Origin of the sequence: Rhodococcus sp. NPDC058521, from assembly GCF_042719695.1 — a bacterium.
Classification (GTDB): domain Bacteria; phylum Actinomycetota; class Actinomycetes; order Mycobacteriales; family Mycobacteriaceae; genus Rhodococcus_F.
In genome coordinates, this window is the sequence record NZ_JBHXNL010000007.1 from 171,763 (window position 1) to 226,162 (window position 54,400).

56 protein-coding genes and 2 pseudogenes (1 of these 58 cut by a window edge) are annotated in these 54,400 nt (G+C 63.8%); 32 read left to right on the forward strand and 26 right to left on the reverse strand.

Annotated elements, in window-relative coordinates; genetic code table 11:
• The 3 genes in view from ACFWO3_RS13740 to ACFWO3_RS13750 are tightly spaced (at most 41 nt apart) and all read left to right on the forward strand, a layout consistent with a single transcriptional unit that may run on beyond the window.
• Nucleotides 1–701 carry the 3' portion of a dihydrolipoyl dehydrogenase family protein gene (locus ACFWO3_RS13740; protein ID WP_378578217.1) on the forward strand. Its footprint begins 712 nt before the window's first position, so only the last 701 of its 1,413 coding nucleotides appear in the window; its start codon lies beyond the left edge, outside the window; the stop codon is at nucleotides 699–701.
• A gap of 41 nt (nucleotides 702–742) precedes the next feature.
• Complete coding sequence (locus ACFWO3_RS13745; RefSeq protein ID WP_378578219.1) at nucleotides 743–2,308, forward strand: carboxylesterase/lipase family protein; 1,566 nt, start codon at nucleotides 743–745, stop codon at nucleotides 2,306–2,308.
• Nucleotides 2,301–3,791 carry a carboxylesterase/lipase family protein gene (locus tag ACFWO3_RS13750; RefSeq protein WP_378578221.1) on the forward strand — a complete coding sequence of 497 codons (1,491 nt, stop codon included), beginning with the start codon at nucleotides 2,301–2,303 and terminating at the stop codon, nucleotides 3,789–3,791. The genes ACFWO3_RS13745 and ACFWO3_RS13750 overlap by 8 nt, the downstream gene beginning before the upstream one ends.
• Before the next feature lie 17 nt (nucleotides 3,792–3,808).
• Here the strand turns inward: ACFWO3_RS13750 and ACFWO3_RS13755 are convergent, their stop codons facing one another.
• Together ACFWO3_RS13755 and cobF are read right to left on the reverse strand one after the other, a co-directional pair.
• Entirely contained in the window at nucleotides 3,809–4,675 is an 867-nt protein-coding gene (locus ACFWO3_RS13755; protein ID WP_378578223.1) for an Fpg/Nei family DNA glycosylase, read from the reverse strand.
• A 9-nt stretch (nucleotides 4,676–4,684) separates the two neighbouring features.
• The gene (gene cobF, locus ACFWO3_RS13760; protein WP_378578225.1) at nucleotides 4,685–5,431 is read right to left on the reverse strand and encodes a precorrin-6A synthase (deacetylating); all 747 of its coding nucleotides are present in this window, start codon (nucleotides 5,429–5,431) and stop codon (nucleotides 4,685–4,687) included.
• Between the two features lie 45 nt (nucleotides 5,432–5,476).
• Here cobF and ACFWO3_RS13765 point away from each other — a divergent pair, with 45 nt between their 5' ends.
• Both ACFWO3_RS13765 and ACFWO3_RS13770 read left to right on the forward strand, forming a co-directional pair.
• The gene (locus ACFWO3_RS13765; protein ID WP_378578227.1) at nucleotides 5,477–6,412 is read left to right on the forward strand and encodes a carbohydrate kinase; all 936 of its coding nucleotides are present in this window, start codon (nucleotides 5,477–5,479) and stop codon (nucleotides 6,410–6,412) included.
• Nucleotides 6,409–6,969, forward strand: a complete 561-nt coding sequence (locus tag ACFWO3_RS13770; RefSeq protein WP_378578229.1) for a GNAT family N-acetyltransferase — start codon at nucleotides 6,409–6,411, stop codon at nucleotides 6,967–6,969. Before ACFWO3_RS13765 ends, ACFWO3_RS13770 begins: the two co-directional genes overlap by 4 nt.
• A gap of 21 nt (nucleotides 6,970–6,990) precedes the next feature.
• On the opposite strand, the gene ACFWO3_RS13775 is transcribed toward ACFWO3_RS13770, so the two are convergent.
• The 11 genes from ACFWO3_RS13775 to ACFWO3_RS13825 all read right to left on the reverse strand — a co-directional run bounded on the left by ACFWO3_RS13775 (nucleotide 6,991) and on the right by ACFWO3_RS13825 (nucleotide 17,729).
• On the reverse strand, nucleotides 6,991–7,785 hold the full coding sequence (locus tag ACFWO3_RS13775; protein WP_378578231.1) for a SigB/SigF/SigG family RNA polymerase sigma factor: 795 nt from the start codon (nucleotides 7,783–7,785) through the stop codon (nucleotides 6,991–6,993).
• The gene (locus ACFWO3_RS13780) at nucleotides 7,786–8,184 is read right to left on the reverse strand and encodes an ATP-binding protein (protein ID WP_378578233.1); all 399 of its coding nucleotides are present in this window, start codon (nucleotides 8,182–8,184) and stop codon (nucleotides 7,786–7,788) included.
• A gap of 152 nt (nucleotides 8,185–8,336) precedes the next feature.
• Entirely contained in the window at nucleotides 8,337–9,038 is a 702-nt protein-coding gene (locus tag ACFWO3_RS13785) for a HemK2/MTQ2 family protein methyltransferase (RefSeq protein WP_378578365.1), read from the reverse strand.
• A gap of 109 nt (nucleotides 9,039–9,147) precedes the next feature.
• Complete coding sequence (locus tag ACFWO3_RS13790) at nucleotides 9,148–10,248, reverse strand: hypothetical protein (protein ID WP_378578235.1); 1,101 nt, start codon at nucleotides 10,246–10,248, stop codon at nucleotides 9,148–9,150.
• Between the two features lie 76 nt (nucleotides 10,249–10,324).
• Complete coding sequence (locus ACFWO3_RS13795; RefSeq protein WP_378578237.1) at nucleotides 10,325–13,246, reverse strand: phosphoketolase; 2,922 nt, start codon at nucleotides 13,244–13,246, stop codon at nucleotides 10,325–10,327.
• A complete protein-coding gene (locus ACFWO3_RS13800; protein ID WP_378578239.1) occupies nucleotides 13,243–13,509 on the reverse strand; it encodes a CDGSH iron-sulfur domain-containing protein in 267 nt (88 codons plus the stop codon). The genes ACFWO3_RS13795 and ACFWO3_RS13800 overlap by 4 nt, the downstream gene beginning before the upstream one ends.
• 41 nt (nucleotides 13,510–13,550) lie before the next feature.
• Entirely contained in the window at nucleotides 13,551–15,566 is a 2,016-nt protein-coding gene (locus tag ACFWO3_RS13805) for a CocE/NonD family hydrolase (protein ID WP_378578241.1), read from the reverse strand.
• The gene (locus tag ACFWO3_RS13810) at nucleotides 15,541–16,848 is read right to left on the reverse strand and encodes an ATP-grasp domain-containing protein (RefSeq protein ID WP_378578243.1); all 1,308 of its coding nucleotides are present in this window, start codon (nucleotides 16,846–16,848) and stop codon (nucleotides 15,541–15,543) included. Before ACFWO3_RS13810 ends, ACFWO3_RS13805 begins: the two co-directional genes overlap by 26 nt.
• 65 nt (nucleotides 16,849–16,913) lie before the next feature.
• The gene (locus ACFWO3_RS13815; RefSeq protein ID WP_378578246.1) at nucleotides 16,914–17,075 is read right to left on the reverse strand and encodes a hypothetical protein; all 162 of its coding nucleotides are present in this window, start codon (nucleotides 17,073–17,075) and stop codon (nucleotides 16,914–16,916) included.
• Nucleotides 17,076–17,088: 13 nt separating this feature from the next.
• Nucleotides 17,089–17,454: a hypothetical protein gene (locus ACFWO3_RS13820; RefSeq protein ID WP_378578248.1), complete on the reverse strand. Its 366-nt coding sequence runs from the start codon at nucleotides 17,452–17,454 to the stop codon at nucleotides 17,089–17,091.
• A gap of 44 nt (nucleotides 17,455–17,498) precedes the next feature.
• Nucleotides 17,499–17,729, reverse strand: coding sequence for a hypothetical protein (locus ACFWO3_RS13825; RefSeq protein WP_378578250.1), 231 nt, complete (start codon nucleotides 17,727–17,729; stop codon nucleotides 17,499–17,501).
• A 227-nt stretch (nucleotides 17,730–17,956) separates the two neighbouring features.
• Here ACFWO3_RS13825 and ACFWO3_RS13830 point away from each other — a divergent pair, with 227 nt between their 5' ends.
• The 13 genes from ACFWO3_RS13830 to ACFWO3_RS13890 all read left to right on the forward strand — a co-directional run bounded on the left by ACFWO3_RS13830 (nucleotide 17,957) and on the right by ACFWO3_RS13890 (nucleotide 31,528).
• Entirely contained in the window at nucleotides 17,957–18,199 is a 243-nt protein-coding gene (locus ACFWO3_RS13830; RefSeq protein WP_378578252.1) for a CsbD family protein, read from the forward strand.
• Between the two features lie 102 nt (nucleotides 18,200–18,301).
• Nucleotides 18,302–19,267 (forward strand): glycosyltransferase, encoded by a 966-nt coding sequence (locus tag ACFWO3_RS13835; RefSeq protein WP_378578254.1) that lies wholly within the window; start codon nucleotides 18,302–18,304, stop codon nucleotides 19,265–19,267.
• A 73-nt stretch (nucleotides 19,268–19,340) separates the two neighbouring features.
• On the forward strand, nucleotides 19,341–20,555 hold the full coding sequence (locus ACFWO3_RS13840; RefSeq protein WP_378578367.1) for a glycosyltransferase: 1,215 nt from the start codon (nucleotides 19,341–19,343) through the stop codon (nucleotides 20,553–20,555).
• A gap of 5 nt (nucleotides 20,556–20,560) precedes the next feature.
• Complete coding sequence (locus ACFWO3_RS13845) at nucleotides 20,561–21,511, forward strand: UDP-glucuronic acid decarboxylase family protein (protein ID WP_378578257.1); 951 nt, start codon at nucleotides 20,561–20,563, stop codon at nucleotides 21,509–21,511.
• 96 nt (nucleotides 21,512–21,607) lie between these two features.
• A complete protein-coding gene (locus tag ACFWO3_RS13850) occupies nucleotides 21,608–23,254 on the forward strand; it encodes a carbamoyltransferase (RefSeq protein ID WP_378578259.1) in 1,647 nt (548 codons plus the stop codon).
• Between the two features lie 14 nt (nucleotides 23,255–23,268).
• On the forward strand, nucleotides 23,269–24,771 hold the full coding sequence (locus ACFWO3_RS13855) for an HAD-IIIA family hydrolase (protein ID WP_378578261.1): 1,503 nt from the start codon (nucleotides 23,269–23,271) through the stop codon (nucleotides 24,769–24,771).
• Nucleotides 24,768–25,817, forward strand: a complete 1,050-nt coding sequence (locus tag ACFWO3_RS13860; RefSeq protein ID WP_378578263.1) for a glycosyltransferase family 9 protein — start codon at nucleotides 24,768–24,770, stop codon at nucleotides 25,815–25,817. The genes ACFWO3_RS13855 and ACFWO3_RS13860 overlap by 4 nt, the downstream gene beginning before the upstream one ends.
• Nucleotides 25,810–26,406, forward strand: a complete 597-nt coding sequence (locus ACFWO3_RS13865; protein WP_378578265.1) for an SIS domain-containing protein — start codon at nucleotides 25,810–25,812, stop codon at nucleotides 26,404–26,406. The genes ACFWO3_RS13860 and ACFWO3_RS13865 overlap by 8 nt, the downstream gene beginning before the upstream one ends.
• Entirely contained in the window at nucleotides 26,403–27,827 is a 1,425-nt protein-coding gene (locus ACFWO3_RS13870; RefSeq protein WP_378578267.1) for a PfkB family carbohydrate kinase, read from the forward strand. Before ACFWO3_RS13865 ends, ACFWO3_RS13870 begins: the two co-directional genes overlap by 4 nt.
• On the forward strand, nucleotides 27,824–28,525 hold the full coding sequence (locus ACFWO3_RS13875) for an SDR family oxidoreductase (protein WP_378578269.1): 702 nt from the start codon (nucleotides 27,824–27,826) through the stop codon (nucleotides 28,523–28,525). The genes ACFWO3_RS13870 and ACFWO3_RS13875 overlap by 4 nt, the downstream gene beginning before the upstream one ends.
• The gene (locus ACFWO3_RS13880; RefSeq protein WP_378578271.1) at nucleotides 28,516–29,502 is read left to right on the forward strand and encodes a glycosyltransferase family 9 protein; all 987 of its coding nucleotides are present in this window, start codon (nucleotides 28,516–28,518) and stop codon (nucleotides 29,500–29,502) included. The genes ACFWO3_RS13875 and ACFWO3_RS13880 overlap by 10 nt, the downstream gene beginning before the upstream one ends.
• Nucleotides 29,495–30,790, forward strand: a complete 1,296-nt coding sequence (locus ACFWO3_RS13885) for a UDP-glucose dehydrogenase family protein (RefSeq protein WP_378578273.1) — start codon at nucleotides 29,495–29,497, stop codon at nucleotides 30,788–30,790. Before ACFWO3_RS13880 ends, ACFWO3_RS13885 begins: the two co-directional genes overlap by 8 nt.
• Nucleotides 30,791–31,093: 303 nt before the next feature.
• Nucleotides 31,094–31,528 (forward strand): STAS domain-containing protein, encoded by a 435-nt coding sequence (locus ACFWO3_RS13890; protein WP_378578275.1) that lies wholly within the window; start codon nucleotides 31,094–31,096, stop codon nucleotides 31,526–31,528.
• 294 nt (nucleotides 31,529–31,822) lie between these two features.
• On the opposite strand, the gene ACFWO3_RS13895 is transcribed toward ACFWO3_RS13890, so the two are convergent.
• The 6 genes from ACFWO3_RS13895 to ACFWO3_RS13920 all read right to left on the reverse strand — a co-directional run bounded on the left by ACFWO3_RS13895 (nucleotide 31,823) and on the right by ACFWO3_RS13920 (nucleotide 35,026).
• Nucleotides 31,823–32,167, reverse strand: coding sequence for an ectoine synthase (locus tag ACFWO3_RS13895; RefSeq protein WP_378578278.1), 345 nt, complete (start codon nucleotides 32,165–32,167; stop codon nucleotides 31,823–31,825).
• The gene (locus tag ACFWO3_RS13900) at nucleotides 32,164–32,472 is read right to left on the reverse strand and encodes an alpha/beta hydrolase (RefSeq protein ID WP_378578280.1); all 309 of its coding nucleotides are present in this window, start codon (nucleotides 32,470–32,472) and stop codon (nucleotides 32,164–32,166) included. Before ACFWO3_RS13900 ends, ACFWO3_RS13895 begins: the two co-directional genes overlap by 4 nt.
• Nucleotides 32,406–33,080: an alpha/beta hydrolase gene (locus ACFWO3_RS13905; RefSeq protein WP_378578281.1), complete on the reverse strand. Its 675-nt coding sequence runs from the start codon at nucleotides 33,078–33,080 to the stop codon at nucleotides 32,406–32,408. The genes ACFWO3_RS13900 and ACFWO3_RS13905 overlap by 67 nt, the downstream gene beginning before the upstream one ends.
• A gap of 66 nt (nucleotides 33,081–33,146) precedes the next feature.
• Entirely contained in the window at nucleotides 33,147–33,473 is a 327-nt protein-coding gene (locus ACFWO3_RS13910) for a hypothetical protein (RefSeq protein ID WP_378578283.1), read from the reverse strand.
• A 2-nt stretch (nucleotides 33,474–33,475) separates the two neighbouring features.
• The gene (locus ACFWO3_RS13915) at nucleotides 33,476–34,195 is read right to left on the reverse strand and encodes a GAF domain-containing protein (RefSeq protein WP_378578285.1); all 720 of its coding nucleotides are present in this window, start codon (nucleotides 34,193–34,195) and stop codon (nucleotides 33,476–33,478) included.
• A 108-nt stretch (nucleotides 34,196–34,303) separates the two neighbouring features.
• Nucleotides 34,304–35,026, reverse strand: coding sequence for a GAF and ANTAR domain-containing protein (locus ACFWO3_RS13920; RefSeq protein ID WP_378578287.1), 723 nt, complete (start codon nucleotides 35,024–35,026; stop codon nucleotides 34,304–34,306).
• Nucleotides 35,027–36,076: 1,050 nt separating this feature from the next.
• On the opposite strand from ACFWO3_RS13920, the gene ACFWO3_RS13925 reads away from it, so the two are divergent.
• The 3 genes from ACFWO3_RS13925 to ACFWO3_RS13935 all read left to right on the forward strand — a co-directional run bounded on the left by ACFWO3_RS13925 (nucleotide 36,077) and on the right by ACFWO3_RS13935 (nucleotide 36,980).
• The gene (locus tag ACFWO3_RS13925; protein ID WP_378578288.1) at nucleotides 36,077–36,340 is read left to right on the forward strand and encodes a hypothetical protein; all 264 of its coding nucleotides are present in this window, start codon (nucleotides 36,077–36,079) and stop codon (nucleotides 36,338–36,340) included.
• Nucleotides 36,341–36,533: 193 nt separating this feature from the next.
• Complete coding sequence (locus tag ACFWO3_RS13930; protein WP_378578290.1) at nucleotides 36,534–36,662, forward strand: hypothetical protein; 129 nt, start codon at nucleotides 36,534–36,536, stop codon at nucleotides 36,660–36,662.
• A complete protein-coding gene (locus tag ACFWO3_RS13935) occupies nucleotides 36,663–36,980 on the forward strand; it encodes a hypothetical protein (RefSeq protein WP_378578292.1) in 318 nt (105 codons plus the stop codon). It begins immediately after the preceding gene.
• Between the two features lie 38 nt (nucleotides 36,981–37,018).
• Here ACFWO3_RS13935 and ACFWO3_RS13940 read toward each other — a convergent pair whose 3' ends face one another.
• Nucleotides 37,019–37,261 carry a DUF6480 family protein gene (locus ACFWO3_RS13940; RefSeq protein ID WP_378578294.1) on the reverse strand — a complete coding sequence of 81 codons (243 nt, stop codon included), beginning with the start codon at nucleotides 37,259–37,261 and terminating at the stop codon, nucleotides 37,019–37,021.
• A 118-nt stretch (nucleotides 37,262–37,379) separates the two neighbouring features.
• Between ACFWO3_RS13940 and ACFWO3_RS13945 the strand changes: the two genes are divergently transcribed.
• From ACFWO3_RS13945 to ACFWO3_RS13960, 4 genes are all read left to right on the forward strand, one after another.
• The gene (locus ACFWO3_RS13945; RefSeq protein ID WP_378578296.1) at nucleotides 37,380–37,994 is read left to right on the forward strand and encodes a flavodoxin family protein; all 615 of its coding nucleotides are present in this window, start codon (nucleotides 37,380–37,382) and stop codon (nucleotides 37,992–37,994) included.
• Nucleotides 37,995–38,001: 7 nt separating this feature from the next.
• The gene (locus ACFWO3_RS13950; protein ID WP_378578298.1) at nucleotides 38,002–38,730 is read left to right on the forward strand and encodes a hypothetical protein; all 729 of its coding nucleotides are present in this window, start codon (nucleotides 38,002–38,004) and stop codon (nucleotides 38,728–38,730) included.
• Nucleotides 38,731–38,736: 6 nt separating this feature from the next.
• Nucleotides 38,737–39,768: an iron-containing redox enzyme family protein gene (locus ACFWO3_RS13955; RefSeq protein ID WP_378578300.1), complete on the forward strand. Its 1,032-nt coding sequence runs from the start codon at nucleotides 38,737–38,739 to the stop codon at nucleotides 39,766–39,768.
• A 64-nt stretch (nucleotides 39,769–39,832) separates the two neighbouring features.
• Complete coding sequence (locus ACFWO3_RS13960; RefSeq protein ID WP_378578302.1) at nucleotides 39,833–40,255, forward strand: ChaB family protein; 423 nt, start codon at nucleotides 39,833–39,835, stop codon at nucleotides 40,253–40,255.
• Between the two features lie 7 nt (nucleotides 40,256–40,262).
• Here ACFWO3_RS13960 and ACFWO3_RS13965 read toward each other — a convergent pair whose 3' ends face one another.
• Nucleotides 40,263–41,213 carry a polysaccharide pyruvyl transferase family protein gene (locus tag ACFWO3_RS13965; protein ID WP_378578305.1) on the reverse strand — a complete coding sequence of 317 codons (951 nt, stop codon included), beginning with the start codon at nucleotides 41,211–41,213 and terminating at the stop codon, nucleotides 40,263–40,265.
• Nucleotides 41,214–41,319: 106 nt separating this feature from the next.
• On the opposite strand from ACFWO3_RS13965, the gene ACFWO3_RS13970 reads away from it, so the two are divergent.
• Both ACFWO3_RS13970 and ACFWO3_RS13975 read left to right on the forward strand, forming a co-directional pair.
• Complete coding sequence (locus ACFWO3_RS13970) at nucleotides 41,320–42,192, forward strand: glycosyltransferase family 2 protein (RefSeq protein WP_378578307.1); 873 nt, start codon at nucleotides 41,320–41,322, stop codon at nucleotides 42,190–42,192.
• 6 nt (nucleotides 42,193–42,198) lie between these two features.
• Nucleotides 42,199–43,107 carry a glycosyltransferase family 2 protein gene (locus tag ACFWO3_RS13975; protein WP_378578309.1) on the forward strand — a complete coding sequence of 303 codons (909 nt, stop codon included), beginning with the start codon at nucleotides 42,199–42,201 and terminating at the stop codon, nucleotides 43,105–43,107.
• A 10-nt stretch (nucleotides 43,108–43,117) separates the two neighbouring features.
• Here the strand turns inward: ACFWO3_RS13975 and ACFWO3_RS13980 are convergent, their stop codons facing one another.
• From ACFWO3_RS13980 to ACFWO3_RS13995, 4 genes and pseudogenes are all read right to left on the reverse strand, one after another.
• A complete protein-coding gene (locus tag ACFWO3_RS13980) occupies nucleotides 43,118–43,657 on the reverse strand; it encodes a DUF2231 domain-containing protein (protein ID WP_378578313.1) in 540 nt (179 codons plus the stop codon).
• Nucleotides 43,654–44,835 (reverse strand): zinc-dependent alcohol dehydrogenase, encoded by a 1,182-nt coding sequence (locus ACFWO3_RS13985; protein ID WP_378578315.1) that lies wholly within the window; start codon nucleotides 44,833–44,835, stop codon nucleotides 43,654–43,656. Before ACFWO3_RS13985 ends, ACFWO3_RS13980 begins: the two co-directional genes overlap by 4 nt.
• 21 nt (nucleotides 44,836–44,856) lie before the next feature.
• A pseudogene (locus ACFWO3_RS13990) lies at nucleotides 44,857–45,171 on the reverse strand (SDR family NAD(P)-dependent oxidoreductase); the annotation flags it as partial.
• A gap of 108 nt (nucleotides 45,172–45,279) precedes the next feature.
• The gene (locus tag ACFWO3_RS13995; RefSeq protein ID WP_378578317.1) at nucleotides 45,280–46,155 is read right to left on the reverse strand and encodes an aldo/keto reductase; all 876 of its coding nucleotides are present in this window, start codon (nucleotides 46,153–46,155) and stop codon (nucleotides 45,280–45,282) included.
• Nucleotides 46,156–46,213: 58 nt separating this feature from the next.
• Between ACFWO3_RS13995 and ACFWO3_RS14000 the strand changes: the two genes are divergently transcribed.
• The 5 genes from ACFWO3_RS14000 (at nucleotide 46,214) to ACFWO3_RS14020 (ending at nucleotide 53,362) form a co-directional block, all read left to right on the forward strand.
• Nucleotides 46,214–47,014 carry a thymidylate synthase gene (locus ACFWO3_RS14000; RefSeq protein ID WP_378578320.1) on the forward strand — a complete coding sequence of 267 codons (801 nt, stop codon included), beginning with the start codon at nucleotides 46,214–46,216 and terminating at the stop codon, nucleotides 47,012–47,014.
• Nucleotides 47,014–47,523: a dihydrofolate reductase gene (locus ACFWO3_RS14005; protein WP_378578323.1), complete on the forward strand. Its 510-nt coding sequence runs from the start codon at nucleotides 47,014–47,016 to the stop codon at nucleotides 47,521–47,523. The genes ACFWO3_RS14000 and ACFWO3_RS14005 overlap by 1 nt, the downstream gene beginning before the upstream one ends.
• 99 nt (nucleotides 47,524–47,622) lie before the next feature.
• Nucleotides 47,623–47,949, forward strand: coding sequence for a cupin domain-containing protein (locus ACFWO3_RS14010; protein WP_378578326.1), 327 nt, complete (start codon nucleotides 47,623–47,625; stop codon nucleotides 47,947–47,949).
• A gap of 269 nt (nucleotides 47,950–48,218) precedes the next feature.
• The gene (locus tag ACFWO3_RS14015; RefSeq protein WP_378578328.1) at nucleotides 48,219–48,665 is read left to right on the forward strand and encodes a hypothetical protein; all 447 of its coding nucleotides are present in this window, start codon (nucleotides 48,219–48,221) and stop codon (nucleotides 48,663–48,665) included.
• Between the two features lie 83 nt (nucleotides 48,666–48,748).
• Nucleotides 48,749–53,362 carry an HAD-IC family P-type ATPase gene (locus tag ACFWO3_RS14020; protein ID WP_378578329.1) on the forward strand — a complete coding sequence of 1,538 codons (4,614 nt, stop codon included), beginning with the start codon at nucleotides 48,749–48,751 and terminating at the stop codon, nucleotides 53,360–53,362.
• Between the two features lie 163 nt (nucleotides 53,363–53,525).
• Here the strand turns inward: ACFWO3_RS14020 and ACFWO3_RS14025 are convergent.
• A pseudogene (locus tag ACFWO3_RS14025) lies at nucleotides 53,526–53,615 on the reverse strand (DUF4193 family protein); the annotation flags it as partial.
• Nucleotides 53,616–54,400 lie beyond the last annotated feature (785 nt).

A 54,400-nucleotide genomic window follows, 5' to 3' on the forward strand; every position in this document is an offset into this window, starting at 1 on the left:
CGGGCGTCGCGGACACGGGAATCGGACGCATCCACGGCGGACCCGTCACCGTCGAGGTCGCCGGCGGGGACTCGATCGAGGCCGACGAGATCGTCGTCGCCACCGGCCGAGTACCGAACACTGCCGATCTCGGTCTCGACCCGAGCCTCCTGGACGACCGCGGCTACATCACCGTCGACGACACCCTGGCTACCCCGAACGGCTGGCTGTACGCCGTCGGCGACTGCAACGGGCGCTCGCTGCTCACCCACATGGGCAAGTACCAGGCTCGCGTGTGCGGGGACGTCATCGCCGCGCGGGCGGAGAACCGGGACCTCGACCATCCACGACTGCGTGCTTCGGCCGACCACGGGCAGGTTCCGCAGGTGGTGTTCACTGCCCCCGAAGCCGCATCTGTGGGCATGACCGAGGCCGAAGCCAAGGAGGCGGGGGTGGACGTCGAGACCGTTCAAACGGACATAGCGGTCGCGGGCTCCGCCCTTGCTCGCGACGACTTCTCCGGGCACGCGAAACTCGTCATCGATCGGTCAACCGACACCCTCGTCGGTGCGACTTTCGTGGGGACGGAGGTGTCGGAACTGGTCCACGCTGCGACCGTGGCCGTGGTCGGCCGGCTCGGCATGGACACTCTGTGGCATGCGGTTCCTTCGTATCCGACCGTCAGTGAGGTGTGGCTGCGCCTGCTCGAGGCGCGAGGCTGACTCTCAGGTTCACCCGACATCGCTTCCGTATAGTCGCCGCCATGGCGCGCAGCACAATCGTGGACACCACCGAGGGACCCGTTCGCGGGCGTTCGTCTCATGGCCTCATCGCCTGGCGCGGCATCCCATATGCGGCACCGCCGGTCGGAAAGGACCGATTCCGCGCTCCCCGCCCGCCGAGTCCCCGCCAGGACGTGCTCGACTGCACCGAATTCGGCAGTGCCGCTCCGCAGCGCAAGCTCTACACGATCCTCCGGCCCGGCAAGTATCAGCCGACCAGCGAAGACTGCTTGACGGTCAACGTGGTGGCGCCCGACAGTAACGCCGACCGCAAGCGGCCCGTGATGGTGTTCATCCACGGCGGGGCGTACATCCTCGGAAGTTCGGCAACCGGCTTGTACGGTGGCTCTTCCCTTGTGCGCCGCGGGGACGTCGTGTACGTGTCGCTCAACTATCGACTCGGCGCCTTCGGCTACCTCGACTTCAGCCGCTACTCCACCCCCGAACGCCCCTTCGACTCCAACCTCGGCCTCCGCGACCAGGTCGCCGCCCTCGAATGGATCGAACGCAACATCGCGGCATTCGGCGGCGACCCCGACAACATCACCCTCTTCGGCGAATCCGCCGGCGCCAACGCCGTCACCACCCTCATGACCACCCCCGCAGCCGAAGGACTCTTCACCCGCGCCATCGCGGAAAGCTCCGCACCGGGACTGGTCACCTCCGCGGAGCGGGCGGCCGGATGGGCGGCAGACTTCGTCGATCTCCTACCGATGGAGGTCGACGACCCGGTCGAAGCTCTCGAGACCGCGACGCCCGGACAGCTCGGACGGGCCGCCAATCGTCTCAACGCCAAGGTCGTCTCGGAGACGCCCGGCCTGCACCCGTTCGGTCCGGTGGTCGACGGTGACTTCCTGCCCCGATCACCGCTCGACGCGTTCGCCGACGGTTCTGCTCACCGAGTGCCACTGATCATCGGCAACAACTCCCGCGAGGGGACGCTCTTCACGAAATTCCTCGGGGGCCTCCCGACCACGCCCGATCGAATCCACAAGATGTTCACCCTCACCGATCCGGACGCCGAATCACGGGTCACCTCTGCGTATCCCGGCTATCCGAGCGAATCGACGGCCGTCGACATCGGGGGTGACGTCACGTTCTGGGCGTCCTCGATCGCCATCACGGAATCTCACGCGAATCACGCGCCCACCTACAGCTATCGGTTCGATTTCGCGCCGAGAGCGCTGAACCGTCTCGGACTCGGGGCAACCCACGGTTTCGAGATGTTCGCGGTGTTCGGTTACGGCCGTAGTGCGCTGGGACGCGCAATCACCCTGCCCGGTGGACGTCGAGGTATGCGGGCCGTCACGGACGCAGTGCAACAGCACTGGTTGTCCTTCGCGCGTAGCGGTGTCCCGTCGAGGTCGTGGCCCGCGTACGACACGGGCACGCGCGCAACGATGATTTTCGACGAGAAGAGCACGGTTCGAAACGATCCACGTCACGAGCGCCGGCTCGCATGGTCGGGATATCAGGGGTACTGGACCACCGGTCATCAGAACGAGCAGACGCACGACAAGCAGGGGGAACATGCCGGACGTGAATGAACGGTCGACGCACCTTCGGGTCGTCACCGATGCCGGTGAGGTGCTCGGCAGGGAGGTCGACGGCGTTTCCACCTGGCGTGGAATCCCTTACGCCGCACCACCGGTCGGCCCGGACCGCTTCCGTGCACCGAAACGAGCGACACCGTGGTCGGGTGTCCTGAACGCACACGAGTACGGACCGCACTCCGTTCAACCTTCGGTGAAGTCCAGCGAGGACTGTCTGCTGTTGAACGTGGTCACGCCGCTGGGAGCACCCAACGACGACCAACCCCCACGGGCGGTGATGGTGTTCGTCCACGGGGGTGGGTACTCGGGCGGCTCGTCCGCATCAGGGTTGTACGGTGGCTCTTCCCTCGTGCGCCGCGGGGACATCGTCTACGTCTCGCTCAACTACCGACTCGGCGCCCTCGGCTACCTCGACTTCAGCCGATACTCCACCCCCGAACGCACCTTCGACTCCAACCTCGGCCTCCGCGACCAGGTCGCCGCCCTCGAATGGGTCAGGCGCAACATCGCCGCATTCGGCGGCGACCCCGACAACGTCACCCTCTTCGGCGAATCCGCCGGCGGGGGCGCCGTCACCACCCTGATGACCACCCCCGCAGCCGAAGGACTCTTCACCCGCGCCATCGCGCAGAGCCCCTGGTCCGCCGCCGTGTACGGAGCCGACCGAGCCGCACGGTGGGCACACGAGTTCATCGAGACCGCGGGCGTCGACGATGCCGAAGCCTGCGACTGGCTGTCCACCACCGAACCGAAGCGCCTCGCCGAGATCGGTCGCACCCTCGCGGGCAGAGTCGCCGACGACGAGCCTGGCACCAGAGTGTTCGCACCCACCGTCGACAGTGACTTCCTACCAGAACATCCGATGGACGTCTTCGCTGCGGGCAAGGCACATCCGGTGCCCCTGATCGTCGGGACCAATGCGCACGAGGGTCGGGTCTTTCCGTTCTTCCTGAACATCTTGCCCACCGACCGAAATCGGATCGAGCGGATGTTCGCGGGCGCCGATTCTGCTGTCGTGCAGAAAATCCTCGACGCGTATCCCAAGTATCCAAAGCGTTTCGCCGCGGCCGATCTCGGAGGCGACATGATGTTCTGGTTGCCCTCGATCGCGGTGACGGAGGGGCATTCCCGCACGGCACCGACGTATTCGTACCGCTACGACTTCGCCACCCGTCTGCTACGCATCACCGGCTTCGGCGCAACCCATGCAACCGAGATGTACGCCGTGTTCGGCCTCTCCGGTCTGTGGCGGCGAGTCTTGACGTTGCTCGGTGGTGCGGATGCATTCGCCCGGGTGACGGATTCGGTGCAGAATCACTGGCTCCACTTCACGAAACACGGTGCACCGGAATCCGATTGGCCCACCTACGACGCCGAGGACCGAAAAACTCTACTGTTCGACGACGTCGATCGTGTCGAACGCGATCCGCGCCGTCATCGGAGGTTGGCATGGGAAGGCTACGAGTACCCGCGGTGACGCCGGACGCCGTTCGCTCACTTCAGCAGGCGTGACATTCTGCGATCCGCCAGAATCTTTCCACCGGTCTGGCAGGTCGGGCAGTACTGGAACGATTTCTCGACGAACGACACTTCCCGGACGGTGTCCCCACATACCGGGCACGGCAGTCCGGTCCGGGCGTGCACGCGCATTCCCGCTCGCTTCTCGCCTTTCAGTCTGGCCGCATCCTGGCCGAGAGACCGTGAGATGGCGTCGGTGAGCACCGTACGCATCGTCTCGTACAGGGCGTGGACCTGCTCCTGTGACAGTGCGCGTGACGTGGCGAACGGTGAAAGCTTTGCCGTGTGGAGGATTTCGTCGGAGTAGGCGTTGCCCACGCCGGCGAGGAGTGACTGATCCACCAGTGAGTTCTTGATGCGTGCGGTCGTCGATCCAAGGATCTCGGCGAACTCCGGTTCGGTGACGGTCAGCGCGTCCGGCCCGAGCCGGGCAATTCCGGGGACCTCCTGCGGATCGCGCACCACCCACACCGCCAACCGCTTCTTGGTTCCTGCCTCGGTCAGGTCGAAGGCGGGCGTCCCCCCCTCCGGTGTGAAGAAGTGGACGCGAAGCGCCAGCGGCCCCTTACCCGGTTTCGGAGGCGCCGACGAGGGGTTGTCCGTCCACCGCAACCAACCACCCCGCGACAGGTGGGTGATCAACGAGAGTTCTCCGCACTCGAGTGCGAGGTGCTTTCCGTATCGGGATGCCCCGGTGACGTCGCGCCCCTGCAGATCGGTGATGGGCGGATCGAACGTCTTGAGAACGCTGAGTGCGGCCACGTCGATGCGTCCCACGACCGCGCCTACCGCGTGGTTGCGCAGGAATCCGGCGAGTGCCTCGACTTCCGGAAGTTCGGGCATAGCCGAACACTACCCACGTCGAAGCATGTACGTGTCCATGATCCAGCCCTTGCGTGCCCGAAGTTCGGCGCGCACCCGCACGATCTGCTCTTCCACCTCGCGCAGGTTGCCCGAGACGAGTACCTCGTCGGGAGTTCCGAGATATGCACCCCACCAGATGTGGACGTCGTCTCCTGGAACCTGGGTGAACGTGCAGTGCGCGTCGAGCATCACCACCACGTTGTCGATGCCGTCCGGCAGGCCTTCGGCCAGGCGGCGTCCGGTGGTGATGTGAATCGGCTCCCCGACGCGGTGGAGAACAGTGCGATGCGCCGCGGCCAGGGCGTGGACACTGGTCACGCCCGGGACCACGGACCACTCGAACGTGACGTTGCCCCGGGCGAGGACCCGCTCGACGATCCTGATGGTGCTGTCGTACAGCGCCGGGTCACCCCACACGAGGATGGCGCCGACGTCCTCGCCGGTGGCAGCGAACTCGGTCTCGAACAGGGCTGCCCGCTTCTCGTGCCAGTCCTCCACCACACCTCGGTAATCGGACGGCGTGCGGTCTCGCGGTGGATCGACGATGTCGACAACCCGGTGCGGGTGCGTGACGTGCTCGGCGAGCAGACCGGTGCGCAGGTCCACGAGTTCCTGCTTCTCGTCCCCTTTGCCGATCACGAAGAACACGTCGGCCGTGTTCATCGCCTTGACAGCCTGGACCGTCACTTGATCCGGGTCGCCGACGCCGATGCCGATCAGGAGTAGTTCACGCACCCTCGAACGGTAGCCCACAATGGCTACCGAACCACTGAGGAAACGATGCGGAAGGAAGTGACCGTGGTGATCGGCGAAGCCCTCATCGACGTCGTACGTGACGTACGCGGCGGCATAGCGGAGTACGTCGGCGGTAGCCCACTCAACGTAGCGATCGGGCTCGCGAGGCTCGACCATCCGGTTTCCTTCGTCACTCGCGTCGGAGAGGACGCACGGGGTGATCGAATCTGCGCCCACCTCGAAGCGTCGGATGTACAACTCGCGGCCGGCAGCGTCACCGCCTGTCGAACCGCGACAGCACAGGCCACGCTCGACTCGGCGGGTTCGGCGACCTACGAATTCGACATCGACTGGGACCTCGAGGGCATGCAGCAGCCGCCGCCACCGCGCTGCGCCCACACGGGTTCCATCGCAGGAGTGATGGAGCCGGGGAGCACCGCCGTAGCCGAGTTGCTCGACAACTACCGCGGCTCCGCGACGATCAGCTACGACCCGAACGTACGGCCCGACCTCTTCGATGACGCACCGAACGCGCGAGAGCGAATTCGGAAGTTGGTGTCCCTTGCCGACATCGTGAAAGTCAGCGACGAGGATCTACGCTGGTTCGACCCGGCAGACGAACCCGAAACCACCGCACAGCAGTGGCTTTCAAGCGGTGTGGCCGTTGTCGTGGTCACCGCCGGAGCTGACGGAGCCTTCGCGCTGTCCGACGCCGGTCGCGTCGACGTCACCGCACGGAACGTTCAGGTGGTCGACACAGTCGGAGCCGGCGACGCCTTCATGGCCGGACTGCTCGACGGATTCGCGGCACAGGACCTTCTGGGTGCCGACCGGCGTGATCTACTACGCGCCGTCGACCGTTCGACGCTTCTCGACGTGATGACCAACGCCACAACAGCATCTGCGCTCACGGTCTCGAAGGCCGGAGCAGACCTTCCGACCCGCCGGATGCTGACCGACGCTGTAGGACTACAGCGATGACCGACGCCCCTCCCGAGGCGATTCGGCTCGACGGCGCGACAGTACGCCGCGAGGCTGTCGCGGACGCACCTCGGATCGCGAGGGTGATCGACGAGAACTTGCCGCGACTGTCATTCTGGATGGACTGGGCCACCCCCGAAGTCGCGAACACCGCAGCTCAAGTGGCGAGGATCGACTCCGCACATGCGAAGTGGACTGCGCGCGAAGCCTTCGACTACTTGATTGTCGATATCGAGGACGAAGTTCTGGGCAAGATCGGGTTCCCCCGCAGAATCGGCGCGGATGCACTGGAACTCGGCTATTGGCTCACGCAGGGCGCCGAAGGTCGCGGGCTGATCACCCAGGCGGCAAGGGCCCTCACCCGCGCCGGGCTGCAGGTGGACGGAATCGAGCGCATAGAGATCCATTGCGACGAGGCGAACACCAAGAGCAGTGCGGTACCGCATCGTCTCGGTTATCGCCTCGATCGGATCGTAGACTTCCCCGTCACCACCGAGGGCCAGACAGGCCGTCAGATGATCTGGGTCGATCCCGCAGAGCACACACCCCCGTCGTAGACCGATTTCACTGGAACCCACTCATTCCTCGGCGAGCTGCGTCCGCAACTGACCCAGGGTTCGCGCCAGTATGCGCGAGACCTGCATCTGAGATACGCCGACACGGCTTGCTATCTCGGTTTGTGTCATCGAACCGAAGAATCTCAACAGGAGCACCCGACGTTCGACAGAAGGGAGCTTCTCCAACACGGGTCTGATCGCGTCGTGAATCTCCACGTTCGCCAGTTCGGCGTCGTCCTCACCCACCATCTCCGACAGTGACAAATCGTCCGAGTCGCCGAAGGTGGCATCCATCGACAAGGTCTGATAGGCATTCTTGGCCAGTAAGCCCTCCGAGACCTCGCGGATGTCGATCCCGAGTTCGGCTGCAATCTCGCGTGCGGAAGGTGAACGTCCGAGAGTCTGCGACAAACTGTCCACAGCTCGGTTGATGTGCGCGTTCAACTCCTGAACTCGACGCGGAACTCGCATCGACCAGCCGGCATCTCGAAAGTAGCGCCGCACTTCGCCCATGATGGTGGGAACCGCGTAGGACACGAACTCGAACCCACGCTCGGGCTCGAATCCGTCGATCGCTTTGACCAGCCCGAGCCGAGCGACTTGTACCAGATCGTCGAGAGCCTCACCCCGCCCGTCGAATCGCCGCGCAATGTGCTCTGCCAGCGGAAGACACCGGGTGATCGTGGCTTCACGAAGCTGGGCAGCAGCCGCCGAGGACGCGTCCAGTCCCGCAAGCCGAGACAGTGTCGGCGCCACGTCCTTGTAGTCGTCCCGCTCTCTCCGGCGCCGCTCGCCGGGCAGGGAGGCGTTCGCCATCTAGCCGTTGTTCCTTCGCTTGACCAATTCGATCGTCGTGGACTGCTCCCCCGTGTCGATCAGGTCGCGCGATACCGAGACACTCGACATCAACGTCTCCAGTACGTGCCACCCGAAACTTTCGTGGTCGGGCACACGAGCGGCTCCGGTAAGCGAACGGAGCGTGATCCGGATGTCGGCCTCCGTCACGGCGAAAGCGCAAACGAGCTCCTCTCCCGTCGAGGCGGCGGCGATCAGTTCGGAGCACACTTCGTCCACCGCGAGCTTGATGTCGGCTACATCGTCGAAGGGGTAGTCTGCGAGGATGGCGAGAGTTTCGGTGACCGCGCGTACCACTGCAAGCTGCTCGAACTCTGCTGCGACGTGCAGGACCACAGGCGTGTCCGACCTAGCCTTCATTGACGTCACCTCGTCCACATTGCCCATCTGATCTCCACATCCGCGTTTCCGTCCCAACATCTCTTTTCACTGCAGAATACCCAGCTGCGGCCGTCCGCAATCGCTTGTCGAGTGTGGGCCACGACCCTGGGTCGGCGGCCGGCGCCTGGAAGTCATTTCCTCGCACGGACCACCACCAATTCTTCGGTGTGCTGTCCGGCGCCGATGAGACCACGAGCTTTCAGAAGCGCACTGCGAGACCTCATCACCGCACCGAAATCGACTTCTGCCCGCGCTGCGACAGCCACCGCGAGCCCCTTCTCCTCGAGCATGGACTGCGTCTTCTCCACACCGGTCAACGCCGACTGGACCAAGAGCAACACCCCGGTCGGCGCGAGCAGTTCCGGCGCATGTTCGCAGACGCGGTCGAGAAGGGCGCGCCCGTTCTTGCCCGCGTCCCACGCCCTTGCGATCCCTCCGGTCGGCAGGACATCGTCGTCCGCCGGAACGTACGGGGGGTTGGACACGATGATGTCGAAGCATCGGCCCCGAACCGGATCGACAAGATCGCCGCGGAGGACTCGAACGCGATGACCTCCGATGCGAGCATTGATCCGTGCGTTCGTCGTTGCTCGCGGCGACACGTCGACAGCTGTCACCCGGCCACCCGCCGCGGCGGCGCTCACAGCCAATGCCCCTGTACCCGTGCACAAGTCGAGGACGCGCGTATTCGCGGCGATGTCCTCTCGCCTCAGTGCGTCCGCCAGTAACCATGTGTCCTCCTGCGGAGGGTAGACGCCCGGAAGACGGAAGACCGACCTCGTCGACCCGGGTTTCGTGACCGTGGCCTTCGGTCCACTGAAAAGCCCCGACAGCGTTCCGATCCGGACTGAATTCACGTGAGGCTCCTCGGTGGGTTCGGACGAGTCCGTCGCCGTGTGCCCGAAGTCGTGCGCAAATAAACTCCGTCCGGTCGACACCGTTTCAGGCGTGCCGAAGGAGCGCTGCACATCCGTCGGTCGGCGCGATCCGCTCGTCGACTCTGACGAGCCGACCGCCCAGCATCAATGTTGCAAATGGCAGCGCCTCGTCGGCACGGCGCGTGCTCGTAGTGGACGATCCGAGTTCGGACAGTCGACCGGCTTCGACGGCGACCCAGGTCGGCTCGTCTCCCACGAGCACCGTGCGGTCGGCGATATCACCCATGACGAGCGTTTCCACGTTTCCCGCCCGCAACGCATCACACACGGCATCGAGCCCTTCTGCAGCCAAACCGGAATTACGACCCAGTTCAGCGCGCACCCGCTGCGCGATATCGTCGATCTCCGCGACTCGACGTTTCGCGAATTCCTCCGCGACCGCGGCACGGATGGCATCGGTGTCGGCACCGGCCGCCCGCGCTCCGACCTGTAGTTCGACGGTCAGCGTCCGCGCATGTTCCGACAACGCTCCGAACAGCTCCTCACGAGTTCGCGTCTCACCCACGAGAAAGATCGGATCCGGACCGTACTGCGCCACCAACTTGTCGATTCGGTGGGCGACCTCGGACACGTTACGGCGCATCGCCTCCTCCGCCCGTGGTTGCGGATCACCGTATCCGGACGTCTCGGCACCGGCCGCCTTGTGCACCGGATAATCGCTTCCGCTGAGAGTTTCGGAAACCACCGTGCTCTTACCGAAGTGGTGAACCGACAGGTCTGCGCCTTCGTGATCCACGAACACCAGCAAGTAGGTTCGCCCAGTGGCACCGTGTTCGATCACCGGAACGAGATACGGGAGGTCCGAGTGCCGCGCTTCCGTTGCGTCCGGCGGCCGTAGAAGGGGCTCGTCCAGCAGAACCGTTTCCTCGTTCGCAACGACAGCACGCCCGCTACGACCCACCGCGGGCGTTGCCTGCTCGAACGCAGTGGTCACGGTTTCGAGCGACTTCGCCGAAGCACCTTGTTCTTCGAGGCGAGTCCGAATATCCCGGAGCTCCAACTCCAAGCGTTTTGCTGCGTCTTCGGTTTCGTGCGAATCATCGAAGTACACCGACGAGAACGGACCCGAGGCGGTGGAGAGGTTGTGAAAACGGTTGGTGTGCACAGTCTGGCCTCCAATCCATGCAACATTCACCGACCGTGTGCCCCGAAGTCGCCGGGACAAACACATCCAGGACGGTTCAGTCGGGCCAACTCCAATCCGCTACCTCCGGAATGTCGGCGCCATAGCGCCGCGTCCACGCCCTGGCGTTCGCTCTCGCATCCACCATGTCCTGCCGCAGACCCGCCGCGTTCTCGCGTAGGTGTGGCACTCGATCGACGACATCGATCACGAGGTGATAGCGGTCGAGATCGTTGAGCATCACCATGTCGAAAGGGGTGGTGGTCGTCCCGTTCTCCTTGTATCCACGGACGTGAATGTGGTGGTGAACCGCTCGGCGGTACGTCAACCGATGAACCAGCCACGGATAGCCGTGGAAAGCGAAGATGACGGGCCGGTCTCGTGTGAACAACGTGTCGAACTCTCTGTCGGGAAGGCCGTGCGGGTGCTCCGTCTCGGGCAGTAGCCGCATCAGATCCACGACATTGACGACCCGGACCCGCAGGGAAGGCAGCTTGTTTCGCAGAATAGCTGCGGCAGCGAGAGTTTCGAGTGTGGGCACGTCACCGGCACAGGCCAGCACGACATCCGGCGTGGTACCGACATCGTCGTTGGCGCCCGCCCAATGCCAGCTTCCGACGCCACGCGCACAGTGCAGTGCAGCTTCGTCCGCCGACAGCCAATCGGGCTGTGGTTGTTTCCCTGCGACGACGACGTTCACGTAGTGACGCGAACGCAGGCAATGATCGAACGTCGACAGCAATGTGTTGGTATCCGGTGGCAGATACACCCGCACGATTTCTGGCTTCTTGTTCACGACCAGATCGAGAAAACCCGGGTCTTGATGGGTGAACCCGTTGTGATCCTGTCGCCATACGTGCGAAGAGAGCAGATAGTTCAGACTGGCGATGGGACGCCGCCAGTCCACCCGAGCGCTGGCGTCGAGCCACTTCGCATGCTGATTGAACATGGCATCGACGATGTGCACGAACGCCTCGTAGCAGGTGAAAACGCCGTGCCGCCCGGACAACAGATATCCTTCCAGCAATCCTTGGCACGTGTTTTCGGACAGCACCTCGACGACTCGACCGTCACGAGAAAGGTTCTCGTCGGTACTCGCTATCCGCGTTTCCCAACGCCGGCCCGTGACATCGAGGATGGCCTGCAGACGGTTGCTGGCCAACTCGTCCGGCGCAAAGGTGAGAAAATTGTCGGTGTTGCGCGCAGTGACGTCACGTATCCATCCACCCAGCACGCGCGTCGGCTCGTGGTTTGCGCGCCCCGGTTCGGGCACATCGACAGCATGATCTCGCCAGTCGGGCAGACGTAGATCACGCAGCAGCAGTCCACCGTTGGCCACAGGACTGGCGCTCATCCTGTTCTCGCCGGACGGGACGGAGTCGAGAATTTCCCTCGATGGTCGGCCGTCGTCGTCGAAAAGCTGCTCGGGCCGGTAGGACTGCAGCCATTGCTCGAGTGTTCTGCGGTGCGTGTCGTCGGTGCGGGCTGTGGGCAATGGCACCTGATGAGATCGAAAAGTGCCTTCGACCTGCTCGCCGTCCACCGTGGGTGGGCACGTCCACCCCTTCGGCGTCCGCAGGACGATCATCGGCCACCGCGGCGTGGCGTCCTCGTCGCCGACGTCCCCGTCGCGCCGCGCCCTTCGTTGAACGGTTGCTATGTGGTCCAGCGATTCGTCCAGCGCCGCACTCATCGCCTGATGCACTTGTGCCGGATCGTCCCCCGAGACGATGTGCGGTGTGTAGCCGTAGCCAGTCAGCAGCTCGATCAGCTGCGGTTCCGGTATGCGGGCGAGGAGCGTCGGGTTGGCGATCTTGTATTCGTTCAGTGCGAGAATGGGCACCACTGCACCGTCTCGCGAGGGGTCGATGAACTTGTTCGCATGCCAACTCGTTGCCAACGCTGCGGTTTCCGCCTCACCGTCGCCTATGACGCAGAAGACGGTCAGGTCGGGGTTGTCGAGGGCCGCGCCATATGCGTGCAGCAACGAATAGCCGAGTTCGCCACCTTCGTGGAACGATCCGGGCGTCTCCGGTGCGCAGTGGCTCGGTACCCCACCGGGAAACGAGAATTGCCTGAAGAAGGCGGACATCCCCTCCGCGTCCTGCGGAATGTGGCTGTACAACTCGGAATAGGTGCCCTCGAGCCAGGCGCAAGCATTCGGCCCGGGCCCTCCATGACCAGGACCTGCCACGAACGCCGCATCGAGATGGCGCCGAGTGATCTGCCGGTTCGCGTGCGTCCAGACCAAGTTGAGACCGGGAACCGTCCCGAAGTGCCCCAACAGTCTCGGTTTGATGTGCTCAGGCCGCAAAGCCTCGCGCAACAGCGGGTTGGCCATGAGATAGATCTGGCCGACCGACAGATAGTTCGCCGCACGCCAGAATGCGTCGATACTCTCCAGTTCCGAACGTGCAAGGGGCCCCGGGGCATCACCGAGATCGTAAGGATGGGGCGCCAGCGTCTTCCGACCGTCCACATTGGTATCGGTGTCGTGAGAAGAGCGGTCGGCGGCCTCGTCCTCACCGAGAGCACGTTCGATCATCTCGAGCGCGTGGGTAGTGGCGGCGTCCACGATTGCTTCCGGACTTCCTGAGAACCGACGCAACTCGGCGATCGTGTTCCCGTCGACGAACAAGCCGAACCATACCGTGCCGGGAGGGTCACCTTCCTGGGCGTCCGGCCCGCCGACACCAGTCACGGCGAGCGCGATGTCCGCATCCAACAGGTCGGCCACCGAGGCGGCCATCGCCCGCGCGCTCTCATCGCTCACGCCAGCGCCCGGCACGTCGAGTATCCGGTGTTTGACCGACGAAGAGTAGGCGACGACGCTACCCCTGAACCACTCCGACGAGGATTGTGCTCCACCGAGTACGCACGAAATGCGGCCCCCGGTCAGTGATTCCGCCGCAGCGACAGCAAGTTCGCGGCGCCGGGCCGCTTCCGAGATTCTGTCGGCCAACCGGCTCTGGCTCGTCATGAGACCTCGTTTCGCTCGACAGTAGAACCCGGTGGTCGACGTCGCTTGCGATGACTCGTGTCGCACAGTGGAAATATCTTGCTCCGACGACACCGGCAGACTGCCACGACGAATCGGTCGGAGGACACCACGTGGCCGTCCGGCATCGTGATACTCACGGGGCCGCGCACCAGCGTGGGCCCGCCGAGTACCCGTCGAACGCATTCGACCTCCGGCGCGTTCCACTCCGGAATGTCACTTCGGGCGTCGGAGTTGTCCGTCATCGGATCCGAGTGCCCACACGATCGACGAACGAAACCGCCCGTCACACGTGGTCTCGCGGAATCACCTTCGTCCAGATCCGTGACATGATGCGCTCGTCGCCCTCGTATGCGTCCAACTCCGCGTGCATACGAAATTCGTCTTCGCTGCAGGTCAGCCGGGTATGGGTCACTGTGGTCGCGGACCAGTCGTCTCGGCTGAAGGTTACCGACCAACGGGTGTCTCCGAACACCGACGTGTGATCGTCGGCTTTCCAGCCGTATGTCTCTTCCACCCGCTTGGCCACGTCGATTCCCGGCGCACCGATACGGACGAGCCCGTTGTCTTTGACGATCCTCAGACTGTTGTCGTAATTCGCCAGGTCGCGTGCCACGACCCAACTGTGCTCCGGTTGCTGGATTTGCTCGACGCTGATCGGCGTCGCGCCTTCCGGCTCTTGGAACGGACTCTCCGTTTGTCGGGCGTACTCGTCGAACACCGGCAACCTCAGCGAAGACGTTCCCGTGTACAGGCTCAGCATCACCGGCTGCGGAGAGGGCCAGGCCAAGGGCCAGTAGCAAGTGGACACCGAGAGCCGAATGCGATGGCCCGCCGGAAACTGTTGCGCGACACCGTTGAGCGTGACGGTGGTCCGATAACGTCGGCCCGGCTCGAGCACACTCGGACTCGTGTGGTCGTCGCGATGCGTGAGATTGAGAAGGCCATACGTGACGCGGGTGGCACGCCCGTCGGGCCAGACGTCACTGAGCCGCACCGCCACCATTGCAACCGGTCTGTCCACCGAGAACTCGATGTCCACCGTGGGCGCACCGAGAATCTCCACGGGTTCGTCGAGCACTGCGCTGTCGAAAACCAGCGATCCGCCATCTTCCTCCCGCTGGTCGTACGGAAGGTCCGGAGGGGCGTTGTACGAAGCCCACTTTCCTGCATACTGGCCGACTGACAGGGGTGAACACACCGTGAGGCGGTCTTCGGTGACTGCGCGGTCCGGTGCAACGAGATGATGATGATCGAGTAGCTGGTCGCGCAGCCGTATTTCCGGGGCCGGCCACTCGTCTACGGCGACCCAGCGACCCGGCCGGTCTTCGTACGCAGTCGACGGTGGAACACTCTCCTGCATCCAGACCCTCAGCAGTGGCCCGTGCTCGACGCCGTTGTCGAGGCCTTTGAGCCAGTGGTCCCACCAGGCGACGAGTTCCTGCAGGTAGCCGATTGCCGGCCCCGGCTCACCCAGGTGCGCAAACTTGTGCGACCACGGGCCGATGAGACCTCTTCTCGGAACGTCGAGGTGAGCGAGAAGGCGGGTGACCGCATTCGAGTATCCGTCGGCCCAGCCACTCGAGGCCAGCACCGGAACGTCGATCGCACTGTAGTCCTCGCACACGGATGCCCGCTGCCAATAGAGGTCGCGTCGTTGGTGACCCAGCCACTCGTCGATCCACGGTCCGCTGCCTTCGAGCCGTTCGCACCACCTCTCACGCCAGCCGTCGCCCACTATCTCGGGGTCGGGGGGCATCGTAGCGTGCGAGAACATGGTTCCGGCCTCGGCAAGGTTGTCCGAAAGTAGACATCCACCCATGTAATGCATGTCGTCGCCGTATCTGTCGTCCGTGAAGGACGAGATCGCGATCGCTTTCAGGTTCGGCGGTCTGCGAGCAGCGATCTGCAACGAGTTGAAGCCGCCCCACGAAATCCCCATCATGCCGAGAGTTCCGTTGCACCAGGGCTGTTCGGCAATCCAGGCCAGTATCTCCTCGCCGTCACGATGTTCGTCTTCGGTGTACTCGTCGACGAGTACACCCCCCGAGGCCCCCGTGCCGCGAATGTCCACGCGGACGCAGGCATAGCCATGGGCCGCCAGGTACGGATGATGAATCGAGTCCCGCCACGAAGTCAGATCGTCCTTGCGATAGGGCAGGTATTCGAGGATCCCGGGCACCGGGTCGGCGTCGGATGTAGCTGGTCGCCAGATTCGTGCCGCGAGCACTGTTCCGTCCGAAACCGTGATCCATGCATTCGGTTCCTCGTGAACGTCACGAGGCAGGGTCGGCGTGCGCATGTCGATACGGCTCCTCCTCACCGAACTCGAATTCCAGGTGGTCGACGACGTCTCGGTACTTCCTGCGGACCTCCTCGTCGTCGTCACCGCCGACATAGACGTAGGCCAGTTCGAAGCTGTAGCTGTCCTGTGCCGACATCTCGGAGAGCCAGGTACCTTCCGTGGTCTGGATGTCGACGACCACGCCGGGTATTCGTCGGTAAAGAGCGTCGAGTTCGTCCTGCATCGGAACCCGTTGCACGAATGCATCCGAGAATTTGCGGAAGTACCACTTGGAGGCGGTCTGGTACGGACCTTCTCCTCTCGGTGGTGCCGGATCACGACCGAGACCCAACTGCAGCATGCAGTAATGATTCGGGAAGCCGTCGACGTACTCGAACAGTTCCGAGTGCGATTGTGAATGACGTGCATTGATTTCGAGTATCTGCACGGACTCGTTCTCCACATCGCAGAAGAACTCGATACTGAAAGTCGAGTTGTCCAAACCGATCTGAGACATCACCGCCTCGGACACCTCTTCCATGCGGCGTACGACACGATCGGGCAGTTCGGATGGGTAACGATGACGCTCGAACGAGGACATGTCGCGGTAGGACAGCGAGTCGAGTGTTCCGTTCACCGTGACTCGGCCGCCGTGCATATAACCCTCCGTTGCAGCCTGAAGTCCGTCCATCTTCTGCTCTGCCAGACAGGCACTCCCGCCGATCTTCGCTATCTCGTCCGGAAGTTGGACCTGCTCCATCACGTACTCGAACGGTTTGCCCACACGTTCGATACCATCGGAGATCTGCCTGACGGCATCGACGAGTTGTTCGTCGCTCTCGACCTGGAAGGCGAGCTCGGAAGAGAAGGATTTCACCGGCTTCAACCAGATCGGATATCTCAACCCCTCAGGGCAGATCGGATCGGACAGATCGACAAGACCGAATGGCGGTACTCCGTCCGTGACCTTCTGCTGTTCGAGGCGACTCCAATACTTGTGCTCGCATTTGAGCACCGCTTCCAGCGAGGTGCTCGGGAGTCCGTACTCCCCGCAGAGGATCGGGACGATGCTCGTGACGGGAAAGTCCCAATAGCCGACAACGGCGCCGATGGTGCCATCGAAGGAATCGAGCTCACTTCTGGCCTTGTCGAGCAACTCCACGATGGGAATTTCGCCGTGCTGAATTTCGGCCACCGACAGCAACCCGTGAAACTCGTAGCGCACCGCCTCGGGGACGTCTCGCAGGGTTCTCAGGTTTGCATCGTCGAGACCCACGACGAACACGTCGATCTTTGCCATTTCTTTCCTCCGATCGGCTTTTCTCCGATCCTGCGCAAGGCCGAACGGGTAATCAGGGCCACGCGTTAGTGGTAACCGAAAAACTTCGTATGCAACTTGCCGTGGCGGGACTGCGGTTCTGCGTCCGAATGTGCTCTGTCGCGGTCGCCGATATAGCGCTCGATGACCATCACGGCACCCAGACTTCCGAGTAGCGGGACCAGTACGTAGATCACGTTGACATCCATAATTCCTCCGTCGTCACCCCGCGGCTGCTGCGCCACCGAAGGTGAACAGATACACCAGCATGAGGATGAACAGAATCCAGCCCGCGCCCTGCCATATCGGCCAGGTGCCTCCGCGCTTCCACGCACGGTAGGCGCGGACGAAGGCGCTCACGCCGCCGACGAGCAGAATCGCCGTGGGCACACCGGCCAGCAGGTATCGGTCGGGACTCTCACATATCCGGAACGCCGCATCTTCACACGTCCCTTCGTTGGCGACCGACGCCCACACGATGATCGCCGCCATCGATGCGAGTGCTAGAGCGATCGCCGCGCCCGCATGGATGGCAGCCTTACGAAGCGTGGTCCGATCGGACCACCGCTTCTCGACATCGTTCACCACCGCGTGTCCCTACCGTTCCGGTGTGCCGTCGCCCTCTCCTGTGATCATTTCGAAGCGAGTCGTGCGGCCAGGAGCTCCTTACCTTGCTCACCGCCCTTTCGGCTTTCACCCTGCGCACGGCGAAAGAAATCGGCCAACTCGTCGTCTCCGACTCGCTCGGCGTCGGCGATGTACGTCTCGAGACGGAGTGCGTTGCTCAGTGCTGCCTCGACGAACCACACGATGTTGTAGTTCTTGTCCTTGGTGCCCGTGACCGTTCCTGCTTCGTCAGTCATATGCGCCTCCTCGTTCGCTGGGTCGTTGACCCGTTACGTCTACCCGAACATGGCACTCGTCAATCAGGTCTGTCGATCAGCGCGGTCGCTTCCGTGAACAAAGCTGTGCAACTGCCGTTTCGGACACTTGGGGAAGTGATCGTTTGAGTTCGATCTCCTCGGGTAGTCGGGGCTCTGCAGGAATCGTCCTGCATGAATATCGCAGAGCACCACAGGAGGTGACGTCGATGGCAAACGAGAACTCGGGCCCGGCAGAAGGCGTGAAGGGCGTCGTCGAAGGTGTGAAGGGCAAGGCGAAGGAAGCAGCCGGCGCTCTCAGCGGAAACGACGACATGACCCGTGAGGGGCGGGCCCAACAGGACAAGGCCGATGCGCAACGCGAGGCCTCCGAGAAGGAGGCTGCGGCAGAAAAGGCTCGTAGCGAGGCGAAGGCCGAGGAACAGCGCCAAAGGGCGCAGCAGGACGGCTGACTCCGGCTTCGATTCCGTCGCGTCGGAAGGCGCGGCGGAATCGGCAGGCCAGAGCCGGCTCGCAGCTACGGCTGCGCTTGACCGACAGGGGTTTCCGACGACATGAGCGGACTCGACATCCTGGTGTGGCACGTGCACGGCTCGTGGACCACCGCGTTCGTGCAGGGCAGACACCGCTACCTTGTCCCCTGCCTCCCCGAAGGCGGGCAATGGGGACGAGGGGTGTGCGGCCGCGAGTGGCCACAGTCCGTTGTCGAGGTCACTCCCGACGAGCTCGCCGAGAGCAACGTGGACGTGGTGGTGTTGCAACGACCCCAGGAGCTGGAACTTGTCGAAGAATGGCTCGGTCGCAGGCCCGGACGCGACGTGCCGGCCCTGTACCTCGAACACAACACCCCCACGTCGAGCGCCGCGAAGTCACGGCACCCGTTGGCAGGCCAGACTTCGATCCCCATCGTTCATGTCACAGCTTTCAACGACCTCATGTGGGACAACGGGATTGCGATTCGGCACGTCATTCCACACGGGATCGTCGACCCCGGACACCGTTACACCGGTGAATTACCCAGAGCCGCAAGCATGATCAACGAGCCCTCGCGGAGAGCTCGAGTAACGGGAAGTGACCTCTTGGTGCACCTGTCGACCGCTGCACCACTGGACGTATTCGGCATCGGCACGCGCGAGTGGGCGCAATCGTGCACCGGGTTCGTGACCGGTTGCGGTGACCTCCCGACCGACGACCTGCATCGAGAGGTCGCGCGGCGAAGGGTTTTCGTGCACACCGCACGCTGGACCTCGTTGGGTCTGTCTCTGATCGAAGCCATGCACCTCGGTATGCCGATAGTGGTGTTGGCAACCACCGAGGCTCCTTCCTCGGTGCCGTCCGAAGCCGGCGTGTGCAGTACCGAGCCTTCGGAACTGTCCCGCACCTTGCGGGACTTCGTACACGACCCGGCCCGGGCGAACATGTGCGGAAAGGTGGCCCGGCAGTTTGCACTGCAACGGTTCGGAATCGCGCCGTTTCTTCGACGATGGGACGAGCTGTTGGCGGACGCGGCAGGCCCGTGACTCGACCCGATACAGCACAGACGCTCACGACACTTGTTCGCGAAGGACGAGCCGCGAGCCGGGACGGAGGATGATGAAGATCGCATTGGTGTCGGAACACGCCAGTCCCCTCGCTGCCCTCGGCGGTGCGGATGCCGGTGGACAGAACGTCCACGTTGCCGAACTGTCGGCCGGACTGGTCCGATTGGGACACGAAGTGACCGTGTACACCCGCCGCGACGACCCGCAATTGCCGGACGAGCTCCTGGTTCCCGCGGGTTATCACGTGCGACACGTTCCGGCAGGACCTCCCTGCCGACTCCCCAAGGACGACTTGCTGCCGTGGATGAACGATTTCGGGAACTGGCTCCAATGTGTCTGGTCCGCCGATCCTCCCGAGGTCGCCCATGCTCACTTCTGGATGTCGGGCTATGCCACGCGCGTCGGAGTAGCGGGGCTGGGCATACCTACTGCCCAGACCTTCCACGCTCTGGGCGTGGTCAAACGCAGGTTCCAGGGGGCAGCAGACACCAGTCCGCCCGGCCGAATCACCATCGAGCTCGAGCTGGCTCGCGCATTCGACCGCGTGATAGCCACGTGCTCGGACGAGGTGTTCGAGCTCGTTCGGATGGGTCTGCGCCGCTCGAACATGTCGGTCGCGCCGTGTGGCGTCGATCTCGGCCGGTTCGCGCCGGTCGGTCGTGTGGCACCCAAGACCTCGCGCAGACGGATCGTGACGGTAGGTCGGCTCGTGCCCCGTAAGGGTTTCGACACCGCGATCGCTGCGCTCACCGAACTACCGGACGCCGAGCTGGTCATCGCCGGCGGGCCGGCACATGGATCTCTCGATCACGACCCGGAAGCCGTTCGTCTTCTGCGCCTCGCCGACGAACTCGGTGTGCGAGATCGGGTCGATATGCCCGGACAGGTATCACGAGAAGACATGCCCGCGCTACTCCGGTCGGCGGATGTCGTCACGTGCACGCCTTGGTACGAGCCGTTCGGGATCGTTCCGGTCGAGGCGATGGCATGCGGCGTGCCGGTCGTCGCAGCGGCCGTCGGAGGGATGCTCGACACCGTTGTGGACGGCTCTTCCGGTCGTCTTGTTCCCCCTCGTGATTCGGCAGCCCTCTCCGCAGCTGTGGGAAGGCTTCTCGCCGACGAGAAGACACGTGCGGCGCTGGGCCGAGCGGGACGTGAGCGCGCCTGTTCACGCTATTCGTGGGACCGGATAGCAGCTGACACCCTTCGCGTGTACCAGCGCATCGCCGCGGCGGGCAGCACGTCCGACACTGCGGCTGCGAGGTGACCCAGATGCCTCGTTTCGAACGGGCGCTCGTCACCGGCGGTGCAGGTTTCCTCGGATCCCATCTGTGCGAACAGCTCTCGAGTGCAGGCACTGTCGTGTACTGCCTCGACAACTTGTCCACCGGCGACCACGCGAATGTGGCTCACCTACAGCGGGATCGAGGATTCGCTTTTGTGGCGCACGATGTGACGGAACCGATTCCGGATCTGGGACCGATCGACGTCGTGTTCCATCTGGCGTCCCCAGCTTCCCCCGTCGACTATCTTTCGCTGCCGATCGAGACGATGTCGGCCGGCGCCTACGGGACGCGCAACGCACTCGACTTCGCTGCTCGCACGAACGCGCGTTTCGTCCTTGCATCCACCAGCGAGGTGTACGGCGACCCATTGGAGCATCCGCAGCGAGAAACCTACTGGGGAAACGTCAACCCGGTAGGGTCCAGAAGCGTTTACGACGAAGCGAAACGTTATGGGGAGGCACTGTGCAGCGCATACGAACGTCAGAACAGCTGCGATACCGCCATCGCCCGCATCTTCAACACGTACGGACCACGCATGCGAGACGACGACGGTCGCATGATTCCCACCTTCATCGACCAGGCATTGCGCGGATCACCGATCACGGTCGCCGGCACGGGGAAACAAACGCGGTCACTGTGTTACGTCGACGACACGGTCGCCGGATTGCGCGCCCTGGCCGAGTCCGACGAAACGGGCCCGATCAACATCGGTAACCCCGGTGAACTGTCGGTCCGCTCGGTAGCTGAACGCATCCGAACCATCACCGACAGCCGGTGCGACATCATCGAGGTGGCCCCTGCCGCGGACGATCCACAACGACGATGTCCTGATATCACCCGTGCTCGGTCACTGCTCGACTGGTCCCCGGTCGTAGACGTGGACACCGGGTTGAGACGCACGATCGAGTGGGTGCGCGAGCGCCCGCACGCTGCCTGAGTGGGAAACGAACAGCTGTTTGCGGTGCACGGGTCCGGGTAATCGAGCGCGAGCCGAAGCGAAATACGGACTGTCACTCGAGCGAGAGGAGACACCATGCGAATCCTCGGCATCAACGCCGTCTTCCACGATTCGGCGGCAGCGCTGGTCGTGGACGGCCACATCGTGGCCGCGGCCGAGGAGGAACGCTTCTCTCGCCGAAAGCACGGGAAGCGCCCGGTGCCCTTTTCCACCTGGGAGCTCCCCGAACAGGCAGCCCGGTGGTGCCTGGACTACGCGGGGCTACGCCCCGAGGACGTCGACGCCATCGGATATTCCTACGACCCGGATCTCGTCGAACATGATCTGGGCGGGATGGATCCTGCTTGGGAAGAACTCCGCACCACATACACCCGCCGGTTCCCGCAGTTCCTCTCCACAGCTCTGCCCGGTTCGGATCCCGAAAGGGTGCGCTTCGTGCGCCACCACACAGCACACGCAGCATCCGCCGGATTGGCCGCACCATTCGGCGATTGCGCGGTCCTCACCTTGGACGGGCGTGGTGAGAACACCTCGATGCTCTCCGGTGAGTACCGCGACCGCAAACTCGACGTACACGCGACACAGCGTCTCCCCCATTCACTCGGTCTCCTGTACGAAGATCTGACGGAGCATCTCGGCTTTGCCCGCTCCAGCGACGAATACAAAGTAATGGCACTTGCGTCGTACGGGCGGCCGCGTCACCTCGAGTTTTTTCGTGAACGCGTCTTCACAACGAAGGACGGCGGCTTCCGAACTCTTCCGATCTCGTGGCGTGATGTGGTCGAACCCCGCTCGCCGGGTTCCGAATTCACCGACGAGCACGCCGATCTCGCCTGCTCTGTGCAAACCCGGCTCGAGGAAGTTCTTCTCGAGTTGTGCTCGTGGCTTCACGAACGAACCGGCGCACGGCGTCTCGCTCTCGCGGGTGGAATCGCCCTCAATTGTGTAGCCAACACCCGGATTCACAACGACAGCCCATTCGATGAAGTATGGGTGCAGCCCGCCGCAGGCGACTCGGGCACTGCCTTGGGCGCCGCGCTGTCCCTTGCTGCCGAGGCCGGCGAACCACCCACGCATTGGCAGGGAGCAGATCTGGGTCGCGGATTCGCCGAGGCGCAGATCCGTGAGGCGCTCGATACAGCACGAGTTCCGTACGAGCGTCCCGACGATGTCGCCGAGACGGTTGCGGAAGCGTTGGCCGACAACGCGATAGTGGCGTGGTTCGAGGGCCGCTCCGAGTTCGGTCCACGCGCACTCGGTCATCGTTCGCTCCTCGCGCATCCGGGCCACCGCGGGAACCTCGAGCGACTCAACGACGTGAAGGGTCGGGAACAGTTTCGTCCTGTGGCGCCGATGTTGCTCGCCGACCGTGCACCGAATGTATTCCGGCGTGGTCCGATTCCGAGTCCGTACATGCTCTTCGTCCACGATGTGGACGAAGAATGGCGCGAGCGTATTCCCGCAGTGACCCACGTCGACGGCACCGCACGGATTCAGACGGTGGACACGGCCGCCGAACCGTTGGTCGCTCGAATGCTCGAACGCTTCGAGAAACTCACCGGCCTGCCGGTGGTGGTCAACACGAGCCTCAACACTGCGGGACGCCCGATGGTCGACTCACCCCGAGATGCGTTGGAATGTTTCGGTTCCGCTCCCGTCGACGTTTTGGCGATCGGCCCCTTCGTGGTGCGTCGACAACGATCACCTGCGGGGCATCGATGAGGAGCAATCAGAGCGTGTCCGTGGTCGTCCCAACGGTCGGCAGGCCCAGTTTGCAGCGCCTGCTCGGAGTACTGACGAACGCCACAGGACCGCCGCCGACCGAAGTGATCGTCGTCGACGATCGCAGTGAGGGGCCGGACGGATCGCTTTCTCTGCCTTCGGCTCCCTTTCCGATCCGGCTGCTTTCGTCCGGAGGTCATGGCCCCGCGGCCGCACGCAATGTGGGGTGGCGCGCTGCTCGAGGACATTGGATAGCGTTTCTCGACGACGACGTGGTAGTGGCAGACAGCTGGTTCGCCGATCTTCGAGCCGACATCGAGAATGCAGTAAGTCGGAGCACCGACGACGTTCCTGTCGGCGCCACCTCGGCTCGTATCGTGGTCCCGTTGCCGAACGGTCGGCGTCCCGACGACGACGAGCGGCGAACTGCCACGCTCGAGAATGCACGATGGATTACCGCGGACATGGCCTATCTGCGCTCGGCTCTCCATGTGGTGGGCGGGTTCGACGAAAGGTTCCCGCGGGCGTACCGGGAAGACGCAGATCTCGCATTGCGAGTCACGCGGACCGGGCACCGAATCGTTTCGGGAACCCGCGTGACCACCCATCCCGCGTCGTCGGGCGCCTTTCTCGAGAGCGTGCGCGCACAGGCAGGAAACGCCGACAACGCGCTAATGCGGCACAAGTTCGGCCGTGGATGGCGGCGTGCCGTGGGCGAGGGCCCCGGTCGTATGGGCAGACACTGCGCTGCCACAGCATCGGCGATCACCACCATTTCGGCAGCTGTTCTCGGACGTCGAAACGTCGCTGCCGTGGGAGCGTTGGCCTGGGCCTTCACGACCGCAGAGTTCGCGTGCCGCCGTATCGCGCCCGGCCCTCGGACTCGACGTGAAATAGCCCGAATGGTCGCGACCAGTGCACTCATCCCACCCGCAGCCTGCATGTGGCGAATACGGGGCGAGTGGTCGGTGAGGGGTTCTCATCGCAGCCGCCCCGCGGCCGTGTTGTTCGATCGTGACGACACGATCATCGTCGACATCCCCTACTTGGCCGATCCCGATCAGGTACGTCCGGTTCCAGGGGCCGTCGAAACGTTGGGCAATCTACGCGCGCAAGGCGTGCCGATCGGAATCGTCAGCAATCAATCGGGCGTGGCCAAGGGCTTGATCGCACCCGAAGCACTCGCTGCAGTGAACGCCCGCGTCGAGGAACTGTTTGGCCCGATCGACACGTGGCAGGTGTGCACGCACGACGACGTGGATGGATGCGAATGCCGTAAACCTCTGCCGGCCATGGTGCGTCGAGCTGCCGACGAATTGGCAGTCGATGTGCGTCGGTGCGTCGTGATCGGAGACACCGGCTCGGACGTGCAAGCCGCGCTCGCCGCCGGCGCACGCGCCGTACTGGTGCCGACCCGACGCACTTTGCCGAGCGAGGTGGCATCCGCACGCCTCGCGGCGTCCGTATCGCCGACGTTGGTCGCTGCTGTCGGTTCGGTTCTGGGAGTGCGCCCATGATCGGTCACACGCTCGTAGCCCGGCTCGACAGTGTCGGCGACGTCTTGTTGGCCGGACCCGCGGTCCGCGCAGTGGCCGGCGACAGCAACCGGGTCACGATGCTCGTCGGCCCTCGTGGCCGAACTGCCGCAGATCTGCTTCCCGGCGTGGACGAAGTGATCGAGTGGCAGGCGCCTTGGGTCGACTTCGACCACCCCCCGTTGACTGCCGACGCCGTACACCAGTTGGTCAAGCAGGTGGAAGCCCTCGATGCCGATCGCGCTTTGGTCCTGACGTCTTTCCACCAATCTCCACTGCCGCTGGCCCTGATCCTCAGAATGGCGGCCGTCCCATGGATCGGCGCCATCAGCGTGGACTATCCGGGTGCACTTCTCGATCTCCGGCACCATGTCGACGGCGACCCACCCGAAGCAGTGCGGGGCCTGTCGTTGGCGGCAGCAGCCGGGTACGGCGAACTTTCGATCGTGGACAGCGCGCTGGCCGTGAAGCGGCCGTTGCCCGACGTCCGTTCGATCACGGGCGAGTCCCCTTACGTCGTCGTACACCCCGGCGCCGCAGTACCGGCCCGGCAATTGTCTCCGGCACGCAGTCGCGCCGTCGTTGCTGCCTTGGTGTCGGCTGGGCACCGGGTGCTGGTCACCGGCGCGCCCGAGGAAGCCGAACTGACTCGTGCCACCGCCATCGGTGGTGGAATCGATCTCGGCGGACGTACTGGGCTTGCCGAGCTCGCCTCCGTTCTGGATGGTGCCGAGGTAGCGGTCGTGCCCAATACCGGCCCTGCTCACCTCGCCGCGGCCGTCGGCACCCCGGTCGTGTCTCTGTTCGCACCGGTCGTGCCTGTATCCCGCTGGGCACCGCACGGCGTTCCGTGTGTCGTTCTCGGTGCACAGGACTCCCCGTGTGCAGGTACCCGCGCCCGAACGTGTCCCGTCCCGGGGCATCCGTGCCTCGACGACATCGCCACCGACGACGTCGTGTCGGCAGTCGCCCACCTCAGCTCGAGGCCGAGCATTCGAGACGAACGCGAGGAGATGCGTGATGAATGAAGTTCGCGAACATCGAAGCACACACGGAGCAGTCGCACACTTCGGCGAACTACAGTCCGCTCTGTCGCTGAACATCGGTTGCGCCTCGACCGTCAGTCGTTGGGGACGCCGATTGGCCGACGTCTACCGAGCCGAGGGGCGGTTGCTGGCATGCGGAAACGGTGGTAGTGCCGCCGAAGCGCAGCATCTCACCGGCGAACTCGTCGGCCGGTTTCGAAGCGAACGACAGCCGTTGTCGGCGATCGCCCTGCATGCCGAGACATCTGCCCTGACAGCCATCGCCAACGACTACGGCGGTGACGAGCTGTTCGCCCGACAGGTACGCGCTCACGGTCGTCGCGGCGACGTTCTGGTGGCGCTGTCCACCAGCGGCGCCAGCACCAACGTTGTGGCTGCCGCCAAAGCAGCCCACGACATCGGCGTGGACACGTGGGCGCTCACCGGCCCGGCGCCCAACCCACTTGCGTCGCTGTGCCACGACGCCGTGGCCGTCGAGGCACCGACCGTAGCAACGGTTCAGGAGATGCATCTCGTTCTCATTCACGCGATGTGTGAGGCGCTCGACGCCGAACTGGGGGTGCCGACGTGAGCGGGCTCGTGATCGTCGGCGATTGCCTGTTGGACGTCGACATCGAAGGCAGCGTCGAGCGGCTCTGTCCAGAAGCGCCGGTACCCGTCGTGGACGTGGAGCGTCGCGGGGAACGTCCGGGCGGCGCGGGTCTCGCGGCCTTGCTTGCGGCACGAACCGTCGACTCGGTAACGCTGATCACCGCACTCGGCACCGACGCAGACGCCGGACGACTCACCGATCTTCTTCGTAGCGTCCACGTGGTGCCGATGGCCTTGGAAGGCACAACCGTCTGCAAGAGTCGGGTGCGAGCCGGCGGGCAGTCACTGCTACGTCTCGACTCCGGCGGAGGTACCGCGTCGATGCGGGCACTGCCCAGAGACGTTCGCCGGGCGCTGGCGAGCGCCGACGCCATTCTCGTCTCCGATTACGGACGCGGCGTTGCCGCGCACCCGCACATCCGAGACCTGGTCGCTCGTCGTGCATCCGAAGTCCCGGTCGTGTGGGATCCCCATCCCCGCGGACCGAAACCGGTGGCCGGCGTTCACTTGATCACGCCGAACGATGCCGAGGCGACACGGGCGGAACCGCATTGTGTCGGGCCGAGCGAGCGGGCCAGTGCTCTCGTGCATCGTTGGCACAGCGATTCTGTCGCGGTCACCGTGGGGGCATCCGGTGCCGTGATCGGTTCGGCGACTGGCGAACCCGTTTCGATCGCAGTCCCCGAAGCAGCCCGGCTCGTCGCCGGGAGCAGGCCGGACACGTGCGGGGCCGGCGACCGATTCGCGAGTGCGGCCGTCGCCGCCCTGCTCGACGATGCCACGGTCAGGGATGCGGTGTCCGCGGCGGTGGAGTCCGCTGCAAGATTCGTCGGGCTCGGCGGCGCCTCTGCGGTTTCCGTGTGCGCGGCCACGGCGTCGAGCTCGATCCTTGCAGACGACTCGCCCGACGATCCGTACTGCTTCGCGGAGCGAGTACGCCGCAGCGGCGGCCGCCTGATCGCCACCGGCGGCTGTTTCGACCTATTGCACCGTGGCCACGTCAGCCTTCTACAACAGGCGCGGACCTTGGGGGACGCGTTGATCGTGTGTGTGAACTCGGACGACTCGGTACGGCGGATGAAGGGCCCGGACCGGCCGCTCGTCCCCGCCGAGGACCGAGCGCGAGTGTTGCGCGAACTCGGCTCCGTGGATGCCGTGGTGGTGTTCGACGAACCCTCGCCTGCTCAGGTCCTCGAACGCCTGCGTCCCGACGTGTGGGTGAAAGGCGAGGATTATGCGGACGCTCCGATCCCGGAAGCAGAGGTAGTCCGCCGACACGGCGGTGAACTGGCGTTCGTTCCCATCGTCGACGGGTACTCGACCACTCGAATGCTTGCCTCTGCCCGCGCATCTCGATCCGTCCGCACCGGCGGCCGTATTCGTCGAAAGGAGACATCATGACCACGAGTACACACCCGGTGGGAACCGTCATCGTCACCGGAGGCGCTCGCGGGCTGGGAGCGGCGACGGTCGACGCGGTACGTCGTGCCGGCGGTCGTCCCCTCGTGATCGACCGAGTTGCGCCGGACTCCGATGTCGAGCATGTGATTGCAGATCTCGCCGACTCGTCGGCGGCCGAACGCGCAGTCGACGAACTCGTCGAGATCGCTGGCGGGCGGCTGGATGGCGTGTTCACCGCAGCCGGAATCGACAGCTGTGGTCGGCTCGACACCGTGCCGGCGAAGGACTGGGAACGGGTAGTTCACGTCAACCTTCTCGGCACAGCCGCCGTCGTACGCGCCGCCTTGCCGCACTTGAAGAAGACTCATGGGCGAGTCGTGACCTGCGCCTCCACGCTCGGCATCAAAGCGGTGAGCGACGCGACAGCCTACTGCGCCTCCAAGTTCGGGATCGTCGGATTCAGTCGCGCGCTGGCCGCCGAGACTGCGGGTGAGCTGGGAGTCACGATGCTGGTTCCAGGGGGGATGACCACATCGTTCTTCGACGACCGGGACGAGCAGTACAAGCCGCCCCCCGATGCAAAACTCAACGACCCTGCCGATGTCGCCGAAACCGTCCTGTTCGCACTCACCCAGCCGCCGGGCTGCGAGGTTCGTGAACTGGTCGTGTGCTCCTCGACCGAGGGATCATGGCCCTGACTGTGCCGACGACGGGGTCGGCCGCACCTACCGTGTTGGTGTTGCGCGCGCTGGGCATCGGCGACTTCCTGACCGCAATCCCCGCCATCCGGGGATTGCGTGCGCAGTTTCCCGATCACCAGCTGATCCTCGCAGGGCCCGTCGCTCTCACCCCCTTGGTGAAGCTCGTCGACGAGATCGACAACCTGATCGATACGCCGTCGCTCGGCACATTGGACTGTCGCGGTGGCCGCATCGCGGTCGCGGTGAACCTGCACGGATGCGGCCCGGACAGTATCACCGACCTCACTCGGCAGAATCCCGAACAGGTTTTCACACATCGGCATCCGGACTTCCCCGGTCTTCCGGGTCCGGCCTGGGTGAGTGATCAGCACGAGCGCCATCGCTGGTGTGCTCTTCTCGAGTGGTACGGAATCGGCTCGGCTCCAGACGACGTCGGAATCCGAGTGCCCACAGACGGAGAGAGACCGAGAGCTGTGGTGATCCATCCCGGTGCTGCGGCGGCGGCACGACGTTGGCCGGCAGAACGTTACGCGTCGGTGGCACGGGCACTCGCCGCCGAAGGTGCGTACGTCGTCGTCACCGGCAACGCCGACGAACGACAGCTCGCGGAATCCATTGCCCACGAAGCCGGTTTGTCTCCGGACAGAGCTCTCGCCGGCACCTCTCTCTCGGACACTGCCGCCCTCGTCGCGGCCGCTGCACTGGTCGTCAGCGGGGACACCGGAATCGCACACCTCGCCAGCGCGTACGACGTTCCCTCGGTCGTGCTGTTCGGCCCGACGAGTCCTGCGCACTGGGGTCCGCCGGATCGCCCGCATCACATCACGCTGTGGGCGGGCCGGGAGGGCGACCCACATTCCACGGTGCTCGACCCCGGGTTGGAGGAGATCAGCGTCGACGATGTCCGTGACGCCATCGCGCGTCTTCCCGCCTCCGCGCGGCGTGACCTCACCTTGGGGGGTGCGCATGTTTGATACATCTTCCGTGCAGCACGTCGGCGTCATCGGCGCCGGCTACGTGGGGCTGACCACGGCAACCGGAATGCATCACCTCGGTCATCGGGTCACGCTCGTCGACATCGACTCCGAGCGAATCGCGACCATACGTCGCGGCGTGTGCCCTCTTCGCGAACCCGAACTCGGACCACTGCTGAATGCCGGGCTCGAGGACGGACGTTTGTCCGCGACGACCGATTCGTCAGCGCTGGCCACCTGCGACACCGTGTTTGTGTGCGTCCCCACGCCGACCGGCGCGGACGACGACGTCGACCTGAATGCGGTCGACGGAGCGGTTGCCCTGCTACGCGGACTGCTCCCCCGCGGCGCCGTCGTCGCCGTGAAGTCGACAGTTCCCGTGGGAACCACCTCACGAATCGCCGCTTCCCTCAACGACTATGGCATCGCGGCGGTAAGCAACCCGGAGTTCCTTCGGGAGAGCCATGCGGTTCACGACTTTCTTCATCCGGACAGAATCGTCGTCGGTGCGTCCGATGACACGTCAGCGCAGCGAGTGGCCGACCTGTACACGGCGTTGCACGCTCCGATTCTCCGGATGGACACGGCAAGTGCAGAACTCGCCAAGTACGCGAGCAACGCTTTTCTGGGCGTGAAAGCGTCCTATGTGAACGCGATGGCCGAAATCTGCGACGACGTGGGCGCCGATATTCGTTGTGTGGAAGACGTCATGGCGGCCGACCCGCGTATCGGGCCCGCCTTCCTTCGTCCCGGGCCCGGCTGGGGCGGCTCGTGCCTTCCGAAGGACACCAAGGCGCTGCTGTCGTCCACCCGGTCGACCACTGCCGCATCGCTCCTTCGTGCGTCCTTGGACGTCAATGCCGCACAGGTGGGCCGAGTGGTCGACAAGATTCGTGCGACCACGAACGGCGATCTTCGTGGGCGACGCATCGGGCTACTCGGCCTCGCATTCAAGGCAGGTACCAGCGACACGAGGGATTCACCCGCACTCGCCATCGCGGCCGGACTCGCGCAGGCCGGTGCCCTCCTCACCGCTTACGATCCGGGCGTTACTGCCACCGTTGCGGTCGACGGCGTGAACGTCGTCGACGACCCGTACCTCGTTGCGAAAGACGCCGCGGTCGTGGTCGTACTCACCGAATGGGACGAATTTCGTGAACTCGACTGGTCGGTGATGGGCGATCTCAGCCGAACGCGGGCGGTGGTGGACATGCGCAACATACTCGACCATTCGGCCCTGATGGCCAATGGATTCCACGTTGCTACCAATGGAACAGTGCCGTCTTGAACCGAGCTGCCGTCTTGAACCGAGCTGCCGTCTTGAACACTCACCCCGCTTCGACCCGACTCGCTGCGCATCCGCATCCGCATCCAGGAGCTGGTAACAGCGCCCGAGCGGTTGAGTAAACACTGCAGACGACGTAGCGTTGAGCATGCGTGGTTGAGAACACAGCCCGCGGATGGTCCGGAGACCCGGCTCGCGTTCGCGCGCTTGCCCGCAATCCCCCGTGCACACCCATGAGTAGTGCTGGGATTGGTTCGCGCTTCGGCATCGAAGATTGCACTCGCTACTGCAGGTGATCGGAGAGTCATGGAACTGTCACGTACCGCCAACTCGATCGACGAATCGACCGAAGCGTCAGATGGGCGCCATTCAACGGGCGACACGGAGATACCCTGCGATCCCGGCATTCAGATCGTCATCGATACATACAGCCCGGTCGCAGTCGGACGCGTTCTCGGCGACGTCGACATCCTGACTTCCCCTTCCCTCGCCCTCGCGCTCGCCGAGTTGGCCAAGTCCGATACGCCGTTCGTACTCGACATGACGAACGTCGGATTCATAGGCACATCCGCTTTGTCGGTAATATCCGATTTCGCGACATCCGCTCGCTACGAAGACATTTCGTGGACTCTGGCTGCAAGCCGTTCTCTGAGACACCTCTTGGCCGCAACCGGGATCGACACGAAGATGTCCGTATGCAGGTCCGTCGAGGAAGCGTCGCGGCGAGTTCGGGCCGCCTGAACTCCCGTCACCACGGAACATGGAGATTTTGTTGCACCGTGAAAGGTCCATGGGAATTTCATTGCAGTCATTGCGAGTACGACTTCACGACGCCCGCTGAAGACCGTGCCGTAGCAGCGACCGTGGCACGGCTCAATGGGTGGATCGTGAATCGATTGGGGCACGGTGACGAAAGTCGAGAGACGTGTGTCTGCCCGGGCTGCGCGGGTGCCGCAGCCCGGCAGCGCACGCCCGATCAAGCGGGGCCCACCGCCGACGAGTCGATCGTTCAGCCGTGAGCGCGTCGGCTGACGCCTACGGCGCGGGTACCGCAGGAGCGAAAACGCAATACATCCTGAGCTGCGTGTAGGCGATGATCGTATGGCGCTCGTGGCCGTCCAGGAGGTACATGCCTCCCGGTGCCAGCGGATACGTCGTCTCGTTGTCCCGATCGACCAGTTCTCCGCGACCCTCGATCAGCCACACCGCTTCGATGTAGTCGGGATAGTGCAAAGGCGTTTCGGTGTCTGCTGCGACCTTGGTCTCGTGGTATGAGAACCCAACTTTGTCGTCCCCGAGAATGATTCGCTTCGAGGTCCAGTGATCGGAATCCACTTGCCTGTCCGTGCCGGTAATTCCGGCTGTTGTGCGCACGATCATGCGTCCACCTCCGGACGTGTTCTCAGAAATCGGTCCAATTCAGTTCGCGCTGCACTACCTTCGGGCATTCGGTGCATGATCCAGTTGTGAAACATGGCACGGAACTCGTTGTAGTCGACGTGCACTCCGGCCAATCTGGCGCGTTCACGAAAACGTCGTGCATCCGCCAACAGAATGTCGCTCGTACCGGTGAAAATCGCAATGGGTGGGAAGCCCGTCAAATCCGTGAAAAGCGTGCTCATGTCCGGATCGACCGGCGACTTGTCGTTCGCATACCAGCGGCCTGCCAGCTGTAGCCCCGCCATACCCAATTCCGGGTCGTACCGGTCGAGTTCCACCGAGAGTGGGTCGTCGGTCGCGAGGTTGAGCCACGGCAAGAAAGGGCAAGGGCGGCCGGCATCGGGCCTTTCTCCGCCCGCAGCTGCGCAGTCAACCACAGCGCGAGGCCCCCACCTGCGGAGTCACCGAACACGATGCGGTCTTCGTCTGCACTCGGCCCGACGAACCGGTCGTACGTGCGACGGACCATCTCCTGGATTGCCTGGTGGTGGTACTCGGGGGCCATCGGATACATCGAAAACACCACCGTCGCGTTGGTGGTCTGGACGATTCTGGTGACGAATCGCCAGTGGTGTCGCTCCGGCTGCTCGACGAAACCACCGCCGTGAATGTGCAGAATGCGCACCGGACTGCGACGCGCTTCCTCTTTCGGCGCCAGCAAATAGCACGCAAAGCGGTCGATGATTGCACACTCCACGCTGACCGCTCGTCGCACGAACCGGGGCGGGACCGTTCGCCGTGGGTTCTGATGGTGCGAGAGGCGCTCACGCATTTTGTGTGGGTCGGTATAGAACTTCTTGCTGCGCCGCGCGCGTAACGAAGCCGTCACAGCCCACGCACGAAACGAAACCATACGAGCGCGGTGCCCAATTCCGCGAGTTCTCAAACGGCCGACGGGCACTCCCAACTCGGTGCGTCTTCAGGGCTCAGAGGACCGCGGGTGTTCTTCGTCTCCACGGAAACACTGAGCGTCGCGCTCCTCGCCATCCTGGTGATAGGGAGCGCGCGGCGGTTCGAGTTCGTCGAGGCGTTCGTTGATGGCGTGCGCGATCATGTCCTGCTGTATGCGATGCAGGGGCATCAGGCCACTGAGGAAAGCCTCGATCTCGAGTTTGCCTGCGTCACCGCCCAGCCCGAAGTACCGCAGCCACAGTTCCTCCGTGGACAGCTCCGCGGCTGCGAACGCATCCAGTATCAGACGGTGATGATCGTCGGTGTTGTCGTCTCCGTGTGCCCGTATTGTCATCGTTACCGCCGATCCAGTACGGACCGCACCAGATCGTCAGCTGTATCTCGGAGTGTTGTGCGAGTGCTGCGCGCTCGAGTGAGTAGCTGCCGCTGGGCCTGCTCCGGTTCGAGACCGTCACGGAGCATGACAATTCCACGTGCCGTCGCAATCAAATCGCGGGTTCGCAACGCTTCCTTGAGCCGATCACTGAGCTGTTCGGCGTCGCGCAACGTATGAACATTGGCGATCAGAATGGCGGCTTGGTCGGCAAACCGCCGCAGCAGCGCCTCACTGATCTCGTCATAGGCGCCGGGCTGATCGGAATACACCTTGATCGCGCCCAAGGTCCTGGTATCGGCAATCAGCGGCGCGCTGAGCACGGAGCGGGCGCCCGTTGATCGCGCTGGCTCGGTCCACTGAGGCCACCGATGCTCGGTATCCAGATCGTTCGAACGGACGACCGCCTGCCCGGCCCACGCCGCCAGACACGGCCCGTCCCCGACGTCATACTGCAGAGTGTCCAGCTGTTCGACGATCGGGTCGGTGGCCGCCGAGGTGACTCGATTTCCCTGAGTATCGGTCAAGGTCACCCCCGAGCCCACGGTTCCGTGAACCGTGTCCTTGGCCAAGGATGTGATCAACTCGAGTGCAGTGGCAACCGTCTCCTCGGACAGCAATAACCCCGACATCCGGGCATACACGGTAGCCAGTTCGTCCGAGACGTCTTTCGGCGTCGACACCACGACTCCCTCCATACTCGGCCAGCCATCGCACACTGACGATGCCGCAATCTTCCAAACATCACAGCGTGGGTACTTTCAGCTTATCGGACAAGAGCGCCCTTTACCTCAACTGCCGTGAGCGGTTCGATCGTGTTCGGCGGTCAACCACGCAGCAACATCATGAAGTTTCATATTGGCATGCTGAGAAGCACCGACAAGCATCGCGAAGGCCTTGTCTGCGGTGACATTCTCGCGGCCCATCAAGATTCCCTTCGCCATGCCGATTGCGTCCCGAGTACGGATCGCATACCTCAAGTCGGCTTCTTGGGTCGACCCTATGAGTGCGATGGCGGCGTGTGCGGCGAACAGTTCACCGGTCAGTTCCGCGTCGGCATTGAATGCGTTCGGCTCGAACGCATATAGGTCGAGCGATCCCAGAGTGCGTTCGCTGGTGAACAACCGGTAGCCGAGCATCGACTCGATGCCCAGATCGTGCGCGGCGGCGGCAAACCGTGGCCAACGAGTTTCCTGCTCCATGAGGTCGATCCGGTAGATCCGGTCGAACCTGACCGCGTCCACGCACGGCCCGTCCCCCAGTTTGTGTTCGATAGCATTGACCTGTGCTGCAAGTTCGCTGGTGGCAGCGACGCTGCGAAGCTTGCTGGCCGCACACATCGAGACCGCCGCGTGGTCGACGGCTGGGATGGTGTCGGCGACAGCGTGGACGATACCGGTGACCGTTCGTTCGACGTCCGGTTCGGCCTCGAGCGACCGCGCGACGGCAGTCAGAGCAGCCGCGACGTCTCGCCCCTTGTCAGCACGGGGGTACGGGGTGTCTTTCGTGGACATCTGGTCACCATCTCCTTATGCGGCGTGGGCTGGCGTCACAGTGCGCTCAACGTTTGCCCACCATCCAGTCTGCAACGACTTCCGTGTGGGCGCGAGTAGAACCAGTTTGCCGCGCATCACGCTCTCCCTGCCTCGTTCGGGCCGGCCCCCGTGCCCGCCCGGTCCACCGTTTTCGAGATGCGCAGACAGTCGGCAGAAGGGGTCTCGGCAACTCGCGGCGTGGAGGGCTTGCCCTGCGGTTCGCTGGTGTGGCACGCGAGTCTGATGGCTCTGGTCACCGACGCTTTCACTGCAATGTACTCCGCTCCCAAGCCTGCCTGGAAGCCTTCGCGGACGCTGCGCCTGGGGCGGTACCGTCCCGAATACAATCGCTCGGGTCGCTGTCGTCGGACTTCTCCACACGCAGATTTGCCCGGGGACCCGTGTCGATGTCCCGTTCGGCCAAGCGCAATGGGACTTCCCTACCGAAACCGATGCGCTTGGTCGCGAAGTCAACGGTCAAAGACTGATGCCGACCCTGACGAACCCGGATTCGTAGCGACGAATGCAGTGCAGTTCGAGAGGCCCGGCAGTCCGTATGAAGTCTGACTCCTGGGGCAACGTCAAGCCGAAATATCTCCTTCAGAGCCACGCCCGGGCGAGATCGCACACGGCCGACAGGAGCATCGCACCAACGCCGTGTCGTTGCCAGCTGTCTTCAACCAGCAGAGACCTCCGCAGTGCCAGGAGAATCGGGCATGCGAATCAACTGGGTAAATCCTACGATCGTCGAGTGGCGCCGACTACGAGAACACCTTGATACGACTGCCCGCTCAACCTACTTCGAAAAGCGCAGAAACTCCGGTCCTCCGAAGATCCTCATGACCCAACAGGGGCTGTCGTGCGGCGCCCGTACACACGAAACTCGGGATGTGATAGCGTGAAGTCGTGGTTGAGCAGTCTGCCGCACGGATACTCATCCGACCGCATGACGCTCTCCTCGCACTATTCGAGGTGTGGACTCTAATCGTGAGCGTCTGGGTCGTACCGCACCAAAGTGAGGTGTTCACCGTGACGCACCATCCCTTCCCGGCTCAGTCGAATCGCTCCGCCCCCGTCGGCGCCACGCGCAGGCACGACTACGCAAAACGGCCGTTCATTCCTGTCCAAGGCGGATTTGTCCCTTCAGGACTGTGGCTTTCAGCGATCGGAATCGTTCTCAGCACAACAGGATTGAGCATTGCTGCGGTAGCGGTCACCGGTTCGCTGATGCTCGGTGGGCTCATAATGCTGTTGACGTTGGGGAGCGTGTCTCTCGCTGCCGTGATGATCTGATCGGCGGCGGGAAGGCGGCGGCGCAAGAATCCACACAGGGAAGATCTCTACCGTGCCGCCTTTCCCTGCCTCGTGACGGCGTTCCATTTCTGCGTAGCAGGACGGATCTGCATTGTCTGCGACGGAAGGCCCGACCAGCTCCCCCGGCCATGCCGAGGGATGCCGTCAGCTATCCCAATTTCAGATGGTGCCGATGCTCGAGCAGAACCCCGGATCGGCGACGATGCCGATCTGCACGGTCCACCCCTTTCGCTACCGATTGCTTCCCATCCACTTCGGGTACCCGGATGCGTACCCGCATCGCCGAACCGAGGAGGAGTAGGTGTCGAAGGAACATGTAGGACCAGCCGGAGCGCCCGATCAGTACGACGGCGATCCGTCGAGGACCCAACGCGAACACGCTGGCGAGGCCTTGACCGATGCACGTGGATACCCCGGCTTCATCGCCATCGGTCTGTCGTTCGTCCTTCTGGGGCTCTTTCTGGTTGCTCTGGGCGGAGGTTTCGAAGGCTGGGCGACTATCGCCGGCATCGCTTTCGTAATAATGATGATCGGCGGCGTAGTCTACGTACTGTTCGAATATCGGCGGGTGCGCAAGCTGAATATTCGGCAGGGTCGTCCTGACATGGAAGGTCACTGACCTTCGAGGGCATGCGAGACGTGCGTCTCTTCCTGTGCTCACAGCACGTCGAGCACGACCCACACGGCTGCGGCAGCGAAAAGCAGCACGAGCACCACGGTGGCGATGATCGCGCCTACACCGGTGGGCGGGAAAGACCAGCTGGTTCGCGGCTCGGGGGCCGAATGTCCCGAAGTCTGACCTGCGTCGGGCGGTGTGTCTCCGGGCCGGACCCCACCTCCGGCCTCGAGATTCGGAGTCTCTTCCGGATCAGGGCCGGGGTTCGCGTTCGCGTCAGTCATCGGCACTCTCCTCCAATCGACGTTCCGGTTTCACTTACCCCGAATTCGAAATTCGACACGCACCTTCACGAGGTCACACCGACTGCATGTTCTGACTCGATCTGGGTATCACTGGCCCATGACTGATCTACGCGTACTGGCATTCAATTGTTCACTCAAACCGTCACCGGCAGAATCGAGTACCGATCTGCTCATCGGTCAGGTTCTCGGTGAACTCGAACGGGCCGGAGCAACGACCGATACCGTCCGACTGGCCGATTTCGACATCAAGCCCGGCGTGGAGAAAGACATGGGCAACGGCGACGCTTGGCCGAGTATCGCGAGCAAGGTCAGGGAAGCCGACATCCTTGTCTTCGGCACGCCGACCTGGCTTGGCCACCCTTCGAGCATCGCACAGCGGGCTCTGGAACGGTTGAACGCCGAATCGTCACAAACGGACGACAACGGCGTCCCCGTGCTTTTCGGAAAGGTAGCCGTCGTCGCCGTCGTCGGTAACGAGGACGGCGCACACGCGATCATCGCCGACACGTTCCAGGGCTTGAACGACTGCGGGTTCAGCATCCCGGCGCATGGCGCGACCTACTGGAACGGCGAGGCGATGAGCGGCGACGACTACAAGGACCTCGACGAGACTCCGTCCGCCGTGGACGGCACGAACAAGACGTCTGCGCACAACGCGGTTCATCTCGCCCGGTTGTTGCGCGAGTCGGGGTACCCGGCCACGAGTTCGTAGGAGTCCTGTGAACATCGAGCAGCTCCATCGGCTTGTGGCCGTCGACGGCCCGTTCTCCTCGATCTACTTCTCCGATCCTGGACGCTCCGTATCGGCGGTCGAACGTGAAGCCCACTGGTGGGACGTGGCGCACGGGCTCGTCGAACTCCACATTCCACCCGTGCACATCGAGCATGCGGCGGCGACGGTCCTCGATGAAACGCCACCTTCGACCCACGTCGGACGAGCAGTGATCACGAACGACCAGCAGACCTGGCTGGACCACATTCTGAGCTGGGTGCCGGAGACGGTCGTTGCACGGCACTCGCGTTTGCCGCATCTGTTCCCGCTCATCGAATCCGAGCTCACGGAAGACCTCGGCCCGATCACGGATCACCACTCCCGGTCGGCGCGCCGGTTGGAGGGGCTGGCCGATGTGTGCCGGGCATTACGATCCGGAGCCGTGGACACGCTCGAGGTCGGAAACCTTCGAAACGAAGTGGTGTTCGTCGGCGACCTGCCCAACTGGGTGGCGACCGAGGCCGATGTTCTCGTCGAACTCGGTTCGGTGGCGATCACCACCGAACTTGCGGTCGAAGCTCTTCCCTACGCGGCGGTCGCAACCGAGAGCGCGATCGTGCTTCTGCATGATCGGGCGACGTCGAACTGTGCGTGTGCGGCATCCATTCGTGGCGTGCCCGCCACAGGTAGGCTGAAAACACATGCGGACCAAGGACATCGATCCGGCAGAGGTTAGGTGGAGATGACCACATCGATTGCTCGGAACTCTGTGAGCCCCGTCCTTCCCACTGCGCGCGGTCCCATAACCGAACGTCTGTTCGCTGTGCTCGGGGGCGATGGCACGGACGTCGACGACTTGCGCCACCTCGGGCACCGCGCCGGTGAGTCGAACGATCTCCATCTGGCCCTGTACGCCTGTTACGAACTGCATTATCGCGGGTTCGCGGGCGTCGATGCGGAGTGGGAGTGGGCGCCCGATCTCATCGCACTACGAAATCGGTTGGAGCAGCACTTCCTCGACGACCTCCGGGCAAACGTGGCCGGTGGCACCGACGCCGACGTTGCCCTCTCCCAACTCACGGTACCCGAAGCGGAGAGCCCCTTCGGATCATTTCTTCGCGACGAGGCGACCTGGGGCCAGATGCGGGAACTGTTCGCACATCGCTCGATCTACCACTTGAAGGAGGCCGAACCACACATCTGGGTGGTGCCTCGGCTACAGGGACAGGCGAAGGCGGCGATGGTCGCGGTGGAGTTCGACGAGTTCGGTGGTGGCCGAGGCGATCATATGCACTCGCGTCTGTTCGAGAATCTGCTGACGGCCGCAGACCTCGACGGCACCTATCTCGGGTACATCGATGTGGTCCCCGCGGAGACGCTCGCAGTCGTCAACTTCATGTCGATGTGCGGCCTGCATCGCAGTCTGCGTGGCGCACTGGTCGGTCATTTCGCAGATGTGGAGACGACCTCCTCCCCCGGGTCCGCGCGCATGGTCGCGGCACTGGAGCGTCTCGGTGCCCCAGATGCGTGCATCCACTTCTATGCGGAGCACATCGAGGCCGACGCTGTTCACGAGCAGGTGGTGAGACACGACGTCGTCGGTGATCTTCTCCGCCGTGAACCCGAACTCGAGGCGGATGTCGTCTTCGGCATCGAGGCCACCGAGTGGCTCGAGGGCCGGTTGAGCGATCACCTCGGCAACAGGTGGCGCACGGGGGCCAGTTCGCTCATCGCTGACCCCGGGCACAGTCGTTCGCAGGACTTCGGTGATTGAAAGCCGACCCTCGGGGTACTCGAAGGCGCTGTAGTCGCATGCGTTGGCCGTCAGGAGGTAACCGATGCCCAAGACCACGAAGTCCGGGAAGGCCAAGAACAACGAATTGCCCGAGACTCTGAAGCGCTCGTCCGTGAAAGCGCAACGCACATTCGCGAAAACACACGATTCTGCCGCTGCAGAATATGGCGAGGGTGAGCGGGCACACCGTGTCGCCTACTCCGCGCTCAAGCACAGCTTCGAAAAGGTCGGAGATCACTGGGAGGAGAAGAAGTCTCGTGGCCCGTCGGACGCTCGGGCCAGGAGTGGTGGTCCCGATGCCAAAGGCGCGACCGCAGAGGGTGTCGACGCGAACTCTTCGAAGAAGCATCTGTACGACATCGCCAAACGACTCGACATCTCTGGACGCTCGACAATGTCCAAAGCCGGGCTGGTCGAGGCGATCGAGAAGAGCAACAGGCGTTCGTCGGCGCGCAGTCGTCACTGACGGGTCTTCAACCGACATCCTCGATTCCCTCCCGAAGCATGCGGGCAAGGGAATCGAGGTGTTGCTCACTTCCCGCGGCAACAGCGGCGGCTGCGGCTGCGCACTCTCGGGCTTCCTTCGACAGTGCCCACTGCACCATCTCCCTGAGCGCCCCGGCGGAAAGCGATTCGGGCGACAGCACACCAGGCCAATTCCAGGCGGCGGCCTGCGCGCTGACTTTGGCACCACCTGCAATCGGGTCGACTGCGACGGCAGGTACGCCGTTCCTGAGCGCCAAGACCATTCCGTGCAATCGCATGGTGAGCACGGCATCCATTCGCCGGAGAATGGCTTCGAACTGTTCCGATGACGTACTCGACTTCCAGTCGTATGGATCGAGGCGGGTATCGAGAGGCAGGACTGCGACGCGCTTTCCGAACCCGCTCCCATCGCCGTCGAGGCAGTCCAGGATAGTACGCCGCACCTCCGGGTGTCGGCGCTTGTTCCCGTACTCACGCTGACCGTCGGTGAGTAACACCCCGACGACCGAAAGGCTCGAGCTGGGCGCGACCGACGACAGATCCCGCGTCGGAGCGCCCTCACCGCCATCTCTCGGCGCAACAGCATGGAAGCCGTTCGCTGCGGGACTCTTTCGGTCCACAATACTCACGCCGACTGCTATTCGAACGCAGTGAGCGAACCTGGCATGCATGGCAACTATCGGTTCTCCGGACAGCGGTCCACAGACGAACACCAGATGGCTGAATCTGTTCGGTTCGACATCGCCGTACGTTGTGTCGGCCACGGACAACGTCTCCGATCCGATCATCACCTCACTCCATGCAACCGAGTAGGCCATACCTTGTCGTCGTAGTTCGCCTTCGACGACCCGCATGGACATGACGTCGCCGGCAGTGGCTTCACCGTGCCGGAAACTCGGCCAACCGACCACCAGAGTATTCGTGCGTGTACTCGACATCCGCATGTTGCTCGAGTACCCACCAGTGCCTCGAACGACACAGGTGACAGTTTCAGGCTACGAAACCAGGGTAGCCGGTAGTGAACTTCGCACCAGAGGGGTCCTTGTGAACACGACGGTCATCATCGCGACACGCAACCGAGCACGCAGTCTCGAGACGACACTGCAGCACCTGTGTGAACTCGACCCCACACCGCCGATTGTGGTGGTGGACAACGCCTCGACAGACGCAACCGCAGACATCGCCTTCGACGCCGCTCGGCGCGGCGGCACCTCGATCAAGTACGTCGCGCTCGACCGGAACGAAGGCGCGGTAGCCCGAAACGAGGGCGTCAAGTTGGCGATCACACCATACATCGCGTTCAGCGATGACGATTCCTGGTGGGAGGCCGACGCGTTGGCGCAAGCAGAACAGATTCTGGACGAGAACGAGAATGTCGGTCTACTGGCCGGCCGCACTCTGGTCGGACCCGAGAACCTGCCGGACCCCGTCAACGCGGCACTGGCACACAGCCCATTGGGCTACTCCCCCGACCTGCCCGGTCCCTCCATCATGGGCTTCCTGGCCTGTGCAGCGGTGGTCCGCCGCGATGCGTTCGAGGCGGTGGGCGGCTTCTCGAAAGTACTCGAATTCGTCGGCGAGGAAACACTGTTGGCCATGGATCTCGCCTCCGCTGGTTGGCAACTGTGCTACGCCGAGTCCGTGATCGCACATCACCATCCGTTTCCGCACCGGCCGGACAGCGACGCTCGCGCCGGACGCGAATTGCGCAACCGAACCCTCACAGCGTTGATGCGAAGGCCGATCGGCGTGTGCGCTCGTTCCGGCGTGGACCTCACCTCGAAGGTGTTGCAAGGCCACGCCGATCCACACACGTTGTGGGACACCGTCACGCGGGTTCCGGGCGCCCTACGGAAGCGGCGAACCATGCCGGAGAGCGTCGAGGAGAACGTGCGTCGACTCGAGCAGGAAGGATGAGCTCCGATGACCTCCCGCGGCCCGTTGCGCTCCGTCACGGTCGTCGTCATAACCCACGATCGAATCGACGAGCTTCGTCGCACGCTCGAGCACATGTGCGCCCTCGAGGAAGCTCCGCCGATCATCGTGGCCGACAACGCGAGCAGTGACGGAACGGCGCGGATGGTGCGGCGCGAGTTCCCGTCCGTCCGCCTCCTGACGTTCCAGGACAACCTCGGTGCAGTGGCGCGCAACCGGGCGGTCGCACTGGTGCAGACCCCCTACGTCGCGTTCTGCGACGACGACACCCGTTGGCAGCCTGGAGCACTCACGACCGGAAGCGATCTGCTCGATCAGTACGAGGGTCTTGGCTCGGTGACAGGTAGGTGCCTTGTCGCGCCCCGACTCGACGAGGATCCGATCACCCCCGAGATGCGCTACTCGCCTGTTCCGGGGCCGCCTTGGCTTCCCGGGCCCGCTCTTCTCGGAATCATGGCGGGGCTCTCGATGCTCCGTGTGAGCGCCTTCCGCGACGTGGGTGGATTCTGCGAGCGGATGTGGCTCGGTGGCGAGGAGGAGTTGCTCGCCCTCGACCTCGCAGCCGCAGGCTGGTGGATGGTGTGGTCCGAGGAGATGGTGATCCATCATCATCCCTCGCGGATGCGTGATTCCACCCGGCGTCGCCAGCTCGGAATTCGAAACACCCTGTGGACACTGTGGTTACGCCGCCCGATTCGCAGCGCAACACGCCGCAGCGTGGCGGTGCTGAGGAGTGCACCGTGCGACGGCTCGACGGCCTCGGCCGTGATCGAGACACTGACCGGCGTGGCGTGGGTACTACGACATCGAAAAGTCGTACCGCCCACAGTCGAGGCGGGACTCGTCCTGTTGGAAGAGCCGCAATCGCGCTCCGCTGCCCGTCGTTACGTCGGTTGACGTACGCCCGTCACCGGCTGGGGACACCGTGCGCGGTGCCCGATCCCAGCGCGTAGGCGAGATGTCCGCCGAGAGCGCCGGCAGCACCGACGAGAGGCAGCGCGCCTGCACTCAACGCCTTCGTGACCGAATCGGGCTCTCCACCACCGCGTCGACGTACGTACGAGGCAAAGATCAACGTCGCAGCGGTGGCATTTCCGGCCGCGTGTATCAACCCGACGCGGCGTTGCCGTTCGTCACCGACCGACCAATCAGCCCAACCGGTGGTCAACACGCCACCGAGGGACACCAACCCGATGCCGAGCAGGCGTCGGGAGGCCACGGCGTCGTCGGTGAAGTTGTCGAACAGGGTGGCAGCGGTCCAAGCCCCGATCGGCAGCGATACGAGTGCAGGGTGCAGGGGATGCCCGAGCCACTCGCCACGAAGGGCCCGATCCGCGGCTGATCGGCCCAGCACCTTACGGATGCCATCTCGAAGAACGATTCCGACGCCGTCGACGGCAGTGGCCTTCTCGCTGTAGGACAACAGTTTCCGAACTCTCTTCGTCATGGCGTCAGTCCGATCTTGATTGCGCCGTCCAGTTTCTTCTGAAAGATGTCGTACGCGTGGGGTGCGTCGTCGAGCGTCAGGTGGTGCGTGGCGAACCCACCGACGCCCAACGGATCCTCGTCCGTCAGCAACGGCAGGATCTCGGGAACCCAGCGCTTGACGTTCGCCTGGCCCATGTGGAGGCGAATCTGTTTGTCGAACATGGTCAACATCGGCAGAGGGTCGGCGGCGCCGCCGTAGACGCCGGACAGGGAGATCGTGCCACCACGCCGGACGACATCGATCGCACTGTGCAGCGCAGACAGCCTGTCGAGCCCTGCCTTGGACAGCACGGATTTGCCCACGGTGGACGGGAGGTACGAAGTGAGCGTCTGCGCAGCGTGTGCGATCGGCGCACCATGCGCTTCCATGCCCACTGCGTCGATCACCGAGTCGGTTCCGCGGCCATCTGTCCTGTCTCGCACCGCATCTCCGATCCCATCGCCAAATGTCGCGAGATCGAGCACGTCGACATCGCGCGCCGCGGTCCGATTCAACCGCTCAGGAACCAAGTCCACGCCGATCACCCGAGCTCCACGATGGTGCGCGATCCTCGCCGCCATGTCGCCGATCGGCCCGAGCCCCAACACGGTCACAGATCCGCCGGGCGGAATGTCCGCGTACTCCACTGCCTGCCACGCCGTGGGCAGCACATCGGAGAGGTACACGAAACGTGAATCCGGAGGGCCGTTCGGCACCTTGATGTGCGTGTAATCGGCGTGGGGCACGCGAAGATACTCGGCCTGACCCCCTGGGACACTCCCGTACAACTCCGAATACCCGAACAATGCAGCACCAGTGCCCATCTCACGCACCTGAGTGGTTTCGCACTGCGTCTGCAACCCGATGTCGCACATCACGCACGAACCGCACGAAATCTGGAATGGAATCACCACTCGGTCACCGATCGACAGATTGGTGACTTCGGCACCCAGTTCGACAACTTCTCCCATTGCCTCGTGCCCGAGTATGTCCCCCGGCCGCATGAAGGCACCCAGCACCTCGTACAGATGCAGATCCGACCCACAAATGTTCGTCGTGGTGACACGAATGACGGCGTCTGTCGGCTTCTCGATCCGCGGGTCGGGGACGTTGTCCACACGAACATCCCTTTTACCCTGCCACGTAACAGCTTTCATGTCGAAGCATTCCTTTCAGCCGTTGTTCACCACGATATCGATGCCGCCGAGTGCGGTCGCGGTCCCGGAGACCACTGAACGACAGTGCTCCGCCGAGGCGTGATCGCCCGGAAACAACGCATACGTACGTCCTTCGGCTTTCACCAGGTCCGCCGTATGCTGGGCGTCGGAGCTCTCCTCGAGATAGGCAATTGCGATATCGGCGCCCTCTTTGGCGAACAGAACGGCAACGGCGCGACCGATACCCGAGTCGCCACCCGTGATCAGCGCCCGGCGCCCGCCCAGAAGCCGATGCCCTCGGTAACCGCGCATCGAATCGCGCGGTTGATCGTTCATCTCACCGGTATAGCCCGGATACTCGATGGTGTGATCGTGCTCGTCGCTCACGGTCGCTCCTTCCCGAACCTGACGGTTCGGGCGACCGAGTACCCAGACGAGAAGGCCTCAATCCGGAGCGCCGATGTTCATGTCGTCAGGGTGCGCGCCGACCCGGTTGCCGTTGTCGAGCGTGTCCAGCTCGCTGAGGTCCTGATCGGTGAGTTCGAAGTCGAACACGTCGATGTTTTGGGAAATCCGTGCGTCGTGCACGGACTTCGGGATGACGATCAGATCGTTCTGCAGGTGCCATCGGATCAGCACCTGGGCCGGCGACTTGCTGTGCCGGTCCGCGATACGGGTGATGATCGGATCCACGAGCAAGGTGTTGGGCTTCGATGCCTTGCCCCAACCCGAGTTGCTCGTGCCGCCGAGCGGGCTCCAGGATTCGACGGCAATACCGTGGCCGGAGGCGAACGCACGAATAGCGCGTTGCGGCAGGTTGGGGTGCAACTCGACTTGGTCGACCGCGGGGAGCATTCCGCCCCGATCGATCAGCAACTGCAGGTGACGTGGTTCGAAATTGCAGACGCCGATCGACTTCGCACGTCCGGTCTCCGCAATGTTCTCCAATGCGTCCCACGTGTGCAGCAGCCGCTCCTCGTTCTGCAACGGCCAATGGACCAGGTACAGGTCCACGTAGTCGACACCGAGCTTGCCGAGGCTGGCATCGAACGCTTTCCGGGCCTCCGCGTAACCCTGATCGGAGTTCCAGAGCTTGGTCGTAAGGAAGATGTCCTCGCGGGGCACGCCGGAGTTGGCAATTCCCCGGCCCACACCCGTCTCGTTCTCGTACGCGGCAGCGGTGTCGATGTGGCGGTATCCCGCCTCGTCGAGTGCGTAACGAACGCCGTGCTCCGTCTCCTCGTCCGTGGCCTGCCAGACGCCCAGACCGAGCTGCGGGATGGTGGTTCCGGAATTCAGAGCGATGTCGGGAATACTCATCATCCCAGGCTAACGATCCTGGCGTACACCTGCCGAGCTCCTGCGTAAACTGGCCCTCGTGACTGTGCCTACCCCGTACGAGAACCTCCTTCGGCTGGTCCAGACCGAGGGCACCGCGAAGGCCGATCGCACCGGAACCGGAACCAGGTCCGTGTTCGGTCACCAGATGCGCTGGAACCTCGCCGAAGGTTTTCCGCTGGTCACCACCAAGAAAGTACATCTGAAGTCGATCGTCTACGAACTTCTGTGGTTCCTGCGCGGCGAATCGAACGTCAGCTGGCTGCAGGACAAAGGCGTCACCATCTGGGACGAGTGGGCGACCGAGGAGGGTGACCTCGGCCCCGTGTACGGCGTGCAGTGGCGAAGCTGGCCCACACCGTCCGGCGAGCACATCGACCAGATCGCACAGGTCATCGAGACCTTGAAGACCAACCCGGACTCGCGTCGCATGATCGTCTCGGCGTGGAACGTCGGCGACATCCCGCAGATGGCGCTCGCACCGTGCCACGCGTTCTTCCAGTTCTACGTCGCCGACGGCAAGCTGTCGTGCCAGCTCTACCAGCGCAGTGCGGACCTGTTCCTCGGTGTTCCCTTCAACATCGCCAGCTACGCGCTCCTCACGCACATGGTGGCTCAGCAGACCGGACTGGAAGTGGGTGACTTCGTCTGGACCGGCGGCGACTGCCACATCTACGACAATCACGTCGAGCAGGTGAACGAGCAGCTCTCGCGTGAGCCGTTCCCCTACCCGACACTGAAGTTGAACAAGCGCGATTCCATCTTCGACTACACGTTCGAGGACATCGAGATCGTCGGCTACGAGCACCACCCGGCAATCAAGGCGCCGGTGGCCGTCTGATGCCGCAGCGACAGGTCAGCCTCGTCTGGGCGCAGGCGCGCGGCGGTGTCATCGGAGTCGACAACACGATCCCGTGGCACGTTCCCGAGGACATGGCCCACTTCAAGGACGTCACCGCAGGCAAACCCGTCGTGATGGGTCGCCGCACCTGGGACTCGCTTCCGCCGCGGTTTCGTCCGCTGCCCGGTCGACGCAACATCGTCGTGACCAGACAACCGGACTGGGCGGACGAAGGCGCCGAGAGGGTCGCGTCCGTCGACGAGGCTCTCACTCTGACCTCGGAGAACGTCTGCATCACCGGTGGATCCCAAATCTATGCTGCGGCAATGCCCTTCGCGACCGAACTGGTCGTCACCGAGATCGACGCCGAATTCGACGGTGACACCTACGCACCCGAGATCGGGGACGGCTGGCGGGCAAGCACCACCGGCGCCTGGCTGCGTTCGGAGAAAAGCGGGGTCCGCTTCCGGTTCGTGACCTGGACACTCCCCCACACCGCACGTGGTTAGGCCATTCGGCGTTACCACCGTAGCGAGGTGGGTCATACTCCAAGTAGGTAATTCGCAGCAGCCCCTGCGATTGTCGGACCCTTCCAGGAGTGGCTCCACATGGACAAGAAGTCTCTGACCGCACTCGCGCGCCAGCAGTTGAAGCTGGCGACCGCAGCGTCGAGCGGCCGCAGTTCGCAAACCGTGTACGGCGGTCACGCGCGCAGCCTTCGGCAGACTCTGGTGGCGCTCACCGCCGGGCAGGGGATGGCAGAACACGTGAGCCCCGGCGAGGCCACACTTCTGGTTCTCGACGGAAAGCTCAACCTCATGTGCGGTGACGACTCGTGGAAGGGATCCACCGGAGACTTCCTGGTGCTGCCGGCAGAACGCCACAGCGTGGATGCAATCGAAGACGTCGTCTTTCTGCTCACCGTCGCGATGTGAAGACCGGCTCGCGACTGCGGTGCTCGGCACCGAGGAGGGTCCCGTGATCGCGCGAGCGAAGGCTCGGACGGACCGAACCTGCCACTCTCGAAACCCGGTGGTCCGTCAGAAGAGGAGCCATCCTCGGCGACCAGGTGATGTCTTGATGTTCCCGTATCGCCTCGATGGTGGACCCTGTTATCAAGCGACGGTTTCGCAATTTCGCTGCTGGGTAAGCGTCAATTACTGGGTGAGCAGCCCAAGTATCGCTCGGCGACGGGATGTGGGCCATGAACATTGCATCGAAGGCCGTGGGAGTCGCTTCGACCACTACGTCGACGGCAGTGGGCGCGGCAGGTGCGTTGGGCGGTGCGGCCGTCGGCGGGCTATGGGGCGCCGCCCGGGGGACGGCGACAGGCGTGCGCTCGGGCGCTCGACTTGGTGTGCAATCGACCCCTGCTGCTGCTCTGACCCTTGTGGTCGTGGGCGCGGTGGGGATCGTCGAATGGCCGGTGGTGTTGACCGTCGGCGGCGCGGCACTCGTAGTTCGCGAACTGGTCCGGTCGAACAATTCGGCCGAGGCCAACGAACCCGGCGGTAAGAGTTCGACCGCGCAGCGATCCTCTCGGTCGTCCAAATCTCGGCCTGCCGCCAAATCGACGTCGAAGTCGCCCCGCAAGACCGCCGCCAAGCGAACCGGCACGAAGTCCGGCAATCGTTCGCGCGCCGCCCGATGATATTCGAGATCTGGAATCAGCGTGCGCTACTGACATCCCCGGTCCGCGCACCCTTCGACCTTGCCGCGAAGGTGACGCGCACAATGACGCGGGCGCCGGTGGGCTTGGCCCGCGCGGTGGCTCCTGCTGTCGTCTCGGAACTGATCGAACACGCCGCCGGCGACCTTTCCGCGCTGCTGGACCCACGCACGGTTCGAAACCAACGACGTGTCACGAACCGTCCCGGGCACGTATTCGCCGAGGTACGTGGACTCGCAACGTCCGAAGGGGCGGATCTGGCTCGTGATCTTGCCGAGCAACTGCGCCGTACAGACGGGGTGACGTGGTTCAACATCAACGCAGCAACGGGACGCGTCGCGGTCGAACACTCGTCACTGCTGGATGTGGACGCAGTCTTGAAGGTGCTCGAGGAAGTCGAGGAGGCCGGTGGCGTCGCCACGGAGCCTTGGAGCAGGCGAGACGACCACCCCGCCGACCGCGAGCCGCTATTTGCGGGGGTCGCCCAGTTGACGACCGATGCCGTCGGCGCAATCTTCTCCCTCACGACGACTGCGGTGCCCTCGATTCCGGTAATGCGGACTTTCCAAGCTGCGGCAGCGCTGATGGACGTGCAACCACGCCTTCGAAGAGGGTTGGAAGGGCGATTGGGGAACGCCCGAGCCGACCTCACCGTCACCGTGGCGAACGGTTTGGGACATGCGATCGGTGGTTCTCCGTCGAGCTTGCTCATCGACGCGTGTCAGCGGGCTGTACGCCTTGCCGAGAACACGTCTCGTTACGAGCTGTGGCGCGCCTGGGAACAGCATCCGAACTACAGGCGACAAACACACGTAGAACAACCCACCCAGGCCTCCGGTCGCCCTGTCCCTTTACCCCGCGGCCCCATCGAGTCTTTTGCCGATTCGGCGGCCGTCGGCTCGGGCGTCGCATCGATAGCGGCATTGCTGAGTAACCGCGGCCTGCACGATGCCGCCTCCGCCGCGTTGATCGGCGTGCCCACGGCGACCCGCGCCAGCCGAGAGTGCTTCGCCGGATCGTTGTCGACGATGATGGCCCGCCACGGTGTGCTGTCGATGAAACCCCAAGCATGGCGGCATCTCGACCGGCTCACGGCGGTGGTCGTCGACCAGCACGCTTTGTGCAGCTCGAGGAGACTTGTTCTCGACGCGGAGAATCTGGACGCCGAGTGGAACAAGGAACACGTGTGGCGCGCCGCGCAGCGATTACTGTGGACGGCGCGGCATGGGAAGGAGGAAGGCCACCCCGCCACGCTCCCCATTCCGCCGCCACCCGGACGTCAACGAAACCGATTGCAGCTGCTTGAATCTCGACGACGTACCGATAGACAACTCGATACAGCGTGGTACGAGTTGCGCGACAACGACCACCCGGTGGGCCGAGTTCTGGTCGGTCCGGAACTCGATTCGCATGCCGGGAGCCTCCTCGCCGAAGCTCGCCGCGCGGGCCTGCGGGTTATCGTGATCGGCGACGCGAGCGGTAACGAATTACGCCCAATCACAGATGAATTCGTGACCAACCATGGTTCCACGACCGAGGTCGTGCAGCGCCTGCAACAAGATGGATACGTCGTCGGCCTCGTCAGCCGGGACGCACACAAGGCCATGGCCGCCGCCGACCTGTCGATCGGCTTGTTCACAGATGGCCAGCACACGCAGGTGGTGGTGCCGTGGAACGCCGACCTCATCTGCCCGGACCTGCAGTGTGCCGAACGGATACTCGCGGCCACGCCCGTCGCGCGTCAAGTAAGCCGGCGCGGGCGCGTTCTAGCCTTCTCCGCCAGTACCATCGGCGGGTTGTTGATGGTTGCGGGGCAGGGCAAAGCACGGCGTTCGCGGGTGACCAGCCCGTTGGTGATAGCCCAGTTGGCTGGAATGTGCTTCAGCATCTACGACGGCGTTCGCGCTGGGCTCGGATGGTCGCCCGACGAGGTCCCACTCGTTCCGTGGCACGGCTTGGAACCCGACGAAGTCCTCGCCCGCTTACCTGATCCTGACCGAAAGTCCGACGCAACGACGGCCGCTTCCCCGCCCGCCGCACTCAGTGCAGTCTCGACAGCAATCGGCAAGGCGGACAAGTTCTCCGGGCCGCTCGGAGCTGGGCTGCGCTCGACCGTCGTGGGATCAGTGAACTTTGCCGGTCAGGTCCGGCGGGAACTTCAGGACCCCATCACGCCGTTGCTCGGCGTCGGGGCAACGGCTTCTGCGATCCTGGGGTCACCGACCGACGCAATCCTGGTCGGCTCGGTGCTGGGGCTCGACGCGATTGTTTCTGCCCTGCAGCATCGTCGAGCTGATCAGGCGCTGGAGGAGATGCTGATCACCGAGCGGCAGAGCGCACGACTGCTGATTCACCCCGCTGCCCGTGATCGCGGATACGAACTGCGAGAGACGGACGAGGAGGCCGTGCCTGCCGACGAACTGCGGCCGGGAGATGTTATTGCCGTGCGCGGTGGAGACATAGTCCCGGCAGACGCCCGACTACTCGCCGTCGATGGGCTCGAAACCGACGAGTCAGGGCTGACCGGCGAGTCGGTCACCGTCGACAAACAGACAGGCGCCACTCCTGGAGCGCAGCTGAGCGACCGAGCGTGCATGGTGTTCGAAGGCAGCGTCGTCGTCAACGGAACCGGGCGCGCGGTCGTCGTAGCAGTCGGCGCAGGAACCCAGTCCGGTCGTGCTCTGGCGGTGTCCGGGCCTCCGCCGCGTAGTGGCGTCCAGAATCAGCTTCACGAGCTCACCGACAGAACCCTGCCCGTGACCCTGGCCGGTGGTGGCCTCGTCACTGCACTGAGTTTCCTTCGCGGCAGGCAACTGCGGCCTGCTCTGGCGGACGGAATTGCGGTGGCTGTGGCCGCCGTACCGGAGGGCCTTCCCTTGGTCGCCACTGTTGCCCAGTTGGCAGCGGCGCGCCGTCTTCTACACAAAGGCGTGCTGGTTCGATCCAGTCGCACCGTCGAGGCGCTTGGTCGCGTCGACACCATGTGCTTCGACAAAACCGGAACACTTACCGAAGGCCGACTGGATCTCGTCGCGCTTGCCGACGCCGACGACGAGTGGGACACCGAGCAGTCCGAAAATTCCAAGGACGCGAGACGACTGCTACGCGCTGCCGCACGGGCCTGCCCGGACCCCGACGAAGGACCTGTTTCACACGCAACCGATCGCGCCGTCATCGAAGGCGCGCAGCGTCACCTCGGCAAACAATCCCCGCACCGTTGGGATCCGATCGAGGAAATTCCTTTCGAAAGCAATCGCGGTTACGCTGCCACTCTCGGTCACACGTCGAAACACACTCGCCTTTGTGTCAAGGGCGCACCGGAGGTCTTACTGCCTCGCTGCACCCGCGGCCTGCGCGGCAAACGCGAAGGTACTGCCGAGGCGACCCGATCGGTTGTCGACATGACAATGGCGGACCGCCGGAAGACCGACACCGTCGTGGAAAGACTGGCCAAGCGCGGACTGCGCGTGCTCGTCGTTGCAAGGAGAGACTTCACCAACGCCCCAGACGAGCTCGAGGACTCGGTCGAGGAACTCACCTTGCTCGGGTTCATCGGGTTGGCCGACACCCCTCGGCCCGAAACATTACCGCTGATAACCGAACTCACCCACAACGACCTGAGCGTCCGCATGATCACAGGCGACCATCCCGTCACTGCTCGCGCCATCGCCGAACAGCTCGGCATCTCCGCCGAGGAAGTCACCACGGGAAAGGACCTGGACGAACTGGACGAAAGCGGGCAGGCAGCACTGATAGACCGCTCTTCGGTTTTTGCACGGGTCAGTCCAGAACACAAGGTACGAATCGTCACCGCGCTCCGCCACGCCGGCCATACGGTGGCGATGACCGGCGACGGGAGCAATGACGCCGCCGCTATCCGAACGGCCGATGTCGGCATCGGCATCGCAGCCCAAGGCTCTGCGGCGGCCCGCAATGCGGCCGATCTGGTGCTCACCGAGTCCGATACGACACTTCTCCTGGATGCACTGGTGGAGGGCAGGGGGATGTGGCAACGAGTGCGTGACGCCGTCGGTGTGCTGGTCGGAGGCAATGCCGGTGAGGTCGCATTCACGTTGATCGGCACCACTGTGATCGGCCGAGCACCGGTAGGAACGCGGCAATATCTCTTGGTCAACTTGTTCACCGACATGTTCCCGGCGATGGCCGTTGCGCTGTCGAAACGAACGCCGACCAATGGCGACACCCCAGTTGCCGAAGCGCCGGACATTCGTTCGCGGGCAGCGGTAGCGAGTGCAGAACTGGCAGCGTTGCCACGTCCCGAACTCGGGGCGGAAATGATGCGTATCATTGCAGTTCGTGGCGCCACCACCGCCGCAGGAGCCACCGCCGCCTGGACCATCGGACGCTTCACCGGGCCCCGCATGCGCGCGAGCACAATGGGATTGGCTGCGCTCGTCGGCACCCAACTCGGACAGACGTTGGTCACGGCGTGGCACAGCCCGCTCGTGTGGGCAACCACCTCGGCCAGCGCTGCCGCACTCGCCGTGATCATCATGACACCTGGCGTCGGTAGCTTCTTCGGCTGCGTCCCCCTCGATCCGTTCGCGTGGTTCGTCGTAGCCTCGAGTTCGGCAGCCGCTACTGCCATGGCAGCGATCCTGCCCGCCCGCTCCACATCGGAGGGCCAGACGCCGGTACGAAAGGAGATCCACACGTGACCGAGAACAAGGACGGTCAACACGAGGCACGAGGCCACGCGCCGCCCGAAGCAAACGTGGACGCGACGCTCCCGATTGAAGATCCAGAGCTCGTATCAACCAGCTCGGATCAAACGCAGTCTTGGCAGAGCATTCGTTCGGTGTCGGCCAGGCAGCTGCGGTGCTATACGAGAAAGCAAGACATGCAGGTGAATTCATCTCGCTGTTCGGGAACGACCTTCACGTCAAGGTTCTCACCGGACAAGTCCGCCCCTGAGACACCTCGTCGCAAAGCATCAGGGCGCGCAGAAGGCCACCGGTCATCTCCTCGAGGCTACTACGCTCACGGACGAGGAAGATTCCGTACAGCACCTGGTTCCGCAGACTCAATTCGGCCAGTTTCGCCGTCAAGACTTCGCCAGGTCGAGCTTCCGGTTTGTCGATGTTGAGGGGCCGCGCGAATGCCCATCCCGCCGGAAACGACACAAGCCACCGAGGATCGCAGAGCGGCTCGCTCCAAGCTCATGCTATTGCGATCCGCGCATCCTCGGCGATGGAAGGAATCCGATGGCCATTCTCCACCCTGTTCCCGATACTTCCCTTCGTCGGCCGTCGCGGTCTGTTTCGATACTGCGGTGAAAGCCTTCGACGCTGCTCGAGGAATGGAGCCCACCGGCGACGCGGCCAATACACAATCGGTCGCCGGCGGATAGGAAACCACTGCGACAACGACACAATCGAACCTACCGAGCTTGCAGTGATTTCCACGTTCGAGGTCTTAGCCCGAATCCACCGATTCGGTTCGCTGGTGAGACTGGATTCGTTTGTGCGCGTTGATGGCGGATGAGGCCGTGGAGTATCGCCCGATCTCATGTATCGGCTTGTTCCACTGGGGTTTTCGCATCGAGGGTGGGCAGGTGTGCCCGGTGTTAGACGATGATCGGCTTGTTGCGGTCGAAGGTTTTGGCGAACAGGGTGTTCCAGGCTGCTTCCCAGGGCCAGTCTGTCGGTAGGTGCAGCGTCAGTCGGCGGGCGGAGGACGCGATCCGGGCGGGGACC

Coding starts and splice junctions, on each gene's coding strand:
- ACFWO3_RS13745 (WP_378578219.1), top strand. CDS start 743: ATGGCGCGCAGCACAATCGTGGACACCACCGAGGGACCCGTTCGCGGG.
- ACFWO3_RS13755 (WP_378578223.1), bottom strand. CDS start 4,675: ATGCCCGAACTTCCGGAAGTCGAGGCACTCGCCGGATTCCTGCGCAAC.
- ACFWO3_RS13765 (WP_378578227.1), top strand. CDS start 5,477: ATGCGGAAGGAAGTGACCGTGGTGATCGGCGAAGCCCTCATCGACGTC.
- ACFWO3_RS13770 (WP_378578229.1), top strand. CDS start 6,409: ATGACCGACGCCCCTCCCGAGGCGATTCGGCTCGACGGCGCGACAGTA.
- ACFWO3_RS13775 (WP_378578231.1), bottom strand. CDS start 7,785: ATGGCGAACGCCTCCCTGCCCGGCGAGCGGCGCCGGAGAGAGCGGGAC.
- ACFWO3_RS13780 (WP_378578233.1), bottom strand. CDS start 8,184: ATGAAGGCTAGGTCGGACACGCCTGTGGTCCTGCACGTCGCAGCAGAG.
- ACFWO3_RS13795 (WP_378578237.1), bottom strand. CDS start 13,246: ATGACGAGCCAGAGCCGGTTGGCCGACAGAATCTCGGAAGCGGCCCGG.
- ACFWO3_RS13800 (WP_378578239.1), bottom strand. CDS start 13,509: ATGACGGACAACTCCGACGCCCGAAGTGACATTCCGGAGTGGAACGCG.
- ACFWO3_RS13805 (WP_378578241.1), bottom strand. CDS start 15,566: ATGCGCACGCCGACCCTGCCTCGTGACGTTCACGAGGAACCGAATGCA.
- ACFWO3_RS13810 (WP_378578243.1), bottom strand. CDS start 16,848: ATGGCAAAGATCGACGTGTTCGTCGTGGGTCTCGACGATGCAAACCTG.
- ACFWO3_RS13815 (WP_378578246.1), bottom strand. CDS start 17,075: ATGGATGTCAACGTGATCTACGTACTGGTCCCGCTACTCGGAAGTCTG.
- ACFWO3_RS13825 (WP_378578250.1), bottom strand. CDS start 17,729: ATGACTGACGAAGCAGGAACGGTCACGGGCACCAAGGACAAGAACTAC.
- ACFWO3_RS13830 (WP_378578252.1), top strand. CDS start 17,957: ATGGCAAACGAGAACTCGGGCCCGGCAGAAGGCGTGAAGGGCGTCGTC.
- ACFWO3_RS13835 (WP_378578254.1), top strand. CDS start 18,302: ATGAGCGGACTCGACATCCTGGTGTGGCACGTGCACGGCTCGTGGACC.
- ACFWO3_RS13840 (WP_378578367.1), top strand. CDS start 19,341: ATGAAGATCGCATTGGTGTCGGAACACGCCAGTCCCCTCGCTGCCCTC.
- ACFWO3_RS13845 (WP_378578257.1), top strand. CDS start 20,561: ATGCCTCGTTTCGAACGGGCGCTCGTCACCGGCGGTGCAGGTTTCCTC.
- ACFWO3_RS13850 (WP_378578259.1), top strand. CDS start 21,608: ATGCGAATCCTCGGCATCAACGCCGTCTTCCACGATTCGGCGGCAGCG.
- ACFWO3_RS13860 (WP_378578263.1), top strand. CDS start 24,768: ATGATCGGTCACACGCTCGTAGCCCGGCTCGACAGTGTCGGCGACGTC.
- ACFWO3_RS13865 (WP_378578265.1), top strand. CDS start 25,810: ATGAATGAAGTTCGCGAACATCGAAGCACACACGGAGCAGTCGCACAC.
- ACFWO3_RS13875 (WP_378578269.1), top strand. CDS start 27,824: ATGACCACGAGTACACACCCGGTGGGAACCGTCATCGTCACCGGAGGC.
- ACFWO3_RS13880 (WP_378578271.1), top strand. CDS start 28,516: ATGGCCCTGACTGTGCCGACGACGGGGTCGGCCGCACCTACCGTGTTG.
- ACFWO3_RS13885 (WP_378578273.1), top strand. CDS start 29,495: ATGTTTGATACATCTTCCGTGCAGCACGTCGGCGTCATCGGCGCCGGC.
- ACFWO3_RS13890 (WP_378578275.1), top strand. CDS start 31,094: ATGGAACTGTCACGTACCGCCAACTCGATCGACGAATCGACCGAAGCG.
- ACFWO3_RS13895 (WP_378578278.1), bottom strand. CDS start 32,167: ATGATCGTGCGCACAACAGCCGGAATTACCGGCACGGACAGGCAAGTG.
- ACFWO3_RS13900 (WP_378578280.1), bottom strand. CDS start 32,472: ATGGCGGGGCTACAGCTGGCAGGCCGCTGGTATGCGAACGACAAGTCG.
- ACFWO3_RS13905 (WP_378578281.1), bottom strand. CDS start 33,080: ATGGTTTCGTTTCGTGCGTGGGCTGTGACGGCTTCGTTACGCGCGCGG.
- ACFWO3_RS13910 (WP_378578283.1), bottom strand. CDS start 33,473: ATGACAATACGGGCACACGGAGACGACAACACCGACGATCATCACCGT.
- ACFWO3_RS13920 (WP_378578287.1), bottom strand. CDS start 35,026: ATGTCCACGAAAGACACCCCGTACCCCCGTGCTGACAAGGGGCGAGAC.
- ACFWO3_RS13930 (WP_378578290.1), top strand. CDS start 36,534: ATGCTCGAGCAGAACCCCGGATCGGCGACGATGCCGATCTGCACGGTC.
- ACFWO3_RS13940 (WP_378578294.1), bottom strand. CDS start 37,261: ATGACTGACGCGAACGCGAACCCCGGCCCTGATCCGGAAGAGACTCCG.
- ACFWO3_RS13945 (WP_378578296.1), top strand. CDS start 37,380: ATGACTGATCTACGCGTACTGGCATTCAATTGTTCACTCAAACCGTCA.
- ACFWO3_RS13955 (WP_378578300.1), top strand. CDS start 38,737: ATGACCACATCGATTGCTCGGAACTCTGTGAGCCCCGTCCTTCCCACT.
- ACFWO3_RS13960 (WP_378578302.1), top strand. CDS start 39,833: ATGCCCAAGACCACGAAGTCCGGGAAGGCCAAGAACAACGAATTGCCC.
- ACFWO3_RS13965 (WP_378578305.1), bottom strand. CDS start 41,213: ATGTCGAGTACACGCACGAATACTCTGGTGGTCGGTTGGCCGAGTTTC.
- ACFWO3_RS13975 (WP_378578309.1), top strand. CDS start 42,199: ATGACCTCCCGCGGCCCGTTGCGCTCCGTCACGGTCGTCGTCATAACC.
- ACFWO3_RS13980 (WP_378578313.1), bottom strand. CDS start 43,657: ATGACGAAGAGAGTTCGGAAACTGTTGTCCTACAGCGAGAAGGCCACT.
- ACFWO3_RS13985 (WP_378578315.1), bottom strand. CDS start 44,835: ATGAAAGCTGTTACGTGGCAGGGTAAAAGGGATGTTCGTGTGGACAAC.
- ACFWO3_RS13995 (WP_378578317.1), bottom strand. CDS start 46,155: ATGAGTATTCCCGACATCGCTCTGAATTCCGGAACCACCATCCCGCAG.
- ACFWO3_RS14005 (WP_378578323.1), top strand. CDS start 47,014: ATGCCGCAGCGACAGGTCAGCCTCGTCTGGGCGCAGGCGCGCGGCGGT.
- ACFWO3_RS14010 (WP_378578326.1), top strand. CDS start 47,623: ATGGACAAGAAGTCTCTGACCGCACTCGCGCGCCAGCAGTTGAAGCTG.
- ACFWO3_RS14015 (WP_378578328.1), top strand. CDS start 48,219: ATGAACATTGCATCGAAGGCCGTGGGAGTCGCTTCGACCACTACGTCG.
- ACFWO3_RS14020 (WP_378578329.1), top strand. CDS start 48,749: ATGACGCGGGCGCCGGTGGGCTTGGCCCGCGCGGTGGCTCCTGCTGTC.